Source organism: Pseudomonas sp. SORT22 (genome assembly GCF_018417635.1).
GTDB lineage: Bacteria > Pseudomonadota > Gammaproteobacteria > Pseudomonadales > Pseudomonadaceae > Aquipseudomonas.
This window is the reverse complement of sequence record NZ_CP071007.1, coordinates 2,305,138-2,362,076: the sequence shown is the minus strand read 5'-3', so window position 1 is coordinate 2,362,076 and position 56,939 is coordinate 2,305,138. Positions and strand designations below refer to the sequence as shown.

At 65.0% G+C, this 56,939-nt stretch carries 51 protein-coding genes (2 of these 51 only partly in view); 29 read left to right on the top strand and 22 right to left on the bottom strand.

All coding sequences use genetic code 11. The features are described 5' to 3' along the window. Together JYG36_RS10995 and JYG36_RS10990 are read left to right on the top strand one after the other, a co-directional pair. A protein-coding gene (locus tag JYG36_RS10995) for an acyl-CoA dehydrogenase family protein (RefSeq protein ID WP_045194272.1) crosses the window boundary here: on the top strand, positions 1-212 show its end. Its footprint begins 964 nt before the window's first position; only the last 212 of its 1,176 coding nucleotides appear in the window; the start codon falls outside the window, past its left edge; its stop codon occupies positions 210-212. 10 nt (positions 213-222) lie between these two features. Next, positions 223-1,323, top strand: coding sequence for a sigma-54 interaction domain-containing protein (locus JYG36_RS10990; RefSeq protein WP_093381322.1), 1,101 nt, complete (start codon positions 223-225; stop codon positions 1,321-1,323). 90 nt (positions 1,324-1,413) lie between these two features. Here the strand turns inward: JYG36_RS10990 and JYG36_RS10985 are convergent, their stop codons facing one another. From JYG36_RS10985 to JYG36_RS10940, 10 genes are all read right to left on the bottom strand, one after another. Then, a complete protein-coding gene (locus JYG36_RS10985; protein ID WP_249744439.1) occupies positions 1,414-2,766 on the bottom strand; it encodes an MFS transporter in 1,353 nt (450 codons plus the stop codon). Between the two features lie 61 nt (positions 2,767-2,827). Further along, a complete protein-coding gene (locus JYG36_RS10980) occupies positions 2,828-4,036 on the bottom strand; it encodes an acyl-CoA dehydrogenase family protein (RefSeq protein ID WP_213603932.1) in 1,209 nt (402 codons plus the stop codon). A gap of 26 nt (positions 4,037-4,062) precedes the next feature. Continuing rightward, positions 4,063-5,724, bottom strand: coding sequence for a dipeptide ABC transporter ATP-binding protein (locus JYG36_RS10975; protein WP_213603930.1), 1,662 nt, complete (start codon positions 5,722-5,724; stop codon positions 4,063-4,065). Continuing rightward, positions 5,721-6,611, bottom strand: a complete 891-nt coding sequence (locus JYG36_RS10970) for an ABC transporter permease (RefSeq protein ID WP_045194278.1) — start codon at positions 6,609-6,611, stop codon at positions 5,721-5,723. The genes JYG36_RS10975 and JYG36_RS10970 overlap by 4 nt, the downstream gene beginning before the upstream one ends. Positions 6,612-6,634: 23 nt before the next feature. Continuing rightward, positions 6,635-7,690: an NADP(H)-dependent aldo-keto reductase gene (locus JYG36_RS10965; protein WP_213603928.1), complete on the bottom strand. Its 1,056-nt coding sequence runs from the start codon at positions 7,688-7,690 to the stop codon at positions 6,635-6,637. A gap of 27 nt (positions 7,691-7,717) precedes the next feature. Further along, positions 7,718-9,061, bottom strand: coding sequence for an LLM class flavin-dependent oxidoreductase (locus tag JYG36_RS10960; protein ID WP_213603926.1), 1,344 nt, complete (start codon positions 9,059-9,061; stop codon positions 7,718-7,720). Positions 9,062-9,080: 19 nt separating this feature from the next. Further along, entirely contained in the window at positions 9,081-10,364 is a 1,284-nt protein-coding gene (locus JYG36_RS10955) for an acyl-CoA dehydrogenase family protein (RefSeq protein ID WP_249744421.1), read from the bottom strand. A 22-nt stretch (positions 10,365-10,386) separates the two neighbouring features. Beyond that, positions 10,387-11,319: an ABC transporter permease gene (locus JYG36_RS10950; RefSeq protein WP_093381307.1), complete on the bottom strand. Its 933-nt coding sequence runs from the start codon at positions 11,317-11,319 to the stop codon at positions 10,387-10,389. Beyond that, positions 11,316-13,031, bottom strand: coding sequence for an ABC transporter substrate-binding protein (locus tag JYG36_RS10945; protein ID WP_213603924.1), 1,716 nt, complete (start codon positions 13,029-13,031; stop codon positions 11,316-11,318). The genes JYG36_RS10950 and JYG36_RS10945 overlap by 4 nt, the downstream gene beginning before the upstream one ends. 44 nt (positions 13,032-13,075) lie before the next feature. Further along, the gene (locus JYG36_RS10940) at positions 13,076-15,163 is read right to left on the bottom strand and encodes a TonB-dependent receptor family protein (protein ID WP_213604394.1); all 2,088 of its coding nucleotides are present in this window, start codon (positions 15,161-15,163) and stop codon (positions 13,076-13,078) included. Positions 15,164-15,661: 498 nt separating this feature from the next. On the opposite strand from JYG36_RS10940, the gene fdnG reads away from it, so the two are divergent. From fdnG to JYG36_RS10895, 9 genes are all read left to right on the top strand, one after another. Continuing rightward, entirely contained in the window at positions 15,662-18,712 is a 3,051-nt protein-coding gene (gene fdnG, locus JYG36_RS10935) for a formate dehydrogenase-N subunit alpha (protein ID WP_213603922.1), read from the top strand. Between the two features lie 17 nt (positions 18,713-18,729). Continuing rightward, the gene (gene fdxH / locus JYG36_RS10930) at positions 18,730-19,620 is read left to right on the top strand and encodes a formate dehydrogenase subunit beta (protein WP_275559268.1); all 891 of its coding nucleotides are present in this window, start codon (positions 18,730-18,732) and stop codon (positions 19,618-19,620) included. Beyond that, complete coding sequence (locus tag JYG36_RS10925; RefSeq protein WP_213603920.1) at positions 19,617-20,264, top strand: formate dehydrogenase subunit gamma; 648 nt, start codon at positions 19,617-19,619, stop codon at positions 20,262-20,264. The genes fdxH and JYG36_RS10925 overlap by 4 nt, the downstream gene beginning before the upstream one ends. Beyond that, positions 20,261-21,172: a formate dehydrogenase accessory protein FdhE gene (gene fdhE / locus JYG36_RS10920; protein ID WP_213603918.1), complete on the top strand. Its 912-nt coding sequence runs from the start codon at positions 20,261-20,263 to the stop codon at positions 21,170-21,172. Before JYG36_RS10925 ends, fdhE begins: the two co-directional genes overlap by 4 nt. Before the next feature lie 60 nt (positions 21,173-21,232). Then, positions 21,233-21,460, top strand: coding sequence for a hypothetical protein (locus JYG36_RS10915; protein ID WP_045194298.1), 228 nt, complete (start codon positions 21,233-21,235; stop codon positions 21,458-21,460). 118 nt (positions 21,461-21,578) lie between these two features. Next, positions 21,579-22,193, top strand: coding sequence for a LysE family translocator (locus tag JYG36_RS10910; protein WP_123565625.1), 615 nt, complete (start codon positions 21,579-21,581; stop codon positions 22,191-22,193). Between the two features lie 12 nt (positions 22,194-22,205). Then, positions 22,206-23,729 (top strand): FAD-dependent oxidoreductase, encoded by a 1,524-nt coding sequence (locus JYG36_RS10905; RefSeq protein WP_213603916.1) that lies wholly within the window; start codon positions 22,206-22,208, stop codon positions 23,727-23,729. 76 nt (positions 23,730-23,805) lie between these two features. Next, positions 23,806-24,066 carry a YceK/YidQ family lipoprotein gene (locus JYG36_RS10900; RefSeq protein ID WP_306764570.1) on the top strand — a complete coding sequence of 87 codons (261 nt, stop codon included), beginning with the start codon at positions 23,806-23,808 and terminating at the stop codon, positions 24,064-24,066. Position 24,067: 1 nt separating this feature from the next. Then, positions 24,068-24,403 carry a hypothetical protein gene (locus JYG36_RS10895; protein WP_045194304.1) on the top strand — a complete coding sequence of 112 codons (336 nt, stop codon included), beginning with the start codon at positions 24,068-24,070 and terminating at the stop codon, positions 24,401-24,403. Between the two features lie 81 nt (positions 24,404-24,484). Here the strand turns inward: JYG36_RS10895 and JYG36_RS10890 are convergent, their stop codons facing one another. Next, entirely contained in the window at positions 24,485-25,657 is a 1,173-nt protein-coding gene (locus tag JYG36_RS10890; RefSeq protein WP_093381284.1) for a sugar transporter, read from the bottom strand. Positions 25,658-25,883: 226 nt separating this feature from the next. Between JYG36_RS10890 and ybiA the strand changes: the two genes are divergently transcribed. The 7 genes from ybiA (at position 25,884) to JYG36_RS10855 (ending at position 31,507) form a co-directional block, all read left to right on the top strand. Further along, a complete protein-coding gene (ybiA, locus tag JYG36_RS10885; RefSeq protein WP_249744420.1) occupies positions 25,884-26,459 on the top strand; it encodes a riboflavin biosynthesis intermediates N-glycosidase in 576 nt (191 codons plus the stop codon). A gap of 62 nt (positions 26,460-26,521) precedes the next feature. Further along, positions 26,522-26,746 (top strand): hypothetical protein, encoded by a 225-nt coding sequence (locus JYG36_RS10880; protein ID WP_010222367.1) that lies wholly within the window; start codon positions 26,522-26,524, stop codon positions 26,744-26,746. 133 nt (positions 26,747-26,879) lie between these two features. Further along, positions 26,880-28,379, top strand: coding sequence for a glycolate oxidase subunit GlcD (gene glcD, locus JYG36_RS10875; RefSeq protein ID WP_045195671.1), 1,500 nt, complete (start codon positions 26,880-26,882; stop codon positions 28,377-28,379). Next, the gene (glcE, locus tag JYG36_RS10870) at positions 28,379-29,434 is read left to right on the top strand and encodes a glycolate oxidase subunit GlcE (protein WP_213603914.1); all 1,056 of its coding nucleotides are present in this window, start codon (positions 28,379-28,381) and stop codon (positions 29,432-29,434) included. The genes glcD and glcE overlap by 1 nt, the downstream gene beginning before the upstream one ends. Before the next feature lie 3 nt (positions 29,435-29,437). Beyond that, on the top strand, positions 29,438-30,673 hold the full coding sequence (gene glcF / locus JYG36_RS10865; protein ID WP_213603912.1) for a glycolate oxidase subunit GlcF: 1,236 nt from the start codon (positions 29,438-29,440) through the stop codon (positions 30,671-30,673). 41 nt (positions 30,674-30,714) lie between these two features. Then, positions 30,715-30,978 carry a PepSY domain-containing protein gene (locus JYG36_RS10860; RefSeq protein ID WP_045194315.1) on the top strand — a complete coding sequence of 88 codons (264 nt, stop codon included), beginning with the start codon at positions 30,715-30,717 and terminating at the stop codon, positions 30,976-30,978. A gap of 1 nt (position 30,979) precedes the next feature. Beyond that, positions 30,980-31,507, top strand: coding sequence for a cytochrome b/b6 domain-containing protein (locus JYG36_RS10855; protein ID WP_213603911.1), 528 nt, complete (start codon positions 30,980-30,982; stop codon positions 31,505-31,507). 77 nt (positions 31,508-31,584) lie between these two features. On the opposite strand, the gene JYG36_RS10850 is transcribed toward JYG36_RS10855, so the two are convergent. Both JYG36_RS10850 and JYG36_RS10845 read right to left on the bottom strand, forming a co-directional pair. Continuing rightward, positions 31,585-32,067, bottom strand: a complete 483-nt coding sequence (locus JYG36_RS10850) for a copper chaperone PCu(A)C (protein ID WP_213603909.1) — start codon at positions 32,065-32,067, stop codon at positions 31,585-31,587. Further along, entirely contained in the window at positions 32,067-32,678 is a 612-nt protein-coding gene (locus JYG36_RS10845) for an SCO family protein (RefSeq protein ID WP_038995914.1), read from the bottom strand. Before JYG36_RS10845 ends, JYG36_RS10850 begins: the two co-directional genes overlap by 1 nt. A gap of 230 nt (positions 32,679-32,908) precedes the next feature. On the opposite strand from JYG36_RS10845, the gene JYG36_RS10840 reads away from it, so the two are divergent. The 7 genes from JYG36_RS10840 (at position 32,909) to JYG36_RS10810 (ending at position 41,462) form a co-directional block, all read left to right on the top strand. Further along, positions 32,909-33,328 carry a heme-binding protein gene (locus JYG36_RS10840; RefSeq protein WP_093381264.1) on the top strand — a complete coding sequence of 140 codons (420 nt, stop codon included), beginning with the start codon at positions 32,909-32,911 and terminating at the stop codon, positions 33,326-33,328. Between the two features lie 106 nt (positions 33,329-33,434). Beyond that, positions 33,435-34,118 (top strand): TetR/AcrR family transcriptional regulator, encoded by a 684-nt coding sequence (locus JYG36_RS10835; protein WP_093381261.1) that lies wholly within the window; start codon positions 33,435-33,437, stop codon positions 34,116-34,118. 108 nt (positions 34,119-34,226) lie between these two features. Then, positions 34,227-36,170 carry an autotransporter outer membrane beta-barrel domain-containing protein gene (locus JYG36_RS10830; protein ID WP_213603906.1) on the top strand — a complete coding sequence of 648 codons (1,944 nt, stop codon included), beginning with the start codon at positions 34,227-34,229 and terminating at the stop codon, positions 36,168-36,170. A 198-nt stretch (positions 36,171-36,368) separates the two neighbouring features. Then, complete coding sequence (locus tag JYG36_RS10825) at positions 36,369-37,349, top strand: aliphatic sulfonate ABC transporter substrate-binding protein (protein ID WP_045194328.1); 981 nt, start codon at positions 36,369-36,371, stop codon at positions 37,347-37,349. Between the two features lie 9 nt (positions 37,350-37,358). Continuing rightward, positions 37,359-38,720, top strand: coding sequence for an LLM class flavin-dependent oxidoreductase (locus tag JYG36_RS10820; protein WP_213603904.1), 1,362 nt, complete (start codon positions 37,359-37,361; stop codon positions 38,718-38,720). Between the two features lie 48 nt (positions 38,721-38,768). Then, a complete protein-coding gene (locus JYG36_RS10815) occupies positions 38,769-39,383 on the top strand; it encodes an START domain-containing protein (protein WP_045194331.1) in 615 nt (204 codons plus the stop codon). Between the two features lie 102 nt (positions 39,384-39,485). Beyond that, positions 39,486-41,462 carry an alkyl/aryl-sulfatase gene (locus tag JYG36_RS10810; protein WP_213603902.1) on the top strand — a complete coding sequence of 659 codons (1,977 nt, stop codon included), beginning with the start codon at positions 39,486-39,488 and terminating at the stop codon, positions 41,460-41,462. Positions 41,463-41,558: 96 nt separating this feature from the next. Here JYG36_RS10810 and JYG36_RS10805 read toward each other — a convergent pair whose 3' ends face one another. The 3 genes from JYG36_RS10805 to JYG36_RS10795 form a co-directional block, all read right to left on the bottom strand. After that, on the bottom strand, positions 41,559-42,896 hold the full coding sequence (locus tag JYG36_RS10805; RefSeq protein WP_213603900.1) for a DUF1329 domain-containing protein: 1,338 nt from the start codon (positions 42,894-42,896) through the stop codon (positions 41,559-41,561). Between the two features lie 14 nt (positions 42,897-42,910). Beyond that, entirely contained in the window at positions 42,911-44,692 is a 1,782-nt protein-coding gene (locus tag JYG36_RS10800) for a DUF1302 domain-containing protein (protein WP_213603898.1), read from the bottom strand. Between the two features lie 109 nt (positions 44,693-44,801). Further along, complete coding sequence (locus JYG36_RS10795; protein ID WP_213603896.1) at positions 44,802-45,638, bottom strand: AraC family transcriptional regulator; 837 nt, start codon at positions 45,636-45,638, stop codon at positions 44,802-44,804. A 97-nt stretch (positions 45,639-45,735) separates the two neighbouring features. On the opposite strand from JYG36_RS10795, the gene JYG36_RS10790 reads away from it, so the two are divergent. Both JYG36_RS10790 and JYG36_RS10785 read left to right on the top strand, forming a co-directional pair. Next, positions 45,736-46,656, top strand: coding sequence for a LysR family transcriptional regulator (locus JYG36_RS10790; protein ID WP_045195674.1), 921 nt, complete (start codon positions 45,736-45,738; stop codon positions 46,654-46,656). After that, entirely contained in the window at positions 46,653-47,663 is a 1,011-nt protein-coding gene (locus tag JYG36_RS10785; protein ID WP_213603894.1) for an AraC family transcriptional regulator, read from the top strand. The genes JYG36_RS10790 and JYG36_RS10785 overlap by 4 nt, the downstream gene beginning before the upstream one ends. 5 nt (positions 47,664-47,668) lie before the next feature. Here JYG36_RS10785 and JYG36_RS10780 read toward each other — a convergent pair whose 3' ends face one another. The 5 genes from JYG36_RS10780 to JYG36_RS10760 are packed head-to-tail and all read right to left on the bottom strand — an operon-like array spanning position 47,669 to position 53,498. Continuing rightward, positions 47,669-48,853, bottom strand: coding sequence for an acetyl-CoA C-acyltransferase (locus tag JYG36_RS10780; RefSeq protein WP_213603892.1), 1,185 nt, complete (start codon positions 48,851-48,853; stop codon positions 47,669-47,671). Between the two features lie 15 nt (positions 48,854-48,868). Next, the gene (locus tag JYG36_RS10775) at positions 48,869-49,297 is read right to left on the bottom strand and encodes an acyl-CoA thioesterase (protein ID WP_213603889.1); all 429 of its coding nucleotides are present in this window, start codon (positions 49,295-49,297) and stop codon (positions 48,869-48,871) included. Beyond that, entirely contained in the window at positions 49,297-50,460 is a 1,164-nt protein-coding gene (locus JYG36_RS10770; protein ID WP_213603888.1) for an iron-containing alcohol dehydrogenase, read from the bottom strand. Before JYG36_RS10770 ends, JYG36_RS10775 begins: the two co-directional genes overlap by 1 nt. 39 nt (positions 50,461-50,499) lie before the next feature. After that, positions 50,500-52,263 carry an acyl-CoA dehydrogenase C-terminal domain-containing protein gene (locus JYG36_RS10765; RefSeq protein WP_213603887.1) on the bottom strand — a complete coding sequence of 588 codons (1,764 nt, stop codon included), beginning with the start codon at positions 52,261-52,263 and terminating at the stop codon, positions 50,500-50,502. Then, positions 52,260-53,498, bottom strand: a complete 1,239-nt coding sequence (locus JYG36_RS10760; RefSeq protein WP_213603886.1) for a 3-hydroxyacyl-CoA dehydrogenase — start codon at positions 53,496-53,498, stop codon at positions 52,260-52,262. The genes JYG36_RS10765 and JYG36_RS10760 overlap by 4 nt, the downstream gene beginning before the upstream one ends. 96 nt (positions 53,499-53,594) lie before the next feature. Between JYG36_RS10760 and JYG36_RS10755 the strand changes: the two genes are divergently transcribed. After that, the gene (locus tag JYG36_RS10755) at positions 53,595-54,488 is read left to right on the top strand and encodes a LysR family transcriptional regulator (protein WP_371128644.1); all 894 of its coding nucleotides are present in this window, start codon (positions 53,595-53,597) and stop codon (positions 54,486-54,488) included. A gap of 19 nt (positions 54,489-54,507) precedes the next feature. Here the strand turns inward: JYG36_RS10755 and JYG36_RS10750 are convergent, their stop codons facing one another. Then, positions 54,508-55,926 (bottom strand): amino acid permease, encoded by a 1,419-nt coding sequence (locus JYG36_RS10750; protein ID WP_045194356.1) that lies wholly within the window; start codon positions 55,924-55,926, stop codon positions 54,508-54,510. A 445-nt stretch (positions 55,927-56,371) separates the two neighbouring features. On the opposite strand from JYG36_RS10750, the gene JYG36_RS10745 reads away from it, so the two are divergent. Further along, a protein-coding gene (locus tag JYG36_RS10745) for an aminotransferase-like domain-containing protein (protein ID WP_213603885.1) crosses the window boundary here: on the top strand, positions 56,372-56,939 show its 5' end (the start). The gene runs 854 nt beyond the window's last position; only the first 568 of its 1,422 coding nucleotides appear in the window; it begins with the start codon at positions 56,372-56,374; its stop codon lies beyond the right edge, outside the window.

Genomic DNA, 56,939 nt, shown 5'->3' with positions numbered 1-56,939 from the left:
CCAAGGTCGCCGCCAGCCGCGATGGCCTGGAGATTTGCAGCAAGGTGTTTGAAGTCACCGGCGCCCGCGCCACCCAGGCCTCGGTGGGCCTCGACCGGCACTGGCGCAACCTGCGCACCCAGAGCCTGCACGACCCGCTCGACTACAAGCTGCACGAACTCGGTGAATGGGCCCTGCGCGGGCAATTGCCGACTCCGACCTTCTACTCATAGTGTGACCGCCATGCAATTGTTGACCCTACCGCCCTCCCCGGCCCTGGCCACCTCGATCCGCGCCACCGCGCAGGTGTTCGAAGACCCCAAGTCACGGGCCTTGCTGGCGCACCTGCAGCGGGTCGCGCCGAGTGAAGCCAGCGTGCTGATCATCGGCGAGACCGGCACCGGCAAAGAGCTGGTCGCCCGGCACATCCACAACCTCAGCGGCCGGCGTGACAAGCCGTTCGTGGCAGTCAACTGCGGAGCGTTTTCCGAGTCGCTGGTCGAGGCCGAACTGTTCGGCCACGAAAAAGGCGCGTTCACCGGCGCCCTCAGTGCCAAGGCCGGCTGGTTCGAAGAAGCCAACGGCGGCACCTTGTTCCTCGACGAGATCGGCGACCTGCCGATGCCGATCCAGGTCAAGCTGTTGCGCGTGCTGCAGGAGCGCGAAGTGGTACGCCTGGGCTCGCGCAAGAGCATTGCCATCGATGTGCGGGTACTGGCCGCTACCAACGTGCAGCTGGAAAAAGCCATCAACGCCGGGCACTTTCGCGAAGACCTGTACTACCGCCTCGACGTCGTCAGCCTGGAACTTGTGCCACTGCGTGAACGCCCGGGCGACATCCTGCCGCTGACCCGCCACTTCATCCAGGCCTACAGCCAGCGCCTGGGCTATGGCCAGGTCAGCCTCAGCAGCGAGGCCGAAGCCAAGCTGCGCAGCTACGGCTGGCCGGGCAACATCCGCGAGCTGGAAAACGTCATCCATCACACCTTGCTGATCTGCCGTGACGGCGTGATCCGCCAGGAGGACCTGCGCCTGTCGAACATGCGCATCGAACGCGCCGACGACAGCCCCGGCAGCGATGATTCGGCGGAAGGCTTGCTGGCGCGGGCTTTCCAGAAACTCTTCGAACAACCTGGCGGCGCCTTGCACGAGAAGGTCGAGGACGCACTGTTGCGCGCGGCCTACCGCTTCAGTCATTACAACCAGGTGCACACCGCCAACTTGCTCGGCCTGAGCCGCAACGTCACCCGCACCCGGCTGATCAAGATGGGCGAACTGGCGGTGAATCGCCGGCAGCCCGGGGGCAGTACCCAGGGCGAGCGGGTGCTGAATTTGTCGATCTAATGGCCTTATCGCAGGCCCTGTACCCATCCTGTGGGAGCGGGCTCGACCCGCGATCGAGCGTGCAGCGGTCGCAGTCCAGTCGAGAAAAGCTCAGCAGTAGATCTCACTCCCCGCATCCGCCGCCAGCGTGCGAAACACCAGCGCCGAAGCCATGCACAGCAGCGCCCCGACGCCAATCACCAGGGCGATATCCGCCACCGCCACTTGCTGCTCACCTTTCACGCTCATCAACACACTGAGCAGTGAAGCAGCCACCCCCACCGACAAGCTCATGGTCAACTGCACCGTCGCCGCCGACAGGCTGCTGGCGCGGCTGTGCAGTTCGGCGGGCACGTCGGCATAGGTCAGGCCACCCATGGCGCTGAACTGCAAGGAGCGGATCAGGCCGCTGGCGAACAGGATCAACACCACCAGCCAGTACGGCGTGTCGAGGTTGAAACTGGCGCAGGCGCCCAGGCTCAAACCGGTGAACAATGCATTGATACTCAAGGTGCGGCGAAAGCCAAAGCGGCGCACGATACGCACCGCCAGCAGCTTGACCACAAAGGCGCCGACACCCCCGGTGAAGGTCAGCAAACCGGCATGCAAAGGGCTTAAACCAAAGCACAGCTGGAACAACAACACCATCAAGAACGGCTGCGCCGCCGTGCCCAGGCGAAACAGGTTGCCACCCCAGAAACTCACGGCAAAACTGCCTACGCGCAAAGGCGAAAAGTCCAGCAGCGGCTGGGCGCAACGCCGGGCATGGCGCACATAGAGCAGCGCTGTTATTAGCCCGATCAGCAGCAACAGCAGCACCCAGCGCCGCGCCAGCAAACCATGGCCGAGCGCCTCGAAGCCGAACACCAGTGACGCCAGGGTCACACTGGCCAGCAGCAAGCCGTGCAGGTCCAGGCGTTGCTGGCTGTCGCCGGGGTAATCGGGAATATGCCGCAGCACCAGGTACACCCCGAGCACGCCGATGGGCAGGTTGACCAGAAAAATCCATTGCCACGACAGCAGCGTCACCAGCAGACCGCCCAGCGGCGGCCCGAGCATCGGCCCCACCAGTGGCGGGATGGTCAGGTAGGACATGTTGCGCAGCAGTTGCTCGCGCGGCGACCAGCGCAGCAGGATCATCAAGCCCACCGGCACCATCATCGCCCCCGCCGCGCCCTGGCACAGGCGCGCCAGGCACAGTTGCAGCAACGACCCGGCCAGGGCGCAAGCCAGCGACGACAGGGTGAACAACACTATCGCCAGCACGAACACCCGCCGCGGCCCGTAGCGGTCCGCCGCCCAGCCGCTGACCGGCACTGCCAGGGCCGCGGCGAGCATGTACAGCGACACCACCAGGTTCATGCGCACACTCGGCGCGCCGAACTCGCTGGCCATCTGTGGCAATGCGGTCATGACCACGGTGGAGTCGATCAGCTCCATCAGCAACGCACAGCCGATGATCATCGGTACCCGCCGTGATTGCCCGGTGCTGTGGGTCAACAGCGGCGCCTGCAAACTGCCCACCTCAGAACAAGCCCGACGTCGGCGGCGGCGTGCCGGTCAGTTGCCAGGCACCCACCGCTGCGGCCTTCCAGTGCCGCGGGTTGTGGTTGGCGACCGTGCGCGCGTTGCGCCAGTGGCGGTCGAGATTGTGGCTGCGGCCGGTGGTCGAGGCGCCGCCGACGTCGAACAGCAACTCGGCAGCCTTGAGCGCGGACTCGGCGGCAATGTACTGGGCCTGGGCGACGTCGATGGCGGCCTGGTCGACCTGTTGCGGGTCAAGCCCGCTGGCCCAGGCGCGGTCGATCGACGCCGCCGCGCGCAACACCACGGCTTCGGCGCTAAAGGCACGGGCGGCGATCTCGCCGACGCTGAGCTGCACGTAAGGGTCATCCACCGAACGCGCGGCGCTGCTGTGCTTGATCGGCCGCGCGTGCTCGCGGGCAAAGCGGCTGGCGTCGTCCAGCGCATTGCGGGCGATGCCGGCCTGCACCGTGGCCAGAAACAACTGCAGGAACGGCGTGACGATGGTGCGCTTGCCCTCCTCCACGGTCCGCGTGCGGATCTCGTCGGCGTACACCACGACATCATTCAGGCGCGTGGTGCCGCTGGCAGTCAGGCGCTGGCCCATGGCGTCGAAATCGTCGAGCAACTCCAGGCCCTGGCGCTCGCGCGGCAGCACGAACGACACCGGCTGATCGTTTTCATCCAGAGCCACGGCGCTGACCCAGTCGGCGTACAGGGAGCCGGTGCTGTAGTACTTGCTGCCGCTGGCGCGGTAATGCTCGCCGTCACGCACGATGCGCGCACTGATCGCGCCATTGGCGCCGCCCACTTCCCAACCGGCATTGCCCAGCACCGCGCCTTGCAGGTAACGGGCGAACCAGCGCTGGCGCTCGGCCTCGGCGCCGTCGGCGGTTGACGACAACAAGCCTTCGATAAAACCAAAGCCCGGGCGCAGCGCCTGGGCGACGTTGGAGTCCACCGAGGCGATGCGCAGCAGCAGGCCGATCACATCGCTGACACTGCCACCCGGGCCGCCATACTGCTCGGGGATGCGACAGGTGTAGAGCCCGGCCTGGGCAATCTGGCGCACCGCTTCATAGGGCAGCTGGCGTTCGCGCTCACGTTGCGCGGCGCCGGCGGCAATCAGCGCCAGCAGGTTTTCGGTATTGCCTTTGAGATCGTCGAGGTTGCGACGCTCAATCGGGGGGACTGCGGATAAACCAGGCATGGACTTTCCTTGTGCAAATCAGGCGATCAGATCGCCAGGCGGAGAAATTCGAAACTGACCTTGCGACCGCTTTCCAGGTGTGGAATGGCGTCAAGCAAGGCACGGGTATAGGGGTGTTGCGGACGGTCGAAAACATCGCGCACGGCGCCGCTTTCCACCGCCACGCCGTCTTTCATCACCAGCACCTGGTCGCTGACGTGGTTGATCACCCCCAGGTCGTGGGAGATGAACAGGCAGGCCAGGCCCAGGCGCTGTTTTAGGTCGTCGAGCAGTTCGAGGATCTGCGCCTGCACCGACACATCCAGCGCCGACACCGGCTCGTCGCACACCAGGATCTGCGGCTGCGCGGCCAGGGCGCGGGCAATGGCGATGCGTTGCCGCTGGCCGCCCGACAGCTCGATCGGGCGCCGCTCCAGCAGGCTTTCGTCAAGGCGCACCAGGGTGAGCAACTCGACGGCCTGCGGGCGCCACTGCGCGCGCAGGTGCCCGGCTACTTGCAGCGCCTCGTACAACACCCGCTGCACGGTGTAGCGCGGGTCGAAGGAGCTCAGCGGGTCCTGGAACACCACCTGGATGCTGCGGCGAAGCGCGCGTTTCTCCTGGTCATCGAGTTGCAGCCAGGGCCGGCCCTTGATCTGGATCGCGCCGCTGTCGGGGGTTTCCAGGCCGAGGATCATCCGGGTCAGGGTGGTCTTGCCCGAGCCCGACTCGCCGACAATGCCTAAGGTGCGGCCCTTGTGCAGCTGCAGCGAAACCTTGTCGACCACGGTGCGCAAGGCGCCGTCCGGGCCCTTGAAGGCCTTGCTCAGTTGCTGCACCTGCAACAGCGGCGCGCTGGTTTCCACCACCGGCGGCGCCACGGCCGCAAGTTTTGCTGCCTGCGGCCGGCGAAAATGCACGGCGGCACCGGCCTTGAGCAGGTACTGGGTGTAGGGGTGCTGCGGGTCTTGCAGCACCGCCTCGACACTACCCTGCTCGACGATCACGCCGTTGTGCATCACTGCCACGCGGTTGGCCAGGCGCGAGACCACCGCCAGGTCGTGGCTGACAATCAGCATCGCCGTGCTGTCGCCGCGCAGGGATTCGAGCAGGCTCAAGACCTGGGCCTGCACCGTGGCATCCAGCGCCGTGGTCGGCTCGTCGGCAATCAGCAGGCGCGGGTTGCAGGCAATCGCCGAGGCGATCAGCGCCCGTTGGCGCAAGCCGCCGGAGAGCTGCCAGGGGTACTGGCGGGCGCGCAGCTCAGGTTCCGGCACGCCGACCGCGCGCAGCAGTTCCAGCACCCGCGCCTGACGCTGCTCGCGGTTCAGCGCGCTGTGCAGTTGCAGCGGCTCGGCAATCTCCTTGCCGACCGGGCGCAGGGGGTCGAGCGAGCCCAGGGCGTCTTGCATGACAAAGCCGATTTGCGCACCGCGCACCCGGCGCCAGGCGCGCTCGTCGAACTGGCGCAGGTCCTGCCCGGCAAAGGCCAGGCGGCTGGCCTGCAACTGCGCATGGGCTCCGGTGAGCCCGGCCAGGGTGCGCGAAGTGACGCTCTTGCCCGAGCCCGACTCGCCCACCAGCGCCAGGCATTCGCCCTGCTGCACGGTGAAGCTGATGCCCTTGAGCACCGGCACGCCCTGGCCGAAGCGCACCTGCAAGTCGCTGACCTCGACCAGCGGCGCGGGGTGTTGAAGAACAGCGTTCATAGGCGTTTACCTTCGTTGCGGCGCAGCAGTTCGCGGCCGATGGCGGTGATCGAAACCACGGTGAGGGTGATGGCCAGGGCCGGCCAGGCCACCAGCCACCAGGCGTTGGCCAGGTAGTTGCGGCCGATGGCGAGCATGCCGCCCCATTCCGGCTGCGGCGGTGGCGCGCCAAAGCCAAGAAAGCTCAGGGCGGCGCCGGCAACGATGGTGCTGCCGATGCCGATGGTGGCGAGAATCAAAATCGGTTTGATCGCATTGGGCAGCACGTGCCGCCAGATCACCTGCCGTCGTGGCAGGCCCAGGGTCGTGGCCGCCTCGACGTAGCCGGCATTGCGCACCACCAGGGTTTGCGCCCGCACCAGGCGCGCATAGCGCGGCACGCTGGCGATGCCCACGGCGATGATGGTGTTGAGCGCGCCCTGGCCAAAAAAGGTGATGATCACCAGCGCCAGCAACAGGTCGGGAAAGGCCAGCAGCACATCGACCAGGCGCATCACCGCGCCGTCGACCAGCCGTGGGCCGAGGCCGGCCAGCAGCCCCAGCACGGTGCCCAGCAGCAATCCCAGCGCCGTGGCACTCAGGCCCAGTACCAGCGACGGGCGCACCGCGTAGACCAGCCGCGCGAGGATGTCGCGGCCGTTCTCGTCAGTGCCCAGCCAGTGCAGGCTAGCCGGTGGCTGGAACGCCTGGCGGGCGTTGGCATCAAGCGGGTCGGCGGCCACCAGCCAGCCTGGCTGCAGCGCTGCCAGCAGCAAAAAGACGACGAACAGCGCCGCCAGCACCAGACCCGGGCGTACCGCCAGTGGCCGGCGCCTGGCAAAACGCGCCGGGGCCGGGATCAGGCCGCTGACCGGCAGCACCGCTGCCGTTGAATTGATCGGCGCCATCGGGCACCTCCATGAACTGAACGTTAGGGAGCCGGGTTAGGGATCTGCCGGTGGATCTGCTCGATGCGCGCCAAGGCTTCGCTACCCAGCTTCACCTGCAATGCGCCGAGGTTGTCGGCCAGTTGCGCCAGGCTGGTCTGCCCGGTCAGTGCGCTGCTGACAAACGGCTTGTTGAGCACATAGGCCAGGGCCAGTTGCGCCGGGCTGATCGAAAGCTCCTGCGCCAGCGCCACATAGGCAGCGATGGCCTGATGAGCGCCGGGGCTGTCGTAGCGGTTGAAGGTGCGGTACACCGACGACAGCCGCGAGCCCTGCGGCAAGGCGCCGTTGAGGTACTTTCCGGTCAGGGCGCCGAAGGCCAGCGGCGAATAGGCCAGCAAGCCGATGTTGTCGCGCTGGCTGAACTCCGACAGGCCGCCCTCGTACAGGCGGTTGAGCAGGCTATAGGGGTTCTGGATGCTGACGATGCGCGGCAGGTTCTGCTCACGCGCCTGGCGCAAAAACTCGGCCACGCCCCACGGGGTTTCGTTGGACACGCCGATATGGCGGATCTTGCCGGCGGCGACCTGATCGGCCAGCACCTGCAAGGTCTCGGCGATGCTCACGGTTTCGCGGTCATCCTCGACATAGGGGTATTCGCGCTGGCCAAAAATATTGGTGGTGCGGTCTGGCCAGTGCAGTTGGTAGAGGTCCAGGTAATCGGTTTGCAGGCGCTTGAGGCTGCCGTCCAGGGCGGCGACGATATTGGCCCGGTCGTGGCGTGTAAGCCCCTCACGGATATGCGCGCCGGCCCCCGGCTGGCGTGCCGGGCCGATGATCTTGCTGGCCAGCACCACCTCGGAACGCCGCCCGCTGTTCGCCAGCCAGCTGCCGATGAAGCGCTCGGTGCTGCCCCAGGTTTCGCCATGGGTCGGCGTTGGGTACATCTCGGCGGTATCGATCAGGTTGATACCAGCGGCCAGCGCCGCGTCGAGCTGGCGGTGGGCATCGCTTTCGCTGTTCTGGTGGCCCCAGGTCATGCTGCCCAGCCCCAGCACGCTGACCTGAATGTCGCTGTGGCCCAATCTACGTTTGATCATGCTCGCTCCGTATCGAAAGTAAAAAGCTCAAACCGCTTCGGCGGCGCGCTGGTACTGGCTGGCCGGGTACGGCAGGCCCAGGTGCTCGCGCAAGGTGCTGCCCTGGTACTCATGGCGGAACACCCCGCGTTTTTGCAGCAGCGGCACCACCTGGTCGACGAACACCTCGACGCCGGAGGGGAACATGTCCGGCATGATGTTGAAGCCATCGGCAGCGCCGGCACGGAACCAGTGCTCGAGGCTGTCGGCGACCTGTTCCGGGGTGCCGACGATCAGCCGGTGGCCGACCAGGATGCGCCGCGACAGTTCGCGGATGGTCAGGTTCTCGCGCCGCGCCAGGTTCAACTGAGCTTCGAGAAAACCGTGGGAGCCGCGCTCGAAATCCGCCACCGGGCCAATCCGCTCCCAGGGCAACGGCGCATCCAGCTGCAGCTCGCTGACCGCCAGGCCCACCCGCGCCGCCACCTGGTTGATCAGCCCTTCTTCGCCGTACCAGGCGTTGAGCTCGTCGAAACGCGCCTGGGCCTCGGCCTCGCTGCTGCCGATTACCGTCGACAGCCCCGGCATGATTTTCAGGTGCTCGGGGTTGCGCCCCCACTGGCGGGCGCGCTGTTTCATTTCCTGATAGAACGCCTGGCCGTCGACCAGGGTGGTCTGGGTGGTGAAGATCGCATCGGCATAGCGCGAGCCGAGGGCCTTGCCGCCTTCGGAAGACCCGGCCTGCACCAGCACCGGCCGACCCTGGGGCGAGCGCGGCAGGTTGAGCGGGCCCTTGACCGAGAAGTGCTCGCCGACAAAGTCGATGGCATGCACCTTGGCCGGGTCGGCAAAACGCCCACGGCGGGCATCGCCGATCACCGCGTCATCTTCCCAGCTGTCCCACAATTTGAGGGTGACATCGATGAACTCATCGGCCCGGGCATAACGGTCGACGTGCCGCGGCGCACCGGCCAGGCCGAAGTTTTGCGCGGCGGCATCACCGGCATTGGTGACCACGTTCCAGGCCGCGCGGCCGCCGCTGATATGGTCCAGCGAACTGAAGCGCCGGGCCAGGTTATACGGGTCGTTATAGCTGCTCGAAGCGGTGGCGATCACGCCGATATGGCGGGTGGCCAGGGCCACGGCGGTGAGCAGCACGGTAGGTTCCAGGCGCCCGGCCGGATGCTGGCCAACATCGCCGATCAGCGCCGGGCCGTCGGCGAGGAAGATCGCATCGAGCTTGCCGCGTTCGGCGATGCGCGCGATGTTGCTGTAGTACTGGTGATCGAGATAGGCATTGGCCGGCACCTCGGCCTGGCGCCAGGCACCGGAGTGGGCGCCGAAACCGAGGATGTTCATGCCGATGCTCATGTGTTTTGCAGGCTGGCTCATGGCAACTCCTTGAGTGGGGTCAGACCGCGCTGGCTTCATCGCGGGCGGCGTTGTCCTGGGCGTGCAACTGGCGCCAGGCGGCACCAGGGCTGATGCCGTTGAGGTAGTAATTGCCCAGCGCCCGCTCGCGGTAGATCGCCGGGTTGTGCGAGGCCAGGGTGCGGGCATTGCGCCAATGCCGGTCGAGGCGCCGGGCCTGGCTGGTGGCCGAGGCGCCGCCGACTTCAAACAGCAAGGTGGTGGCTTCGAGCACCTGCTCGAGAACGATCTGCTGGGCCTGGTAGGTGCGAATGTCGGCCTCGACGTAGTGCTCCTCGCCAATCGAACCGTCGAGCTCGGCTTCATGCACGGTCTGCAGCACCTGGGCGACATCCAGCACCAGGGCCTGGGCGGCATAGGCCAGGCTCGACAGACGACCGATCACCCGCTGCACCAGCGGGTCGTCCTTGGGGCTGGACTGGCCCGGCACGCCAAAGGCGCGGGTGCGGCCCTGGACGAAGGCCACGGCATCGCGCTGCGCGGCGCGGGCGATACCGGCCAGGGTCGCCAGGTGGTACAGCTGGTAGAAGGCCGACAGGTAGGATTCGGCGCGCAGCTCGCCGGGCTTGAAGCGCCGCAGCACCTGCTGCGGCGGCACCGCGACATTGGCAAAACGGGTAGTGCCGCTGCCGCTCAGGCGCTGGCCGAAACCGTCCCAGTCATCTTCCAGGCTGACCCCTGGCGCCGTGGTCGGCACCACCACGCTGACAAAATCCTCGTCGAGCATGGCCACCGCCGCCACCCAGTCGGCATAGATGGCGCCAGTGCAGTAGTACTTCTCACCGTGCAGCAGCCAGCCGGCCTCGGGCGCCTGCGGGTCGGCAGCGCGCAGGCGCACCGAATTGCCGGTGGTGTCGGTGCGTTCGGCCATGGCCGCGCCCCACAACTGCCCCGCCGCCACCTTGGCCAGCCAGTGCTGTTGCGAAGCGGCATCGCCACTGGACAGCCGGCCTTCGACAAAACCGAAGTGGGCGCGAAAGATTTGCGGCAGGTTGGAGTCGGCTTCGGCCAGGTCGATCAGCAGGCGAAACAGCACCGGCAGGCTGGCCTGGGCGCCGTTCAATGCCTGGGGCACGCGCAGGGCGCCAAAGCCGGCTTCGCGTAGCCAGGCCACCGGCTCATGGGCCAGGGTGCGCTGCTGCTCGCGCTCGACCGCACCTTCGGCAATGCGGGCAAACACCGGGGCAAAACGCGCCTGCAGGTTAACGTAGTCCTGGCCTGCGTAGTTCGCAGCCAGGGCTGTTGGCAGTTCATGGGCACTCATGGCTGGTCCTTGAAATTCGGGTTCATAGGCTTTTGCTGCGCGGGTCGACCCAGTGGTTGATCAGGTCGACGAGAAAGTTGACGAGCACATAAATCGCCGCCGCCAGCAGGGTGATGCCCAGCAGCAAGGGCATGTCCTTGGTGACTGCGGCGTCGAGCATCAAGCGGCCGATGCCCTGGCGGGCGAAGAGCATTTCGATGATCACCGCACCGCCCAGCAAGCTGGCGAAAACAAAGCCCGACAACGTCACCAGCGGCACCAGGGCATGGCGCAAGGCATGCTTGAGGCGCACGCCGGTCTCGGACATGCCGCGGGCGCGGGCCATGGCGATAAACGGCTGTTCGAGGATGTCTTCCAGCTCCTGGCGCAGAACCTGGGTCAGCACCGCGGCAATCGGCAGGGCCAGGGCCAGGCTCGGCAGAATCAGCGCCTGCCAGCTGTTGGAACCGGATGGCGGCAGCAGGTGCCAGCCGAACGAAAACACCAGCAACAGCACGATGCCGATCACGAACGACGGCGCCGACGACAGCACCAGTTCAGTGCCGGACACCAGCGAGCGCACCCAGCGCGGCCGGTTGGCGGTGAGCACCGCGCAGCTCACCGCCAGCACAATCGACAGCAAGGCGGCGGCCAGCGACAGCTGCACGGTGGCGCCCAGCTGGCTGCCGATCACCTGCAGCACCGGGATGCGCAAACGGTACGACTCGCCCAGATCGCCCTGGGCCAGGCGCGCCAGGTACTGCCCGTACTGCACCCACAACGGCTGGTCGAGGCCGTATTCGGCGCGCACCTGGGCAATCAGCTCGGCGCTGGGCATGGCGTCGGGGCCGCCGAGAATCGCCAGGGCCGGGTCGCCGGCGCTGAGGTTGATGGCCAGGAAAGTCAGGGTCGCCGCGCCCCAAAGCACGCCGATGCCGGCCAGCAGGCGCCAGGCCAATCGTTGCAAGCTAGTCATTTGCCCTCCGGGTCGAGCCAGACACTGGTGAAAAACGGGGTGTTGTGCGAAGTGTCGAAAATCAGCCCCTTGACCTGCTTGCGGTAGGCCAGCAGCACATGGCTCTCGAACACCGGCACCGCCGGGATGGTCTGCGCCAGGCGCTGCTGGGCAATGCGGTAGAGGTCGTTCAGCGCCACCGGGTCGGTAGTCTGCCGCGCTGCGCTGAGCACCCGGTCGAGCTCGGCATCGCGAAAGCGCCCGGCGTTTTGGCCGATCAGCTTGGCGGTGCTGATTGCCTGGCTGTGATAGAGGATGTACAGGCCATCGGGGGTGTTGGTGTGCCAGTAACCGCCGCCGATCAGCTGGAAATCACTGGCGTAACGGCGCTGGGTGACCTGGGCCAGGGGCAGCAGGTCGATGTCGATCTTGAGGCCGATCTTCTTCAGGTCGGCCTGGATGGCCACGGCGATGCTGCTCGGGTAGGCCGCGGTTTCGTAGGTCAGCAGGTGCGCGGCCAGGCGCTGGCCGTTCTTGACCCGGTAACCCTCGGCGTCGCGCTCACTCCAGCCGGCCTGGTCGAGAATGCGGTTGGCCTCGGCGACGTCATAGGCCAGTACATCCTTGAATGCCGGGTCGTAGTAGCGGGTGTTGGCGGCAAGAAAATCACCCTTGGCCAGGTACTCGCCAAAACCGGTGATCCAGGCCAGGCCGTCGCGGTCGATGGCCTTGGCCACGGCGCGGCGCACCTGCACGTCGTCGAAGGGAAAGCGCTCGACGTTGAAGGTCAGGCTGCGAAACGGGTTGGCCTTGCGAATGCGGCTGCGCATCTGCAAGTCCGGGTTGTCACGGATAGCCCGGGCGTTCTGGGTCGGGGCGTCGACGGTGAAGTCCGACTGGCCGGCTTCCAGGGTACTGAAGCGGATCATCGGCTCGGGGACGATGCTCAGCTCCAGGCGATCGAGGTAGGCCTCGCCCTGGTGGCGGGTGACTGCGGGCGCCCAGTTGTAGCCCTTGCGCTTGACGAAGTTGGCGCCCTGGTCGCGGGTGTAGCTTTCCAGCACGAAGGGCCCGGAGCCAATCGGGTGCTCGGCGATGGTCTTCGGCGCTTCGAGGATCTGCCGGGGCGAGATCATGCTCAGCCACGACTGCGCCAGCACATCGAGGAACGGCGAATACGGCTCGCGCAAGTGCGCTTCGAAGGTGTACTCATCGACGATGCGCCCGTCGACATATGGGGCGATGTAGGCAGCGGCCAGCGGCGACTTGGTCGCCGGGTCGCGCATGTGTTCAAGGTTGACCTGCACGGCACGGGCGTTGAATTTCTCGCCATCGCTGAAGGTCACGTCGTCGCGCAGGTGAAAGGTGTAGGTCTTGCCGTCGTCGGAGATCTCCCAGGACTTGGCCAGCCACGGCGAGATATTGCCCTGCTCGTCCTGGTACAGCAGGCAGTCGAACAGAATGCGCCCCAGCCACTGCACATTGCCGTGGGAAATCGAATGCACGTCCAGCGTCGTGGTGTCGGAGGCCGTCGACACCCGCAGGGTGCCACCGGGCTTGCCCGGGGCGGCCTCGTAATAGTCCTGCGCGCCATAGCTGAGGGTGCCGTTGTGCAGCGTGCCGTCGATGCCACTGCTGCCCTGCCCCGGCGATTGCTCCACCGGCTTGCAGGCGCCCAGGGCCAGCAGCGCGCCAAGCACGGCGGGCGCGCCCAGCCTTGCGATTACTCTCATGCGGTTCTCCTGCAGGTGCCGCGCGAACGGCACCCGCCCCTGGCTCAAAAGTTGTAGGCAATCCCGGTGTAGGCGCCGAAGCCGTCACCCGGGTACAGCGAGGCGGTGTCCTGGCCCTTGGCGTCGTAGCTGGGCACCAGGGCGGTGACGTAGTCCTTGTCGGTGAGGTTCTTCAGGTCCAGGTACACCTGCCAGGTCTTGTTCGGCGCGTCATAGCCCAAGCGTGCGCCCCACAGGGTGTAAGACGGCGCGTAGAAGCTGTTGGCGTAGTCCACCGCCGTGCTCGATGCCGAGCGCACGTTGATCCCGGCGTAAAAGCCGTTGGCGTACTGGTAGAACAGCTCGCCCTGGTAGATGTGCTTGGGCAGGCCCGGCAGCTCGTTCTTGCTGAACAGCGGGTCGTTGCGGTAGTGAAAGTCGTTGAGGGTGTAGGCCTGGCGCCAGCTCAGCACATCGCCGTTATCGCGTTGCCAGAGCTTGGTGGTCAGCCCCGCCTCGATGCCCTGGTGGATGGTCGGGCTGGCGTTGGAGGTCGAGACCACGGCAGCCGAAGTGTTGGTGGCCGGGAGGATTTCGACGTTGAGCAGCTCGTCCTTGATCCACGATTTGTACAGGGTCAGGCTGCCGTCGAAAATCTCCGAACGCCCGCGAATCCCCAGTTCAACCGTGTTGGCGCTTTGTGGCACCAGGGTCTTGGCGAAGTTGGTGGTCACCCCCGAGCCGGAACTGGACCAGGAGCTGGGCGGGTCGATCGAGCGGCTGACGTTGCCGAACACCTGCACGTCCGGGGTCAGGTAGTAACGCAGGCCGAGCCGTGGCGCCAGTTTCCATTGCTGATAGCGATAGTGGCTGGGGATGCCGCTGGTGTTGGGCCGGTCGCTGAAATTGACATCGACATTGCGCTTGACCTCAATGGCCGAGAGGCCCGTGGACAGGTACAGGTTGTCGGTCAGGCCGAGGTCGTTGCCCAGCGAGAACACATGGTCGAACGAGCCGTCGTACTCGACCTGCTTCTGCAACCGGCCCAGGTCCTTGTCGCCGCTGTAGGTGCGCACCCCGGAGCGGATGTGCTGGGTGCTGCTCCAGCCGACCGTGGTGGTGCTCGGCAGGCCAAACAGCTGGTCGCTGCGGGTGTACTTGAGCGAGTAGTTGATGTCGCGCCAGTCCCAGTAGTTGGGGTTGACCGTGCTCTTCTTGCTGAGGATCTGCGGGTAGTTGTGATAGACCAGCCCGGCCACCAGGGTCGAATCGTCATCGAAGGTGTAGGTGGTCTTGCTGCCGACCCAGGTCGAGCCTTCCTTGGTCGAGTCGCCGCGGGTGGCGCGGGTGCTGGGGTTGGTTTGCGAGGAGTTCTTCTTCAGTTGCGCCAGGGTCAGGGCCCCGGAGTTTTCGTGGTATTCCTCGCGGTAGCGGATGTACAGGCGGGTTTCCAGCTTGGGGTTGAAGCGGTAGCCGAAGTTGCTCACCACGCCCTTGGCCTTGGTGAAGGTGAAGTCCTGGTAACCGTCGCGCTTGGAGTTGTCGACACTGATGAAGTAGTCGGCATTGCCAGCCACGCCACCGGTGCTGAGGGTCTGCTTCTGCCAGCCGAAACTGCCGCCTTCGACCTTGATGCGGTTGCCCGGCGCAGTGAGGCCGGAGTTGGTAACGAAGTTGATCGCCCCGCCCAGCGACAAGGCGCCGTATTCGAAGGCGTTGGCACCGCGCAGTACCTCGGTGTAGCTCAGGCCCTGGGTGTCGAGCAGCTCGTAGGGCGTGCCACCGGCGCCAGTCAGGGCCAGGCCGTCGAAGAGAAACTTGGTGCCTTCGCGAAAGTAGCCAGGCGATGTGTTGGCGCCCGAGCCGCGAATGGAAATCTTGATCGCATCGTTGCCGCCGGCCGCCTGCGCATACACCCCCGGCTGATAGGCCAGGGTGTCTTCGAGGGTGGCTGAGCGGCCCTTCTCCACCTCGGCCTGCTGGACCAGCCCGGTACCGCCGGGGATCTCGTCCAGTTGCGCCTGCGCCGCTTCTACCGGGGTGGCTTTGGCGGCCTGGACGGTAACCGTCTCCAGGCGTTTTTCAGTCTGTGTGGCGTCTTCGGCCTGGGCCAGCGGCGCCAGGCTCAACAGGGCGGCGCCGACGCTGGCCAGCTTCCAGTCCTTGCCTACTACTTTGGTCGAAGATTTGGATAAAACGGATGTTGCCCGAGGCACGAAATTCAAGGTCTTGCTCCCCACCTGATTAAAAAATAGGCGAGTTTCTATTGGTATAGTCAATCTCGAAGGGAGCTGTTGCAGCGTCCGTGCCAACCACAAAATCCCTTGAAATCCTTGGGTTTGAGCGGTTTCAACGGTTTAAACAATTGTTCGAATTGCGGGTATCTGTCCAACTGCTGTTGCCTGGCGAACAGTTGATCATGGCCCAGGCCTTGATAGATCCTGTCGATAGACCTATCAACAAGGTCGATTAGTCCCACATTCCGTACGGGAATACACTAGCGCGCATACGTCCGCTTAAAACCCTGCGCCAGACAGGGACCTGCGACACACCGTGCTTCGACACCCCAGCCAACTGCGCTTGCGACGCCTTGTTGCCGGGCATGCCTATGCCCGCAGCTTTGTGCAGCCGATAAGAATGAGGAGATACCCATGGGACTTGGCAGACGACAGTTTTTCAAGCTGTGTACCGCCGGCGTCGCCACCGCCACCTGTGCAAGCCTGGGCTTTGCCCCGGGCGTGGCCCAGGCGACCCAGTCGCGCCAGTACAAGCTGCTGCGCGCCAAGGAAACCCGTAACAACTGCACCTATTGCTCGGTCGGTTGCGGGATTCTCATGTACAGCCTCGGCGACGGCGCCAAGAACGCCAAGGCGCGGATCTTCCATATCGAAGGCGACCCTGATCATCCGGTCAGCCGTGGCTCGCTGTGCCCTAAAGGCGCCGGCCTGGTCGACTATGTGCACAGCGAACAGCGCCTGCTCTACCCCGAATACCGCGCACCGGGCTCGGACAAATGGCAACGCATCAGCTGGGACCACGCTATCGAGCGCATCGCCCGGCTGCTGAAGGACGACCGCGACGCCAACTTCATCGAGAAGAACGCCAAGGGCACCACGGTCAACCGCTGGCTCAGCACCGGCATGCTCTGCTCGTCGGCGGCCAGCAGCGAAACCGGCTCGCTCGACCAGCGCTTCACCCGTGCCCTGGGCATTCTCGGCACCGACAGCCAGGCGCGGGTCTGCCACGCGCCGACGGTTTCGGCCCTGGCGCCGACCTTTGGCCGTGGCGCCATGACCAACAACTGGGTCGACATCAAGAACGCCAACGTTGTGCTGATCATGGGCGGCAACCCCGCCGAGGCGCACCCGGTGGGCTTCAAGTGGGTGATCGAGGCGAAGATCCGCAACGGCGCCAAGGTCATCGTCGTCGACCCGCGCTTCAACCGCAGCGCCGCGGTGGCCGACATCTACTCGCCGATCCGCGCAGGCTCCGACGTGACCTTCCTGATGGGCGTGGTCAACTACCTGATCAGCCACGACAAGATCCAGCACGAATACGTACGCCACTACACCAACGCCAGCCTGATCGTGCGCGAGGACTACCATTTCGACGACGGCCTGTTCAGCGGCTACGACGCCAACAAGCGCAGCTACGACCGCAGCTCCTGGACCTACGAGCTCGACAGCAAGGGCTACGCCAAGCGCGACCTGACCCTGCAGCACCCGCGCTGCGTGTGGAACCTGCTCAAGGCCCACGTCAGCCGCTACACCCCGCAGATGGTCACCAACGTCTGCGGCACGCCCAAGGACGACTTCCTGAAGATCTGCGCGATCCTTGGCGAAACCAGCGCCCCGGACAAGACCGCGACCTTCCTCTACGCCCTGGGCTGGACCCACCACACCAACGGCGCGCAGATGATCCGCGGCTCGGGCATGATCCAGCTGCTTTTGGGCAACATCGGCATGGCCGGTGGTGGCGTCAACGCCCTGCGCGGCCACTCCAACATCCAGGGCTACACCGACCTGGGCCTGCTGTCGCTGCGCCTGCCTGGCTACATGAACCTGCCGTCCGACGAGCAGACCGACATGGCCACCTACCTCAAGCAGGTGACGCCGGTGGCGCTGCTGGAGGATCAGGTCAACTACTACAAACACACGCCGAAATTCTTCGTCAGCCTGATGAAAAGCCTTTGGGGCGACAAGGCCACCAAAGACAACGACTGGGGCTTCGATTGGCTGCCCAAGTGGGACGACAGCTACGACGTGCTCAATTTCAGCAACCGCATGTACGAAGGCAAGGTCAACGGCTACATCGCCCAGGGCTTCAACCCGGTGGCGGCCTTCCCCGACAAGAACAAGGCCCAGGCAGCGCTGGCCAAGCTCAAGTTCCTGGTGATCATCGACCCGCTGGCCACCGAGACCTCGAGCTTCTGGCAGAACCACGGCGAGCAGCATGACGTCGACACCGCGGCGATCCAGACCGAAGTGTTCCGCCTGCCCTCCTCGTGCTTTGCCGAGGAAGACGGCTCGATCGTCAACTCCGGGCGCTGGCTGCAGTGGCACTGGGCCGGCGCGGCGCCTCCGGGCGAGGCCTGGCACGATGGCAAGATCCTCGGCCACCTGTTCCTGAAGATCCGCGAGCTGTACGAAAAGGAAGGCGGCGCCAACCCGGCACCGATCCTCAACATGGCCTGGGACTACGCCGACCCGCTGGACCCCAAGCCCGAGGAAGTGGCCAAGGAGTCCAACGGCCGCGCCCTGGCCGACCTGCACGACGAGCAAGGCAAGCTGATTTTGCGCAAGGGCCAGTTGCTCAGCGACTTTTCGCAGTTGCGTGACGACGGCACGACCCAGTGCTTCAACTGGATCTTCGCCGGCTCCTGGACCGAACAGGGCAACCAGATGGCCCGCCGCGACAACGCCGACAGCGGCCTGGGTTGCACCCCGGGCTGGGCCTGGGCCTGGCCGCAGAACCGGCGCATCCTCTACAACCGCGCCTCGGCCGACCCGCAGGGCAAGCCGTGGGATCCGAAACGCAAGCTGATCGGCTGGGACGGTGTGCGCTGGAGCGGCGTCGACGTGCCCGACTTCGCCGTCAGCGCCGCCCCCGGTGGCAAGGTCAACCCGTTCATCATGCTGCCCGAAGGCCTGGGCCGGCTGTTCTCGGTCGGCGCCATGAACGACGGGCCGTTCCCCGAGCACTACGAGCCGACCGAAAGCCCGCTGGCGAGCAACCCGCTGCACCCGAACGTGACCTACAGCCCGACCGCGCGACTGTACGAAAGCGACCGCCAGCGCATGGGCAAGCGCGAAGAGTTCCCCTACGTGGCGACCACCTACTCGATCACCGAGCTGTTCCGCCACTGGACCAAGCACGCGCGGTTGAACGCCATCGTCCAGCCCGAGCAGTTCATCGAGATCGGCGAGAAGCTCGCCGCCGACAAGGGCATCGTTCAGGGCGACCTGGTCAAGGTTAGCACCAAGCGTGGCTACATCAAGGCCAAGGCCGTGGTGACCAAGCGCATCCGCCGCCTGGCCGTCGATGGCCAGGATGTCGACACCATCGGCATTCCTTGCCACTGGGGTTACGAAGGCAGCACGCGCAAGGGCTTCCTGGCCAACACCCTGACCCCGGGCATCGGCGAGTCGAACACCCACACGCCGGAGTACAAGGCGTTTCTCGTGAACATTGAAAAGGTCTGAGGGCGAATACCATGTCCATGCAATCCCAAGACATCGTCCGCCGCTCAGCCACCAACGTGCTGACCCCGGCGCCGCACACCCGCGATCACCAGGCCGAAGTGGCCAAGCTGATCGACGTGAGCATCTGCATCGGCTGCAAAGCCTGCCAGGTGGCCTGCAACGAGTGGAACGACCTGCGTGACGAGGTCGGCCACAACGTTGGCGTGTACGACAACCCGGCCGACCTGTCGGCCGAAACCTGGACGCTGATGCGTTTCGATGAAGTCGAAGATGAAAGCGGCAAGCTCGAGTGGCTGATCCGCAAGGACGGCTGCATGCACTGCGCCGACCCCGGCTGCCTGAAAGCCTGCCCGCAACCGGGAGCGATCATCCAGTACGCCAACGGCATCGTCGACTTCCAGTCCGAGCACTGCATCGGTTGCGGCTACTGCATCGCCGGCTGCCCGTTCGATGTGCCGCGCATCAGCAAGAAGGACAACAAGGCCTACAAGTGCACGCTGTGCGTCGACCGCGTGTCGGTCGGCCAGGAGCCGGCCTGCGTCAAGACCTGCCCCACCGGGGCAATCAACTTCGGCAGCAAGCAAGACATGCTGCACCAAGCCAGCGAACGGGTCACCGAGCTGCAGGGCCGCGGCTTTGCCGGGGCCGGCATCTACGACCCGCAAGGCGTTGGCGGCACCCACGTGGTCTACGTGCTGCAGCATGCCGACAAGCCGCAGCTGTACCACAAGCTGCCCACCGACCCGCGCATCAGCAACGCCATCCAGGGCTGGAAAGGCTGGATGAAACCGGTGGCCGCGGCGGCGTTCTTCGCCACCCTGGCCGGCACCCTGTTCCATTACATCGGCGTCGGCCCCAACGAGGTCGATGAACAGGACCAGAAGATCGAAGAGGATACCCACGCATGAACAAGGACAAACTGATCCTGCGAACGCGCTTCATCGAGCGCGCCAGCCACTGGTTCATGGTGATCTGCTTCTTCGCCGTGGCGCTGTCGGGGCTGTCGTGGTTCTTCCCCTCGCTCAACGGCCTCAACGCGGTGTTCGGCACCCCGCAGCTGGCGCGCATCCTCCACCCGTTTTTCGGCGTGGTGGTGTTTTTGCTGCTGATGTTTCTGTTCGTGCGCTTCGTGCGCTACAACCTGCCGGAACGCGAAGACCTGCAGTGGTTCAAGAACGTCAAGCAAGTGCTGGCCGGCAAGCATGAGCCGGCGCTGAACATCGGCAAATACAACGCCGGGCAGAAGATTCTGTTCTGGGGCATCATGGCCCTGATCAGCCTGTTGCTGCTCAGTGGCGTGGTGATCTGGCGGCCGTACTTCGCGCCGCTGTTCAGTATCCCGACCATCCGCATCGGCTTGCTGGTACATGCACTGGCCGGCATCAGCCTGATTCTGCTGATCATCGGCCATGCCTACCTGGCATTCTGGGTCAAGGGTTCGATCCGCGGCATGCTCACCGGCTACGTCAGCCGCAGCTGGGCCAAGACCCACCACGACCGCTGGTACCGCCAGCTGAACAGCAAGCAAGGCAAAGCCGGGAGCGACAAATGAGCAGCATCCAGATGACCCCGGTGCAGACGCCCAGCGGTGGCGTCAACGAGATCGTCGCGGTACTGCTGCCGTCGCTCAAGGACCGTTACTCAAAACGCGCGGCGCGCCTGCGCCAGCTGGCCGACGGCCACGCCATGGGCGATTACCTGGGGTTTTGTGCCGGTATCGCCGAGGCTCAGCAGCAACTGCTTGCCACCCTGGCGCTGCCTGAAGCGCTGGCGGCCGGGTTGGCGGCGCGCCTGGACGCTGGCCGGGCGCCGCTGGCAAGCGCAGAGTACCCGCGCGACGCTTACTGGCAGCAACTGCTCGGCGCCTTGATCGAGGCACTGTACGGCGACGCCACGCCAGCGGTGCGCAGCACCCTCGATGCCTTGCGCGGCTACTCGCCGGTGCAACTGGAAGAGCGCGCCAGCGCCCTGCTGGCCGGTAGCTACGAGCAGGTCGACAGCGGCCAGGCGCTGTTTCTCTGGAGCGCGCTGTCGCTGTACTTCACCCAGCTGGCCCATGCCCTGCCGGCTTCGGCCAGGGCCTCGCTGGGCGAACAGCGCCAGCACTGCCCGGTGTGCGCCAGCGCGCCGGTGGCCAGCGTGATCATGAACGGCGCCCAGGCCGGCCTGCGTTACCTGCATTGCAGTTTGTGCGAGAGCCGCTGGCACATGGTTCGGGTAAAATGCAGCAACTGCGAAGCCACCGGCGCCCTCGACTACTGGTCGCTGGAGCGTCAGGATGCGGCGATCAAGGCCGAGAGCTGCAACGACTGCCACAGCTACCTGAAAGTGCTGTACCCGGAAAAGGACCGCGACCAGGAAGTGCTGGCCGATGACCTCGCTTCCCTGGCGCTGGACGCCGAAGTGGAGCGCGAGGGTTATGGGCGCAGTGGTGTCAGCCCGTTTCTGTTTCCCGGCTGATAAAGCTATCGCGGGGCAAGCCCCGCGATGCCCCCTTTTCACCCCACACCCGGAACCCCCATGGGCATCAAGAAATCTTCCGCCGAACTCAAGCGCGACCTCAAGGCCGTCGCCGGCAACCTGGAACGCACCGCCGGTGAAATCAGCAAGCTGGCCGAGCGCATCGACGGCGTCGACGTGGTTGCCGTGCTGCACCTGATGAATCGCCTGTACAAAGACTCCGACAAGCTCAAGGCCTACGCCGACGAAATCAAGGTCGGGCGCATCGTGCGTGGCAAGGCCGAGTAGCCAGGCCATGCGCCGACGACTGACTAGCAAAAGCTGCCAGGGCTCTTACACTTGATCTGAACGGTTGACGTCTGTAGACATGCTTGCAGCCAACCTAGACGAGATGGAGCCTGTCGCGATGCCGAGCCTGGATTTTCTCATTACCTCATTGATCGTCGTGCTGATTCCCGGCAGCGGCGTGATCCTGACCATCTCCACCGCCCTGGTGGCCGGCAAGCGCGCCAGCCTCTACACCGCGCTGGGCTGTACGGCGGGGATCGTCCCGCACCTGCTGGCCTCGATCCTCGGCCTGTCGGCGATCCTGCACACCAGTGCCCTGGCCTTCCAGGGCCTGAAGTTCGCCGGCGTCGCCTACCTGCTGTACCTGGCCTACGCCACCTGGCGCGACCGCTCGGCCTTCGCCGTCGACAGCAACAGCGCGGTGGGTAGCGCTGGCAGCCTGATCCTGCGGGCCTGCCTGCTGAACATCCTCAACCCGAAACTGACGATTTTCTTCCTGGCGTTCCTGCCGCAGTTCATCAGCGCCGAGGCGGGCTCGGTGAGCGGGCAGATGCTCAGCCTGAGCGCAGTGTTCATGCTCATGACCTTCGTGGTATTTGTGCTGTATGGCCTGCTGGCCAACCTGTTCCGTCGCGCGGTGATTGAATCGCCGCGGGTTCAGAACTGGCTGCGCCGCAGTTTTGCTGCCTCTTTTGCCGGCCTGGGCCTGAACCTGGCGTTCGCCCAGCGCTGAGGAGCGCCTGCGATGAACCGCTGTGACGTACTGATTATCGGCGCCGGCCCCACCGGGCTCGTGCTGGCGCTGTGGCTGAGCAAGCTGGGCATCAAGGTGCGGATCATCGACAGGACCAGCGGCCCCGGCACCACCTCCCGGGCCCTGGCGGTGCAGGCGCGGACCCTGGAGCTGTACCGCCAGCTGGACCTGACCGAGGCAGTCCTCGCCCAGGGCCACCAGGTGCCGGCGGCCAACCTGTGGGTCAAGGGCGAAACCGCCGCGCGGCTGCCGTTCAACAGCATTGGCGCCGAACTTACGCCCTACCCGTTCCTGCATATCTACCCGCAGGACCAGCACGAGCAACTGCTGATCGAGCGCCTGCAGCGCTTTGCGGTGGCCGTCGAACGGCAAACCGAGCTGCTCGGCTTCAGCCAGGACGCCGAAGGTGTCACCGCCCGCCTGCGCCATGCCGACGGCGTCGAGGAAGTCTGCCAAGCCGATTACATCGCCGGTTGCGACGGCGCCCGCTCGACGGTGCGCAAGGTCCTGGGCATCGGCTTTCCCGGCGGCACTTACGAGCAGGTGTTTTATGTCGCCGATGTCGATGGCGCGGGGCCGGCGTTCAATGGCGAGCTGCACGTCGACCTCGACGAGGCCGACTTTCTCGCCGTATTCCCACTGGCCGGCAGCGGCCGCGCGCGGTTGATCGGCACGGTGCGCGACGCGCGTGCCGAACACCCCCGCGACCTGCGTTTCGAGGATGTCAGCCAGCGCGCCATGGAGCACCTGAAGGTCGAGATCCATCAGGTCAACTGGTTCTCTACCTACCGCGTGCACCACCGGGTGGCCGAGCAGTTTGGCCACCAGCGCGCCTTCCTGCTTGGCGACGCCGCCCACGTACACAGCCCGGCCGGTGGCCAGGGCATGAACACTGGCATCGGCGATGCCATCAACCTGGCGTGGAAACTGGCGGCGGTGTTGCAAGGCAGCGCCACCGAGGCCCTGCTCGAAACCTACGAAATCGAGCGCAGTGCTTTTGCCCAGCGGCTGGTGGCGACCACCGACCAGGTGTTCAACTTCATCACCGCCGACGGCCGCCTGGCCGCCCTGCTGCGCACCCGCCTGGCCCCCGTGCTGCTGCCGCGGGTGGCGGCGCTCAAAGCTGCGCGGACGTTTTTGTTCCGCACCGCTTCGCAAATCACCCTGAACTACCGCGACATGCCCCTGAGCGTCGGCAGCGCCGGCCAGGTACATGGTGGCGAGCGCCTGCCGTGGGTCAGCGACGGCGCCCACGACAACTTTGCCGGGCTGGCGCGGATGCGCTGGCAGGTTCAGGTGTATGGTGCGGCCAGCGGCAGCCTGGTGGCCTGGTGCAGCGACCGCGGCATGCCGCTGGAAGTGTTCGAATGGTGCGATGCCCACGAGGCGGCCGGCTTGCAGCGGGACGGCGTGTACCTGCTGCGCCCGGACAGCTACGTCGCGCTGGCCCAGGTCGGCGCCGGGCCAGAGGTGCTCGAAGAGTACTTCAGTGCACGCGGGATGCGCGGATACTAGCGCTGTTGTGCGAGAATGCGCGCAGGTTTCGCCTCTCTATCTGCTAAGGAATGGCATCATCAGAATCCTCACCTCTTTGCTCCTGGCCTCGACCCTGTTCCTGGCCAGTTGCGGCACTTTTCTTGCGCGCGGCTCCAACAGCTACGGCAGCGGCGACTACTACAAAGGCACCCAGGCCAACGTCCAGTTACTGACCACGATCGGCGCCAGCGGCTACGAAGGTTATTCAACGATCTTCTGCTGGGTGACCATCGTCTGCCCGGTGGCTGCCATTGTCACCCTGCCGGCGGACATGGTGGTCGACACCGCCCTGCTGCCCTATGACTCGATGAACTGAAATGCCCCAGCTCGACTACCGCCGCGTGGCGTTTCTGAATATCTACATCAATGACTTCATCATCTATATCGGCGCGCCGCTGATGGTGCTGACCCTGTTCGACTGGATGCCGAAAAGCCTGGGCACCACCATTATCCTGGTGGTTCTGGGCCTTGGCTGCCTGACCTTTCCATTGTCGATGCTGGTGCGCTGCCCACTGTGCAACGCAGCGATGATGCACTTGTACAAGGATGAGGTTGGCACCGCGCTGTCACGCCGGGTCGGCTTCAGCGAAGTGCGCAAGCTGAAAAAGGTGCGTTGCCTGGGCTGCGATGGGCTGCTGAAGATTCGCGATTGATCGCGGGGCAAGCCCGCTCCCACAGGTTTTGCGCAGTCCGTGTGGGAGCTGGCTTGCCGGCGATGGGCTGCAAAGCAGCCCCTAGGCGCGAGCAAACCTGTAGGTCGTCACCCCGCACAACAGCAACCCCGCCAGGGCCAGCGATCCGCCGACATAGCCGATGTTACCCAGGCCCATGTGCACGCTGACCAGGCTGCCGATCAGCGCCCCGGCACCAATGCCGATGTTGTAGATGCCAGAGAACATGGCCATGGCCACGTCGGTGGCGTCCGAGGCGAGGATCAGCACCTTGGACTGCAACGCCAGGCTGAAGCACATGATCGACACACCCCAGAACACGCTCAAGGTACCCAGCAGGCTGAAGTCGCCGGCCAACGGCAGCAACAGCAGCAGACAGGTCGCCAGCATGGCGATCGCGCCGATCAGAAAGCCCTGCGGGAATCGCTCGCTGTAGCGGCTGAACAGCACCGAACCGAACACCCCGGCGCCGCCAAACAGCAACAGCAGCACGGTGGTCAGTTCGCCGCCGATCTGCGCGACGTTCAGGGCAAACGGCTCGATGTAACTGTAGGCAGTGAACTGCGCGGCAATCACCAGCGCCACCAGCACATACACGGTGACCAGCGCCGGGCGCTTGAACAGCACCGGTACGCTGCGCAACGAGCCGGAGTTCTGGCTCGGCAGCAGCGGCAGCGATTTGACCAGGCACAACAAGGTTGCCAAGGCCACCCCGGCAATCGCCAGGAAGGTGGTGCGCCAACCCAGGGCCTCGCCCACCACCCGCCCCAGCGGAATGCCCATGACCATCGCCAGGGTGGTACCGGTTGCCAGCAGCCCCAGGGCCTTGGCCTGTTGCCCCGGCGGCGCTACGCGCACTGCCAGCGAGGCAGTAATGGCCCAGAACACCGCATGGGCCAGGGCGATGCCGATACGGCTGACCAGCAGCATGCCAAAGCTCTGCGCCACCCCCGAAAGCAAATGGCTGAGGATGAACAAGGCAAAGACGATGATCAGCAACTTGCGCCGCTCGATATTGCGGGTCAGCAGCATCATCGGCAGCGAGGCCAGGGCCACCACCCAGGCATAGATGGTCAGCATCAGGCCGACCTGGGCGGTGGACATGTCGAAGCTGCGGCCGATGTCGCTGAGCAGCGCCACCGGGACGAATTCAGTGGTGTTGAAAATGAAGGCCGCCAGGGCCAGGGCGATGACACTCAGCCAACTGCCGGTTCGCGCATCCACGGATGTATTCATGAGTAAAGCCTTGCTCCGAGTCGTTTGCGATTGCCGGGAACGAAAACGCGCCCAGCGCCAGACACTCATGCCGGTCGGGCCTGAGTGAAGCGTGTGCGCTGAGGAAAGATTTATAAGTATGCGGGGTATCGCTTGCTGGCAAGGATAGTACGTCAGCACCGAAGCTGTCACAACCGCGCAGGCGTGGAGTACCATGGCCCGATTCGTTCATGGAAGACTCCCCGCTATGTCGCAACCCTCCCAGGCTTTGGCCAACATCCTCGACAATGACAGCCTGATCGCCGCTATCGACCAGGGCCTGGCGCCGCAGTACCTGTACTTCTGGGGCCACCGGCAAAAGGTCGAGGGCAAGCCGGACAAAAGCTGCTTCAGCCAGTGGTTCGAGGCCGGCTTCAAAGAGCAAGGCCTCCACTACCCCAGCGCCGAGCACTACATGATGGCCGGCAAGGCGCGGCTGTTCGACGACCAGGCAACGTTGGCGAAAATTCTCGCCGCGCGCACGCCGGCCGAGGCCAAGAAGCTGGGCCGCGAAGTCGCCGGCTACGATGACGCCGCCTGGGTGGCCGAGCGCTCGGCGATCGTCGAGCAGGCCAACCTGCTCAAGTTCGAACAGAACCCGGGGCTGCGCACATTTCTACTCTCTACCGCCGGCCAGGTGCTGGTCGAGGCCAGCCCGCTGGACAGCATCTGGGGCATCGGCCTGGACGCCAAGGCCGCGCAAGCAGCCGATCCACGCCAGTGGCAAGGGCTGAACCTGCTCGGTTATGCGCTGATGCGCGTGCGCGAGCGCCTGGCTGGCTGAGGGCCCAGCGCAGGATTTTTCTGCGCTGCTACACTTTATTCGCGCAGATGGAGGATTCCCTCATGTCCGATAAAGAGATCACCACAGCCCTTAACCTGATCAACCAGCGCCAGGCCCGGCTCGCTTCGGCGTGCAAGGAGATTGCCGACTGGATCGACCGCCAGGGCGATGTGCCGGTGGCCGGCAAGATCCGCGACACCCTCAAGGCCGTCGAAGCCGATGATCAGCTGGTCAGAAAAACCCTCACCTCGCTGAGCGTCGAACGCCCGCTGCCGCGTTTCCGCTAGCCCGCAAAGGCGGGTGGCGGGTGCGCGACACGCGTGAGGTCAATCGCCCAAGAGCCTGGGTCGCCAGTGCCAGGTGCTGTTTATCGTCTACGATTTCCAGCAACTTCTGGCACATTCCGGTGACTGGCTGTCAATGAATATCCTTTACGACGAAAACGTCGATGGTGCCCTGCCCGCCGTCGACAAACAGGCGCTGCTGCAGGCCTTGCAGGCACAACTGCCCGATCTCGATATCCTCCACGCCGAGGAAGACCTCAAGCCTTACGAATGCGATGGCCTCTCGGCCTACCGCACACTGCCGCTGCTGGTGTTGCTGCCGCATACCCTCGAGCAGGTGCAAGGCATCCTCAGGCTGTGTTTTGCCCGCAAGGTGCCGGTGGTCGCCCGTGGCGCCGGCACTGGCCTGTCGGGCGGCGCCCTGCCCCTGGAAAAAGGCGTGCTGCTGGTGATGGCGCGCTTCAACAAGATCCTCGCCATTGACCCCGCCGCGCGCACCGCGCGGGTGCAGCCGGGGGTGCGCAACCTGGCGATCTCCCAGGCCGCCGCGCCTTATGAGCTGTACTACGCACCTGACCCGTCGTCGCAGATCGCCTGCTCGATCGGTGGCAACGTCGCCGAAAATGCCGGCGGCGTGCACTGCCTGAAATATGGCCTGACCGTGCACAACCTGCTCAAGGTCGAGATCCTTACCGTTGAAGGCGAATGCCTGACCCTCGGCGCCGACAGCCTCGATGCCCCGGGCTTTGACCTGCTGGCGCTGTTCACCGGTTCCGAAGGCATGCTCGGGATCATCACCGAAGTAACGGTCAAGCTGCTGCCCAGGCCGCAGGTGGCCAAGGTGCTGCTGGCGGCTTTCGACTCGGTGGAAAAAGCCGGGCGCGCGGTTGGCGACATCATCGCTGCCGGGATCATTCCCGGTGGCCTGGAGATGATGGACAACCTGGCGATCCGCGCCGCTGAAGACTTCATTCATGCCGGCTACCCGGTCGACGCCGAGGCGATTCTGCTGTGCGAGCTGGATGGCGTCGAAGCCGATGTGCACGACGATTGCGAGCGGGTACGTACCCTGTTCGAACAGGCCGGTGCCAGCGAAGTACGCCAGGCCCGTGACGAGGTGGAGCGGGTGAAGTTCTGGGCCGGGCGCAAGAACGCCTTTCCGGCGGTCGGGCGAATTTCAGCCGATTATTACTGCATGGACGGCACCATCCCACGCCGCGAGTTGCCCCATGTGCTGCAACGCATCGCCGTGCTATCGCATAAATACGATCTGCGGGTGGCCAACGTCTTTCATGCCGGCGACGGCAACATGCACCCGCTGATCCTCTTCGACGCCAACCAGCCCGGCGAGCTGGAGCGCGCCGAAGCCTTTGGCGGCGAGATTCTCGAACTGTGCGTGAGTGTCGGCGGCAGCATCACCGGCGAGCATGGCGTCGGCCGCGAGAAGATCAACCAGATGTGCGCGCAGTTCAGCAGCGACGAGCTGACCCTGTTCCACGCAGTCAAGGCCGCCTTCGACCCCCATCGCTTGCTCAACCCCGGCAAGAACATCCCGACCCTGCAGCGCTGCGCCGAGTTTGGCGCCATGCATGTACACGCCGGGCAACTGCCCTTCCCCGAGCTGGAGCGTTTCTGATGCTGGCGCACAACAACGATGCCAGTCAGGCGCTGCTCGAACAGGTCAACCAGGCCCGCGCCGAGGGCACGCCCTTGCGCATTCGAGGCGGCGCCAGCAAGGCTTATCTCGGCCGCCCGGTAGCCGGGATCGAGCTCGATACCCGCGAGCACCGCGGCATCGTCAACTACGACCCGACGGAGCTGGTGATCACCGCCCGCGCCGGCACGCCGCTGAGCGAGTTGGCAGCGACGCTTGAGGCCGCCGGGCAGATGCTGCCCTGCGAGCCGCCGCACAGTGACGACGGCGCCACCCTCGGCGGCATGCTCGCTGCCGGGCTGTCGGGGCCGCGCCGGCCCTGGGCCGGCTCGGTTCGCGACTACGTGCTCGGCATCCGGGTGATCAGCGGCCTGGGCCTGCACCTGCGTTTTGGCGGCGAGGTGATGAAGAACGTCGCCGGCTACGACCTGTCGCGGCTGATGGCCGGCAGCTTCGGCTGCCTGGGGCTGATCAGCGAGGTGTCGCTCAAAGTACTGCCCAAGCCGCGCTGCGACGCGCACATCGCCCTGCAGCTCGACCCGCAGCAAGCCCTGCTGAAACTGGCGCAATGGGGCCAGCAACCGCTGCCGATCAGCGCCGCCTGCCATGACGGCACGGTGTTGCGCCTGCGCCTTGAAGGCGGTGAAGGTTCGGTCAAGGCCGCCCGCGACCGGCTCGGCGGCGAGCGCTTCAAGGCTTGCTGGTGGCAAGACCTGAACCACCAGCGTCTGGGGTTTTTCGCCGACCCGCGCCCGCTGTGGCGCATATCCTTGCCCAACCACAGCCCGCTGCTGGAGCTGCCCGGCGAGCAACTGCTGGACTGGGCCGGTGCCCAGCGCTGGCTCAAGTCCGAGGCCCCGGCCGAGGCCATTCGCGCGGCTGCAAGCCGACTGGGCGGCCATGCCACCTGCTACAGCGCCAGCGACAGCCCGTTCCAGCCGCTACCCGCGGCCTTGCTGCGCTATCACCAACAACTCAAGCAGCGCCTCGACCCGCAAGGGATCTTCAACCCCGGGCGGATGTACGCGGAGATCTGAGCCATGCAAACCACCCTGAGCGATGCCGCCAAACGTCTGGCCCGCGCCGAAGAGGCCGAGCGCATCCTGCGCAGTTGCGTGCACTGCGGCTTTTGCAACGCCACCTGCCCGACCTATCAATTGCTCGGCGACGAACTGGACGGCCCGCGCGGGCGCATCTACCTGATCAAGCAGGTGCTCGAAGGCCAGCCGGCCAGCGCCAAGACCCAACTGCACCTGGACCGCTGCCTGTCGTGCCGCAACTGCGAAACCACCTGCCCGTCCGGGGTCGATTACCACAACCTGCTGGACATCGGCCGCGCCGTGGTCGACCAGGCGGTGGCCCGCCCGCCGCTGCAGCGGGCCTTGCGCAGCGGCCTGCGTAACCTGGCCAGCCACCCGACAGCGTTCAAGCGCCTGGTGCAACTGGGGCGCAGCGTCGACAGCCTGCTGCCGGCAGCGCTCAAGGGCAAGCTGCCGCGCTCGCCAGCCACGGCCCAGGCGCGCCCGCAAGCGCACCATGAGCGGCGGGTGCTGCTGCTTGAAGGCTGCGTGCAACCGGGCCTGTCGCCCAACACCAACGCCGCCACGGCGCGGGTGCTCGATCGCCTGGGTATCAGCGTTACCGCCACGCCCCAAGCCGGCTGCTGTGGCGCCGTCGACTATCACCTCGATGCCCAAGCCCGTGGCCTTGAACGCGCCCGGCACAACATCGACGCGTGGTGGCCGGCCATCGAGGCCGGCGCCGAAGCCATCGTGCAAACCGCCAGCGGTTGCGGCGCCTTCGTCAAGGACTACGCCAAGCTGCTGCACGGCGATGCGCAGTACGCAAGCAAAGCCCGGCGGGTCAGCGAACTGGCCAGGGACCTGGTCGAGGTCGTCGCGGCCGAGCCCCTGGATAAACTGACCTGCCACAGCGGCCAGCTGCTGGCAGTGCATTGCCCGTGCAGCCTGCAGCATGCGCAGAAGCTTGGCGGCAGCGTCGAGGCCCTGCTCAAGCGCCTGGGTTTCAACCTCAGCAATGTGCCCGACGGCCACCTGTGCTGCGGCTCGGCGGGCACCTATTCGCTGACCCAGCCGCAACTGGCCAGGCAACTGCGCGACAACAAGCTCGATGCCCTGGAAAGCGGCCGGCCGGATGTCATCGTCAGCGCCAATATCGGCTGCCAGACCCACCTCGATGGCGCCGGGCGCACCCCGGTGCGGCACTGGATCGAGCTGGTGGACGAGGCGCTAGCGAAGTCGCCAAGCCTGGCATAAGCTCAAACGGGCACCCCTGTTCGACAACCCGAGGACTCGTCATGCGTCATCTTCTGCTTGTCTCACTGCTGGTCATCAGCCCCGCCGTCCTGGCCAAGACCGAATGCAGCACTGCTGAAAAGAACCAATGGCAGGACCAGAACAACTTTCAGGAAGAACTGAAAAAGCAGGGCTACGAGATCAAGGAGTTCAAGGTCACCAAGGGCAATTGCTACGAGATCTACGGCAAGAACAAAGACGGTAAAAAAGTCGAGATCTACTTCGACCCGGTCACCGGCAAGAAGGTCAAGGAAGAGATCGACTGAGGTGAGCGACGATAGCCTGCGCCTCTGGGACCCACTGGTGCGCGTGTGCCACTGGTCGCTGGTGGTGGTGTTTGTCGGCGGCTATTTTCTCACCGAAGAAGGCGATGGCTGGCACCGCTGGCTGGGCTATTACGGCCTGACGATCGTACTGCTGCGCAGTGTCTGGGGCTTTGTCGGCAGCCCGGCGGCGCGCTGGGCGCACTTCTGGCCAACGCCCACGCGCTTGAAGTGGCACTTGCAGGCCCTGTTCAGCGGCCAAGACTACCACCGCCTCGGCCATTCGCCGTTGGGCGCGCTGGTGATGGTGCTGATGTTGCTGCTGATGGCCGGCCTTGGCGTCAGCGGCTTCATGATGGAAGAGATCTACTACTTCTGGGGCGACGACGGCCTGCGCGATATTCACGAGTTGATGGCCGATGCCCTGTTGGCGCTGGTGTGCCTGCACATTGCGGCGGCGCTGTTCGAGAGCTGGCGGCTGAGGGAGAACCTGCCGCTGTCGATGGTCACCGGCAGGCGCCGGCGGCGCTGAAACGATCGCGGGTCAAGCCAGCATCCACCGAACTGTGGAACTGGCTTGCCAGCGATGGGCTGCGCAGCAGCCCTCTATCAGTGCTGCATAGGCTGGTGATCATGCCCATGCATGACTTGCGCATTCAACGCCCGCACCGGCGCTTTCACTTCGATGGTCTGCTTGACGCCCTTGGCATCCTCGACCACCAGGGTCAGCGGCACGTGCTCGCCTTCCTTGAGTTGCTGGTTGAGGTCCATGAGCATCACGTGATAACCGTTGGGGTCAAGGCTCACCGCCTTGCCGGCCGGCAGCGCCAGGCTGTCGACCTCGCCCATTTTCATCACGTCGTTTTCCATGGTCATCTGGTGCACCTGCACGGTCCTGGCCACCGGCGAAGCGACGCTGAGCAGCTTGCTGTCGGTGCTGGCGGTGAGGGTCATGAAAGCACCGCTGGACTTCTGGTTGGGCACGGTAGCACGCGCCCAGGCGTCGCTGACAGTGGTTTCGGCCATGGCCGGCAGGGCCAGGCCGATCAGGGCCAGCGCGGCCAGGGTACGTTTGACAGGGTTGCGAAGCATTAACACACCTCCATGACAGTGAGCAGGTCTTCTGCGCACTCTTTTGCATTGAGCGAATGGGACAGGCCCAGGCGCAGTTGGCCGCGGGAATCGAAGACGTAGCTGGTCGAGGTGTGCGAGATGGTATAGGTATCGCCTGCTGGCACCTTCTCGTAGAACACACCGAACTCGCGGGCGGCTGCCGCGGTTTCTTCGAGGGTGCCGGACAACGCCACGAACGAGGGGTCGAAGGCCTTGACGTAGGCGTCGAGCACCTCGGGGGTATCGCGCTCGGGGTCGAGGCTGATGAACACCACCTGCAAAAAGCCTGCATCGCGGCCCATCAGCTTCTTGATCTGCACCGCGCGCGCCAGGGTGGTCGGGCACACCGCCGGGCACTGGGTGAAACCGAAGAACACCATCGGCATCGAACCCCAGAAACTCGAGAGGGTACGGACGTTGCCTTGGGTATCCTTGAGCTTGAACGAACGGCCGAGGATCTTGTTGCTCATGTCCTTGCCGTACTTGAAGTCCAGCGCGCCACCGGAACGGGGGTCGCAACCTGCAAGGGCGCCGAGGCCCAGCAGGCTGATCCCGGCAACAACCTGGCGCCGGGTCAGTAAATCAGTCATGTAACCATCCTTTCGGGAAGGTGCCAGCCCCTGGATAGAGGGCATGTCGAGAAACCTTCGCATTTTGTCATGGTGGCGGACGCAGGTTCCAGCGCGCAGCGCCCCGTACGTCTGTATCCCAGTAATTACGGGGTGCGGCCTGTTGTCGCAGGCAGTGACAAGAAACATCCGGCAACGTCTACGGTAATAATGACGCATCCTGCTCGCCTCTCACTCGTGGAGCCCTCCCCATGCTCAGCAAGGCCGTACTGACCCAACACGAAGTCGCGCAACTGCTTGCCGCCGCCCGCGTCGAAGCCCAGGCCAACCAGTGGCCGGTGAGCATCGCCGTGGTCGATGACGGCGGCCACCCGCTGGCCCTCGAACGCCTGGACGGCTGCCCGCCGATCAGCGCCTACATCGCCCAGGAAAAAGCCCGCACCGCGGCTCTGGGGCGCAAGGACAGCAAGGTCTATGAAGACATCATCAACGGCGGGCGCACGGCCTTTCTCTCGGTGCCGGTGCTCAACGCCACCCTCGAAGGCGGCGTGCCGCTGCGGGTGGACGGTCAGGTGATCGGCGCGGTGGGTGTTTCCGGGGTCAGGTCGGAGCAGGATGCGCAGGTGGCCAAGGTGGCGATCGCCGCGTTGCTGGCGACCCTGGGCAGCTAAAACCCCCTCGTTTTTTTTCGCCACGGTCGCCTGACTGGGAAAGCCTGCGCCTATCGCTATATAATTTTGTATATTACGAAAATTGTACGCGATCAGCAGGCCGCAGATGGACCAGTCAAGTTACCCGGGCGCCCCTGACCCTTCGCACCTCGAGGTCTACGAGCCGGCCAGCCCGGCACCGATCAAGCCCAACAGTACCGGGCGGCGCAACCGTGCGCGGATCCTGCGCGAGGCGGCCAGAAGCTTTGCCTGCAAGGGCTTCGCCGCCACCACCATTGGCGATGTGGCGCGCTCGAGCGGGCTGCCCAAGGCCAATATCAACTACTACTTCAGCTCCAAGCAGAACCTCTACCAGCAGGTGCTGGAGATGGTCGCCGTGCCCTACCTGCAGGCTTTCGCCCTGCTGCAGCCCGACAGCGAACCCGGCCCCGCCCTGGGCGGCATGATCCGCGCCAACCTGCGGCTGATCCGCAAGCAGCCCTGGGCGGCGAAAGTGCTGGCGGCTGAATTGCTGCACGGCGCGCGGCAGTTGCCTGGCAGCCATATCGAACATCTGCAGGGTGAGGTCGAGCGCAGCCTCGATTGCCTGCGCCAGTGGATTGCCCGTGGCCAGTTGGCGGCGCTCGACCCGCAGCACCTGCTGATCAGCCTGTGGGCAACCACCCTGGCCTACGCTAATTTCGGCTCGCAACTGATGGCCGGCGGTGTCGGCAAGATCAACGAGAGCGAGCTGGAAGCGGGCGCGCAGACCCTCACGCAACTGTTGCTGCGTGGAGTGATAAACGCCTAAAACCGGATAAATTTCCTACATCAGTCACAAAACGGTACACATCCTGCTTACTGCGAGGCGACGCATCCTATGATGCGCCTTTCGTAACGACACATAAGGAAAAGTGCCGTGTTCAAACCGTTAGCAGTCGCTGTAAGCCTGGGTTGTGCAATGTTGTCCTCCGGCGCCAGCGCCTATGAATATGGGCAATATGCCGGGCAGACCCTGGACCGTCTGATCAACGACTACCCCGGACGTTACCGCGGTACCGCCAGTTTCGAAGGTGCTACCGCCCTGATGCAAACGCAACTGGGCTTCGGCTACCAGACCCGCCGCCAGGACTTCACCTGGGCCGGCAACCGCAGTTCGCAGAACGTCATCGCCTCCGCCGCGGGCCAGAACAGCACCTACGTGGTGCTCGGCGCCCACTACGACACCTACTTCGGCCGCCCAACCCTGCAAGGCCTGGACGACAACGCCTCGGGCGCCGCCGTGCTCACCGAGATCGCCCGCAACCTGGGCGGCGTGGCCCTGGAGAACGGCCTGGAAGTGGTCGGTTTTGGTGCCGAAGAAGAAGGCCTGCGCGGTTCGCGCGCCTATGTCGCATCATTGAGCGACAGCCAGCGCGCCAACCTGTTGGGCATGATCAACCTCGACAGCCTGATCACCGGCGACAAGATGTACGCCCACGCCGCCAGCAACAGCATCGCCAACCCGGCCCTGGGCGCCTACCGCGACCAGTTGCTGCGCATCGCCCAGGAGATGAACATCGCGCTGTTCACCAACCCCGGCCTGAACCCCGAATACCCGGCCGGCACCGGCTGCTGCAGCGACGGCGAAAGCTTCAACAGCCTCAACGTGCCGGTGCTGTTCATCGAGGCCACCAATTGGGAGCTGGGTGAACTGGACGGCTACGAGCAGACCGACAACCCGGCGATCCCCGGCGGCTCGACCTGGCACGACCCGGCTGAAGACAACCAGCAAGTGCTGACCAACGCCTTCGGCCAGCAGCGCATCGACCAGCGCCTGAGCGACTTCTCGCGGTTGCTGACACGCCTGGTGCTGGAACTGACCAACGCCGACCTGCTCGCCTCTACCGCCTCCGGCGGCGCTATGGCGCGGCAGATGGAAGACCAGTTGCAACGCCAGCACCAGGCCCTGACCCGCCTGCATGACCGCCGCTGGCTGAGCCTGCTGGACGCCACACGGGCGGTCGGCAGCTTTGATGGTGAAGTGGGTGTCGAAGGCGAAGTTTCGCCAGACAGCGGTTTCGATGCGCCGGGCAACCCCGAGTCGAAACGCGTGGGCGTTTATGGCGTTGGCGATTACCGTCTCAATGACGCCCTGACTGTCGGTGCCAGCCTGAGCTTCCAGCGCAGCCGCGACGCCCTCGACCACGGCGGGCGCATCGAAGGCGACGCCTGGCAGGCCGGGCTGTTTGCCCTGCTCAACGACGGCGGCCCGCAATGGCTGGCCGGCGAGCTGAGCGCCGGGCATACAAGCTTTGATACCAAGCGCTCGGTGTACATCCAGGCCAGCAACGGCCCGGTGCTGCTCGACCAGCGCCTGTCCGGCGACACCTCGGCGTGGTTCTGGGGCGCGCGGCTCGACGGCGGCTACGACTTCAGCTTCGGCGCCTTGAAGACCGGCCCGGTGGCGGGCCTGGACTACATGCACTACCGCATCGATGACTTCCACGAAGACCAGGCCCTGCGCACTGCCCTGGGCTACGAAAAGCAGAACTACGACGCCCTCGAAGCCAGCCTCGGCTGGCGCCTGCATGGCAGCGTCGGCCTGGGGGCGAACATGGCCCTGCAACCCTACGCCAGCGTGCGCTGGGTACGCGAACTGGCCGATGGCCGCCTGGACCAGATCGACCTCACCAGCAATGCCGACGGCCGTGTGCGGGTAGCGGACATGGGCAGCGTCGACAAGAACTTTGGTCGCGCGCAAGTGGGCGCACAGTTGATGTTCACCGAGCAGTTGGGGGTGTTTGCCGAGGTCAACAGCCGCTTTGCCCATAGCGAAGGTAATCAGGCTGGCTATTCCCTGGGCGTGCAATGGCAATTTTAACCCTGTAGGAGCGGGCTTGCCCCGCGATAGCGGTCTGTCAGTCATATCGCAATCGCGGGGCAAGCCCGCTCCCACAGGAATAAAAGGATATAAAAATAACAAAACAATCTAACAATTTGGAATAAACAAATTGAAGGGCCTGCGCGGGCTCCTTATATTTTCGGGCATGCCTTGCCCTTGAATCCCAGGAGTCCGCCCATGTCGCACACGCCCCATTCCCCTCTGCGTCGCCTGCTCACCGGCGGCCTGTTTGCCGCCCTGGCGGCGCTGATCCTGCCCGCCCCGCTGGCCCATGCCGAAGCGAGCAAGACCTTGCGCATCGGCTACCAGAAGTTCAACAGCATCAACATCCTCAAAGGCAGCGGCGCCCTGGAAAAAGCCCTGGAGCCACAAGGGGTGAAAGTCAGCTGGTACGAATTCGCCGCCGGCCCGCAGTTGCTTGAAGCGCTGAGCACCGGCGCCATCGACCTTGGCCATGCCGCCGATGCACCCTCGGTATTTGCCCAGGCTGCCGGCAAGCCGGTGGTGTACCTGGCCGCCGAGCAGCCCTACCCCAAGGGCATCGGCCTGGTGGTGCGCGACCAGGACCACATCGCCAACGTCGCCGCCCTCAAGGGCCAGCGCGTGGCCACCGGTCGCGGCTGGAACGCCCAGTACCTGCTGGCCGTGGCCCTGCAGGATGCCGGCCTGAGCTACAAGGACATCACCCCGGCCTACGTCAACAATGCCGCCGACGCCGTGGCCGCACTGCAGTCCGGCAGCGTCCAGGCCGTGACCCTGTGGGACCCGTTCCTCGCCGCCGCCGAACAACAACCGGGCCTGAAGAACCTGCGCGACGGCAGCGGGCTGTCCAACAACCGCACCTTCTACCTGTCCTCGGCGGCCTTTGCCGACGACAACCGCGCGCTGCTGAAGACCTTCTTCAGCGAACTGGCCAAGGTCAGCAACTGGGCCAACCAGAAGCCCGACGAAGTCGCTGCCCTGCTGGCACCGCAACTGGGTATCGGCGCCGATGTGCTGCAGGTGGCCAGCGAGCGGCGCAACTACAACGCCGTGGCCATTGACGCAAAAATCACCGCCGAGCAGCAGAAGCTTGCCGACACCTTCCAGGGCCTGGGCCTGATCCCCAAAGCGCTGAAGGTGGCCGATGCGGTCTACCCGGTGTCGGTCCTGCCCTGAGTACAGACCATGTCCAAGACCATCCGCTTCAACGCTTTCAGCATGAACGCCGCCACCCACCAGTCCCCCGGGCTGTGGCGCCATCCGCGCAACACCAGCGTCGATTTCAATCGCCTGGGTTACTGGACCGACCTCGCCCGCCTGCTCGAACGCGGGCTGTTCGATGCGCTGTTCATTGCCGATGTGCTGGGTATCTATGACGTCTACCAGGGCAGCGCCGACGGCGCCCTGCGCGGCGGCGTGCAGGTACCGGTCAACGACCCGCTGCTGATCGTCCCGGCCATGGCCGGGGTCACCGAACACCTGGGCTTTGGCATCACCTTTTCGCTGACCTACGAGCACCCGTACCCCTTCGCCCGGCGCATGTCCACGCTCGATCACCTGAGCGCCGGGCGGGTGGGCTGGAACATCGTCACCGGTTACCTCGACAGCGCCGCACGCAACCTCGGCCTGGCGCGGCAACTGGGCCACGACGAGCGCTACGAGCTGGCCGAGGAATACCTGCAGGTGCTGTACAAGCTCTGGGAAAAAAGCTGGGACGACGATGCCGTGTTGCAGGACCGCGCCAGCGGCCAGTTCCTCGACCCGGCCCGGGTGCACCCGATCAACCACCAGGGCGCGCACTTCCAGGTGCCCGGCATTCACCTGAGCCAGCCTTCGCCGCAGCGCACGCCGGTGCTGTTCCAGGCCGGCGCCTCGCCGCGCGGCCTGCGCTTTGCCGCCGACCATGCCGAATGCGTGTTTATCAGTGCGCCGACCCAGGCGGCGCTGAGCGGCTATGTAGAAGGCATCCGCAAGGCCACCCGCGACGCCGGCCGGCCTGAACAGGACGTGCTGATCTACGCCCAGGCGCTGCTGATCGTCGCCGACAGTCGCCAGGCGGCCGAGGCCAGGCTGCAGGAGTACCGCCAGTACGTGGACGTCGAGGCGGCGCTGACCCTGCTGTCGGGCTGGACCGGCATCGACTTCGCAGGGGTCGACCCCGACGCGTTGATCGAGTACATCGACAACGACGCCGGCCGCACTGCCCTGGCGGTGTTCACCAAGGCCGACCCGAACCGGCGCTGGACCGTGCGCGAAGCGGCCGAGTTCGTCAGCCTCGGCGGCCGCGGCCCGGTGTTGCTCGGTTCAGCGTCAGAGATTGCCGATCAACTGGAAGACTGGCTCGACCACACCGGTATCGACGGTTTCAACCTCACCTATGCGGTAATGCCCGACGACCTGCACGCGGTGGTCGAGCAGGTGGTGCCCGAGCTGCAACGCCGCGGCCGTTATCGCACGGCATATGAAGACGGAACCTTGCGCCACAAGCTGTTCGGCCGCGGTGACCGTTTGCAGGCCGAACACAAGGGCCGGCTCGTCCAGATCTGATCCCAGGCACTATGCTCTGAACAGTCGCCCAACCGCTGGAGCCTGTTCATGCGCCTTCGCCTTGTCTTGTGCCTGTTGCTGGCCCTCAGCAGCGGCGCCAGCGCCACTGAACAGTGGCACCTGGCGCAGGATGAAGACGGCATCCAGGTGTACCTCAGCGAGGTGCCGGGTTCGCCCTACCAGCAGTTTCGCGGCGTGGCGTTGATCAAGGCCAGCGTGTCGACCTTGAGCGAGCTGCAGGAAAACCTGCGGGTTGCCTGCAAATGGCTGTACGGCTGCGCCGACATGCGCCTGCTCAAGGTCGAGGGCGACAGCACCTGGGTCTACCTGACCACCGCCCTGCCCTGGCCGGCCAGCACCCGCGACATGGTCATCCAGGTGCAGAGCGAGCGCCGCGACGACGGCAGCCTGGTACGGCGCATCAAGGCCGTGCCGGGCATGGTCAAGCATGTGCCGGGGCAGATCCGCGTGCGCCAGCTCCAGGGCCTGTGGACCTTCGTGCCCAAGGGCGAGCAACTCACCGAAGTGACCTACCAACTGCAGGCCGATCCGGCCGGCGACATTCCCTCGTGGCTGGCCAACCAGTTCGTCCTCGATGCCCCCAGCGTGTCCTTGCGCACCTTGCGCGCGGTGGCCGAGCGCCAGGGTGGCTCAGCGCCCTGAACAGCGCCCTGCATGGTTTTTGTCGTCCGCGGCTTGTTGGCGGCCCGCACCCGAGCCTTAGGCTCGAAAGGGTGTGCCATAACGACAAAAAATGGAGTTGCCATGCCCTTCCCAACCCTGCACCCACGTACCCGCCTGGCCTGCCTGATCACAGCGTGGTGCCTGAGCCAGCCCCTGCACGCCGCCCAGGCCCCGGCCAGCGCCAGCGAACCGACGCGCAGCAGCAATGCCGCAGTGCTGAGCCAACTGCCGTTTGCCGACCGCGCCGACTACCAGGCCGCTACCCGTGGCCTGGTTGCGCCGTTCACCGGCAAGATCAGCGATGCCGCCGGCAAGCCGGTATGGAGCCTTGAGGACTACAAATTTCTCGCCGCCCAAGACAGCCCCGACAGCGTCAACCCCAGCCTCTGGCGCCTGGCACAGCTCAACGCCCATGCCGGCTTGTTCGAGGTCGCGCCACGTTTGTACCAGGTGCGCGGCCTGGACCTGGCCAACATGACGATCATCGAAGGCGACGACGGGCTGATCATCATCGACCCGCTGACCACCGCCGAAACCGCCCGCGCCGCGCTGCAGCTGTACTACCAGAACCGCCCGCAAAAACCGGTGGTGGCGGTGATCTACAGCCACAGCCACACCGACCATTTTGGCGGCGTGCGCGGGGTCATCGACGAGGCCGACGTCAAGGCCGGCAAGGTCAAGGTGTTCGCCCCCAGCGGCTTCATGGAACACGTGATGAGCGAGAACGTCTATGCCGGCAACGCCATGAGCCGGCGCGCCCAGTACCAGTTCGGCCTGTACCTGCCGCGCGGGCCCCAGGGCCAGGTCGACACCGGGATCGGCAAGGGCTTGACCACCGGTGGCACCATCACCCTGATCGAACCCACCGAGCTGATCAGCAAGCCCTACGAGACCCGCACCGTGGCCGGTATCGAACTGGAGTTCCAGCTGACCCCGGGCACCGAAGCGCCAGCGGAAATGAACCTGTACCTGCCGCAGTTCAAGGCCCTGGGCATTGCCGAAAACGCGGTGCAGACCCTGCACAACATTCTCACCCCGCGCGGCGCCCAGGTACGTGACGCCAAGGCCTGGTCGCAGTACCTGGACGCCAGCCTGAGCCGTTACGGCGACAAGACCGAGGTGCTGTTCGGCCAGCACAACTGGCCGACCTGGGGCGTAGAGCAAGTGCGTACGCTGATCGCCGACCAGCGCGACATGTATGCCTTCCTCAACGACCGCACCTTGCACTTGCTCAACCAGGGCCTGACGCCGATGGAAATCGCGCAGAACATGCAGACCCTGCCCGGGGAGCTGGCGAACAAGTGGTACGCCCGTGGCTACTACGGCTCGCTGAGCTTCAACGCGCGGGCGGTGTACCAGCGCTACATGGGTTTTTACGACGGCAACCCGGCCAACCTCAACCCGCTGCCGCCGGTCGAGAGCGCCCGGCACTATGTCCAGGCCATGGGCGGCGGCGAGGCGGTGCTGGCCAAGGTGCATGCGGCGATGGACAAGGGCGAGTATCGCTGGGCGGTGCAACTGGGCAACCAGCTGCTGTTTGCCGAGCCCGACAACGCCCAGGCGCGCAGCACTCAGGCGCAAGCGCTGGAACAGCTCGGTTACCAGAGCGAGAACGCCACCTGGCGCAACATGTACCTGACCGGTGCCATGGAACTGCGCGATGGCCCGCCGAGCCAGGCGGGCAGTTCGGTGTCGGTGGACATGGTGCGGGCGCTGACCGCGGACATGTTCTTCGACTACATGGCGGTGCGCGTCGATGTCGACAAGGCGGTGGGCCATGACCTGAACCTGAACTGGAGCTTTACCGACCCGGACCAGGCCTACAACCTGACCTTGCGCAATGGCGTGCTGACCCACCGCGCGGGCCTGAACCCCAAGGCCGATGCCAGCTTGAGCATGAACAAGGCGACCCTTGAACAGATCAGCCTCAAGCAACTGGACTTCCCGACGGCGATGCAAAAAGGCCTGATCAAGGTCGAAGGCAACGGCAAGAAAATCGCCGAACTGCTGGGCACCCTCGACAGCTTCAGCCCGCAGTTCAATATCGTTACGCCTTGAGGGCCCTCATCGCTGGCAAGCCAGCTACCACAGGTCTGAGTACACCGCACCTGTGGAAGCCGGCCTGCCGGCGATCGAGCCCGCAGGGCTCGTGTGCTACTTGGCCCAGCGACGCAATTGCGAAGGGGTGTAATCGTCAGTCCTGGCAGTAAACCCTACGCGCATCGGCGCCTTCTCTTCGTTGCTCAAGCCACCGGCGTAATAACGCCCGGAGATCAGGTCGTACGAAGTCTCCAGCACGTTGTAGGTAAAGTCGTGATCATAGTGCTGGATCGCATGCAGCTCCGAGCTGCGCCACAACTCGCCGCGGCTGTCGTACTGATCCACCTGGGCGATCTGCCAGCTGTCTTCGTCCAGATAAAACCTGCGCTTGCTGTAGATATGCCGGGCACCGGGCTTGAGCGTGGCTTCGACCACCCAGACCCGATGCTTTTCATAGCGGGTATAGGCCGGGTTGATGTGGTTGGGCTTGACCAGTTCATCAAGCCTCACGGCGCGGCTGCCCAGGCGATAGCTGTTGTAGGGAATGTACAACTCCTGCTTGCCGATCAGCTTCCAGTCAAAGCGGTCCGGCGCGCCATTGAAGCCATCGATATTGTCGGCGGTGATCAGGCCGTTGCTGTAGCGCGCGCTGTTGTCATAAGCCAGCATCGGCGCCCGTCGCACTCGCCGTTGCGCCGGCAGGTATTGCCAGGCCGCACGCGGCTCGACGACCTGGTCGAGCGGTTCGTGCACCAGCACGGTCTCGCCGGCCAGGCGCGCCGGCTCCAGCACCCGGCTCTTGAACATGAACAGCACATTGGCGTTGGGTTCAAGGCCGGTGACCGCTTGGGCAAAACTTACCAGCGACTGCGCGCGGATATAGCTGACCGCACCGTTCTCACGCACCAGGGCAATACTGCTGAAGCGCTCAAAGCTGCCACCACGCCAGCGGGTCATGTGGTTCCACATCACCTCCATGCCTTCGGTCGGCAGCAGGAATGGAATACCGCGTGTGTAGTCGTGCAGGCCGTTGCCGCCATCGGCGAGAGTGGTCTTGCTGGCGTTGCTGCGGCTGTCGGCAAGTATCGCAGCGGGCAAGCGCGCACTGCGATGGGTCGGGTACACCGGCATCTGGTAGCTGCCCGGGTAGCGCTTGAACATCGTTATCTGGCCGGGGCTGAGCGCACTCTGGTACTGCCCGAGGTTTTGCGCGGTGATGGTGAACAGCGGCTTTTCACTGGCGAACGGGTCACTGTAGCCGCCGTTGCCATCGAGGCTGCCGGCGGTTTTGTCGAGGCCGCCGGTCCAGGCCGGGATGCTGCCGTCGGCATTGCCGGCGCGCTCCGAGCCCATGGGTGTGAGGGTCTTGTCCAACGGGCCGAGGTCTGTGCTCTTGGCCTGGGCCAGGGCGCTGACGCAGGTCAGGGCCAACAACAGGGGATAGATACGCATTTTTATTGTTCTCCTTAGAAATCGACCTTGAAGCTGACCGAGGCAAAATCACGGTCATCAAGGGTGCTGTAGTGGTTGGAACCGAAGAAGCTGTTGTAAGCCAGCTCCACGCTGTAATCGTTGAGGTAGTTGGCGGTAAGACTCAGGCCCAGGGCCTGCTGGCCTTCCTGGAACGGCCCGAGCGGGTCGTAGGAATAGCCCTCGACGTCATGGCGCCAGTTGACCGCCGGAATCAGGTTCACGCCGGGCAACACATCGCTGTATTCAAGGCTGGCACGCAGGCGATAGCCCCAGGACCAGTCGGTGGCAAAGCCCTTGTCGGTGCAGTAGCGGTTGGTCACTCCAGAGGCGACGCTGTTGCAGGTGCTGCCGTTGCGCGGCGCGCTGCGGCCAAAGGCGGCATTGCGGCCCAGGCGCTCGTCACCGAGGCCGTCGATATGCACCACGCCGACTTCACCGAACAGGCTCAGGCGGGTGGCGCCGAGCACGTTGTCGATGGCCTGGGTCGCCGAGCTGGTCAGTTGCCACACGCCTTTGCGTTCCCAGCCATCCAGGCGATCGCCAGCGCGGATGTTGAAGCCCTCGGGCAACTGCACCCACGAGTTGCCGGCCGCTCCGGAGACCACCGCGGTGGTGACATCCGGGGCGTTGAAACTCAGCGGCATGTTCGGCCGATAACTGAGTTCGGCCGCCAGCGATATGCCGCTGTTGGGCTCGACGCCGTTGATGCTCAGCCCGTACAGGCGGATGTTCTCGGGGAAGGCCGCAGCGTACGAAGGCCCCTGCCCGCCCCCGGGAAAATTCCCTGGCAGCGCGGTGTTGCGCGCATCGAGGGTCAGGTACGGCAGGCGCGAGTGGTAGTTGATGAAGTACAGCGCCGCCTCGGCATCATTGAGCACCGGCAGCATCTGGCGCAGGGCAAAACCGAACTGGCCGTTGTCGGACGGCGACTCGTTGCCACGCGCACTGGCGTACAGGCCGCTGGCCTGCATCTGCTGGTCAGTGAGCACCTGGCCCAGGTACAGCGGCCCGCAGCCCGGCTGGATGACATCGCTGCCGGCAAAGAAGGTACCGCAGCCATCGAGCACGCTGGGGCGCCAGTTGTACTGGTAGAAACCTTCAAGGTTGAGAGTGTCAGATACGCCGAAGCTGAACGAGAGCATCTCCACCGGCAGCTGGCCTTCCTTGATCTCGACCCCGGGGCGGTTGAAGGCGGTGATGTCCAGCGGGTTGATGACGTTGATACCGTTCTGGATCAGCAGCGCCTCACCCCACGACAGCACCTGCTTGCCAAGCTTGAAACTCAGCGGATGACCGGCCAGCTCGAAGTCTTTCCACAGGTAGGCGTCGAGCACTTGCAGGCCCTGGAACCTGGCCAGGTCATCCCAGCCGCTGTCGTCGAAATCCTTGAAGCGGCCGTCGCCGGTTTCATAGGCATGGTCGTACCAGTACTTCAGGCGCACAAAGGCGCCCTGGCCCTGGCCGTCGAGGCTGAAATCGGTCAGGCCCTTGAAGGTTTGCGAGATCGGGTCGCCCTTCTTGAAGTTCAGGCGGTTGTCGTCGGCACTCACGCCCGTGCCATCGGCGTTCACGCCCTGGGCCTGCAGGGCATTGGCGCGGGTCATCAGGTGGCGGTCGGGGCTCTGGGTCGACCAGCTGCTGCCCAGGCTCAAGGTGCTGCGGGTGGTGAAACTCCAGTCTTCAATGATGTCGAAACTGGCGGCCTGTGCCGGTACTGCGCAGGCCGCCAACAAGGTCAGCAGCAAAGGTGATGGGGTTGAGCTTGTTGTTGTCATTATCGAGCTCCAATAGGGATCAAGCCCGATCAAGATGCCCAAGCGCCCGCCGCCACACGCAAGCGGCGCACGACAAAAAACGATCATCAAGGCGTTGCGAAAAATGCCCCTAGGCCGGTTGCAATCCGCTCAGGCGAAACTGCTTGGGCGTGACCCCGAACTGCTTGCGAAAGGCCCGGATGAAATTGCTCGGCTGGCGGTAGCCGAGGCGTTCGGCAATTCGCTCGATGGGCTGGTCGCCCGCCGCCAGCCAGTGGCGAGCCAGGTGCAGGCTGTCTTCGCGTACCTCGGCCAGGCCCGCGCCTTGCCACTGGCGCAGCATGCCCTGGTGCAGAAAAGCATTGGCACCGGGCAACGCCAGTTCGAGCGCGCCCGGCGCCAGTTGCAGGCTCAACCATGGGCCACTGACCACCGCCACGCCCCAGCCCTGCAACCAGCGTCCTGCCGCCTGCTGCGGTAGCACGCTGACCTGAGTGAACACCTGCGCCGGCATGCGCCCGGCGCGTCGGGCGATGTTGCGCACCAGGCTCAGTACCACGGCGTCGAGCATGTAGTGATGGGGTTGCTGCTGATAGCGGCGCAGGTGCAGGCTCGACGCCTCCAGGCTGACCAGCAGGCAGTTGGTCACCAGTGGCAGGTAGCGGATAAAACACTCAAGGCTGTCGCCGACGGTGGCGGCCGAGTCGAGCAGGATGTTCAACCCCTGCAGCGAATGGGTGGCCATGCCCGGGACCAGCTCGCAACCGAACTCATGACCGGCGCCAGCGGCCTCGCATTCGCGCAACAGCTGCTCGACCTGCGCCGCCCCTATCCGGCTTTGCCCGTGCAACTGCGCAGGCTCCATGCCGGCCCGTTGCAACAGCAGGTTCACAGGCAGCCCGCAGCCCTGGGCATGAGCGACCAGGGTGCGGGTCAAGGCGGCGCAGACATAGGGCGAAGCAAGCATGGCAGGTCACGCAAAATGATCAGGCCCTGAGTTATGCCAGCGGCTACACTATCGATCAAATGCATAAAAAGTATCCGTAGCATGCAAGGGGCGCATGATGGACCTTCGACAACTTCGCCACTTCGTGGCCCTGGCCGATTATCGCGGGTTCGTGCGCGCTGCCGATGCCGTCAACCTTAGCCAGCCGGCCTTCAGCCGCAGCATCCAGACCCTGGAACGCGATCTGGATTGCGCCCTGGTCGAGCGTGGCAGCCGTGAATTTCGCCTGACCGGCCAGGGCCAACTGGTGCTGCAACACGCCCGGCGCCTGCTGGCCAGCAGCCAGAGCCTGCACAACGAGCTGCTGCAATACAACGGCCTGGAAGGCGGCGAGCTGAGTTTCGGCAGCGGCCCCTACCCGGCCCAGTTGCTGGTGCCCGAGGCGCTGGCGCAGTTCATTCACGACCACCCGCTGGTGCGCGCGCGCTTTCACCAGGGCGACTGGGAGCAACTGGGCAGCTGGCTCAAGGAGCAGCAGATCGAGTTCCTGGTGGCCGACTCGCGCTACTTCAAGGACGACCCGCGCTACCAGGTGCAGGCGCTGCGGCCACGGCGCGGGCGGTTTTTCTGCCGGGCCGGGCACCCGCTGGCCGCGCGCGCCGGGCTCACCCTCAGGGCCCTGCTCGACTACCCGATCGCCGGCACGCGCATCCCGCCGATGATCCGCAAGATCCTCGCCCGCGCCCAGGGTACCCAAGACTTTGTCACCAGCGTCGAATGTGCGCAGTTCGATGCCATTCGCCGGGTGGTGATGCGCTCGGACGCCATTGGCCTGGCCACCGCCGAAGCCCTGCACGAACGGGTCGAGGCCGGTGAGATCCAGCTGCTGAGCTTCGTCGATGTGGATGCCAACGACCCTGACCTGCAGCTGCAGTACGGCATCGTCAGCCGCGCCGGCGACAGCCTGACGCCCGCGGCGCAGGCGATGATCGCGGCTATCCTCAGTGTCGATCAACAATTGCTGGTGAGCCGCTCATGAAGCCCGTGCCGCCCAATGCCTTCTACGCCCCGACCCTGCTGCCAGCCATCGAGGAACTGCAGCAACGCGGGGTGAGCCAAACGCTGATCGAGGCAGTGTTTCGCCGCAGCCTGTTCGAGTTGCGCACGCCGTTCCTGCGCGTGCCGTTGCTGCTGTCGCGGCGCTTCTGGACCCTGGCCCTGAGCGAAAGCCACGACCCCTTTATCGGCCTGGCCGCCGGCCGGCGTTTTGTTTCCACCGCCACCAACGGCCTGACCTACCTGTTCGATGTCGCCGCCTCGCTGGACAGCGCCTGCGCCTACTTTGTCGAGTACTTTCCGTTTTTCAACGGCCATTTCCGTGCCCGCATCGAGCGTAAAAATGGCCAGGTCAGCCTGCGCCTGCAGGACTGCGGCAGCCTCAAGGCCACAGCACCGATCACCGATTACATGCTCACCAGCCTGTGCAGCCTGCTGCGCCGCAAACTGCTGGCCAGCGGCCTGGAGCAGGACCCGATCATCGCCATCGAGCTGGCCCACCCGGCGCCGGCCGACACCCGCGTGCATCCGCACGCCTGGCGCACGGCGGTGAGCTGGGGCCACGCCGAACATAGCATCGGCCTTGACCCAGAGGTGTTCGAACAGGCGCTGACGCCGGGCAACCAGGCACTGGAACAGTTGCTGGTGGAGCTGCTGCAACAAACCCAGCGCAACAGCCAGCCGACCCTGCTGGAACTGGCCAGCGACCACCTGGCCGTGAGCCTTGCCGACAGCGAGCGCTGGGCGACATTCTGCAGCCACCAGCACCTGCTCGAACGCACCGCGGCCCGGCGCCTGAAAGCACTGGGCTGGAGTTATACCGAGCTACTGGACGAATACCGCCGCTACCGCGCCGAAGACCTGCTGCACGGCAGTGAGCTGGAGCTGGTGCAGATCGCCGACCAGCTCGGCTACAGCGACGTGCAGAGTTTTCACCGCGCCTGCCTGCGCTGGTTCGCCTGCGCGCCCGGGGCCTATCGCGGGCGCTGAGGGTTTCAGAGCACTTCGAACAAGCCGGCGGCGCCCATGCCGCCGCCCACGCACATGCTCACCACCACGTACTTGACGCCACGGCGCCGGCCTTCGAGCAAGGCATGGCCGACCATGCGTGCGCCACTCATGCCGTAGGGGTGGCCGATGGCGATGGCGCCACCATTGACGTTGAGCCGCGCCGGGTCGATGCCCAGGATTTGCGCGCAATACAGCACCTGGCAGGCGAAGGCTTCGTTGATTTCCCACAGGCCGATGTCATCGACGCGCAAACCGTGCTGACGCAGCAACTTGGGGATCGCCAGCACCGGGCCGATGCCCATCTCCTCGGGGGCCAGGCCGGCCACGGCGATGCCGCGATACAGGCCCAGTGGCCTGACCCCGCTACGCGCCGCCAGCGTCCCGCTCATCAGCACACTGGCACTGGCACCGTCAGACAACTGGCTGGCGTTGCCGGCGGTGATGCAGCCGCCTTCGCGCACCGGCGTCAGGTTTTGCAGGCCCGCCAAGGTGGTTTGCGGGCGGTTGCCTTCATCCTGGGTCAGCTGCACGTCCTGGTAGCTGATCGCCCCGCTGAGCTTGTCGACGACTTTCTTGCGCACGCTGACCGGCACGACCTCATCGGCAAACAGCCCCGCTGCCTGGGCTGCTGCCGTGCGCTGCTGGGATTGCAGGCTATAGGCATCCTGGGCTTCACGGCTGATGCCGTAGCGCTTGGCGACGAGCTCGGCAGTGAGCAGCATGGGCATGTAGGCATGCTCGGCCATGCGCACTACGCTTGCGTCCTGCTCGGCTGCTGCGGCCTGCATATGGGCGTTCTGCACCAGGCTGATCTGCTCCTGGCCGGCGCCGATCGCCACCTGCATGCCGTCGACCATGATCTGTTTGGCGGCAATCGAAATCGCCATCAGCCCCGAGGCGCACTGGCGGTCGATGGTCTGGCCGCTGACCGACAGCGGCAAGCCCGCCGCCAGCACCGACAGGCGCGCCAGGTTGGTCGCAGCGGTGCCGCTTTGCATGGCGGTGCCCAGCACCAGGTCGTCGATCTCGCCGGGCTCGATGGCGGCGCGTTCGACCGCCGCGCGAATGGCCACGGCGCTCATCGACGGAGCCTTGAAGTCATTGAAGGCGCCGCGAAAAGCCTTGGCAATCGGCGTGCGCGCGGTTGAGACAATTACGGCGTCTTGCATGGCGATGTACTCCAGTCAGTCACAACGCAAACGGCCCAATGCCGCCCGCAGGGGTTCAGGGATGGTTAGCGGGCGGTTGCTGGCGCGCTCGACAAATACGTGAACAAAGCGCCCCACTGCGCAGGCCTGCGGCTTCCCGGCCTTGAAAATGCCCAGGCGGTAGTGCACCGAGCTGTTGCCCAGCTTGCTCACCGCCAGGCCGACCTCGATGCGCTCGGGAAAGGCAACTGAGGCGAAATAATCGCAGCTGGAATTGACCACCAAGGCGATCACTTCACCCTGGTGAATATCCAACCCGCCGTGCTCGATCAGGTAGCTGTTCACCGCGCTGTCGAAAAAGCTGTAGTAAACGACGTTGTTGACGTGGCCATAGACGTCGTTGTCGTGCCAGCGCGTGGTGATCGGCTGGAAGTGGCTAAAGGCCTCGCGCCCGGGCTGCTCCATCAGAACGCCTCCCGATAAATTGCCAGGGCATCGGCTTCACTGAGCTCGCGCGGGTTGTTGACCAGCAGGCGTTGCTGTTGCATGGCATCGCGGGCCAGCTGTTCGAGGCTGCCCTCAGGCACACCGGCATCGCGCAAACGGCTCGGCAGGCCGCAACGCGGGCTCAGTTCCGCCAGCTCATCGATCAACTGCGCGGTGAGGCTGTGCACATCGCCGGCGCGCAGGCGCTCACCCAGCAGCAGCGGCGCCAGCTCGGCATACAGGGGCGCCGCCGCTTCAGCGTTGAAGCGCAGCACATGGGGCAGCACCAGGGCGTTGGACAGCCCGTGGGGGATATGAAAATGCCCGCCCAGCGGATAGGCCAGCGCATGCACCGCCGCCACCGGCGCGTTGGCAAACGCCTGACCGGCCAGGCACGCGCCCAGCAACATGGCCTGGCGCGCCTCGCGGTTGCTGCCCTTGTGCACCGCCTGGTCAAGATTGCCCGCCAGCAACTTCAACGCCTCGCGGGCCAGCAGGTTGGACAACGGGTTGCGCTTGAGCTTGCTGGTGTAGGCTTCGATGGCATGAACCATGGCGTCGATGCCGGTCGCAGCGGTAACGGCTGGCGGCAGGCCGAGGGTCAGGTCGGCGTCGAGCAGCGCAAGATCGGGCAGCAACAGGTTGGAGACCACGCCCATCTTGCTGTGCTCGCCAGTGGTGACGATGGCAATCGGGGTGACTTCCGAACCGGTGCCGGCGGTGGTCGGTACCTGGATCAACGGCAAGCGCCGGCCACGGGCCTGGTCGACGCCATAGATATCGCTGAGCAGTTGCTGGCATTGCGGGTGCGCCAGCAGCGCCACCAGCTTGGCGACGTCCATGGAGCTGCCGCCGCCAAAGCCGACGATCAGGTCGGCGTGCATCGCCCGCGCCTGCAACACCACCTCCAGCACACAGGCTTGCGGCGGGTCGGCCTGCACCTGGTCGAACACCTCTACGGCCAGGCCGTGCTGGGCAAAAGCGGGCAGCAGCGGCTCGAGCAAACCCAGGCGGGCAATGCCCGGGTCGGTGACGATCAACACCGCCCGCGCCCCCCGCTCGCGGCACAGGCTGGCCAGGCGCAAGGCGGCGCCGGCTTCGCAGAGGATCTGCGCGGTGGTAGCAAAACTGAATGAGTGCATGCGGCGTCCCTCGTTGTTGTTGTGATGCCCGCAGGTAAATCAGAAAGCGAAATCGGACTCCGGCAGGCTCATCAGGCAACCAGCACCGGCCAGCAAGGCTTCACGGTGGGCGCCAGCACGGGGCAAGACTCTGCGCAGGTAAAAGTCCGCCGCCTGCAGCTTGGCCTGGTAGAACGCCGCCTCGCTGCTACCGGCCGCCAGGGCCGCGCTGGCGCGCTCTGCCGCTTGCAGCCACAAGGCCGCCAACAACACATAGGCCGAGTAGGCGAGAAAATCCACCGACACCGCGCCGATCTCTTCCGGGTCGTGGCGGCAGGCCTGCAACACCGACTCGCCCAGCGCCCGCCACTGCTGCAGGCACTGCCCTACCCGCTCGGCCATCTGCGCCTGACGGGTAGCCTGGTTTACCTGCGTTGCCAGCTCATCGATCAGCGCATTGAGCTCACTGCCGCCATCGCCGAGCAGCTTGCGGCGAACCAGGTCCAGGGCCTGGATGCCGTTGGTGCCCTCGTACAGCTGGGTGATGCGGCTGTCGCGCATCAACTGCTCCATGCCCCACTCGCGGATAAAGCCATGCCCGCCGTAGAGCTGCACGCCGAGGCTGGCGACTTCCTGGCCGCAGTCGGTGAAGAAGGCTTTGACGATCGGGATCAGCAAGGCGGCGCGACGTTTTGCAGCACTGCAATGGTGTTCAAGATCGAGCTGGCGCGCGGTGTAGGCGGCGAGCATGCGGCAGCCTTCGCTGAGGGTTTTCTGGGTCAGCAGCATGCGCCGAACATCGGGGTGGACGATGATCGGGTCGGCGGCTTTGTTCGGCGCCTTGGCGCCGCCGATGGCCCGCGACTGCAAGCGCTCGCGGGCATATACCAGGCCGCCCTGGAACGCCGCCTCGGCAATGCCCAGGCCCTGCAGGCCGACCTGAAAGCGTGCGTCGTTCATCATGGTGAACATGCAGGCCAGGCCCTGGTTGGCCTCGCCCACCAGCCAGCCGCTGGCGCCGTCGAAGTTCATCACACAGGTGGAGGCGCCCTTGATGCCCATCTTGTGTTCCAGCGCGCCGCAACTCAAAGCGTTGCGCGCGCCGAGGGTGCCGTCGGCGTTGACCAGCCGCTTGGGCACCAGGAACAGGCTGATGCCCTTGACCCCGGGCGGTGCGTCGGGCAAACGCGCCAGCACCAGGTGGATGATGTTGGCGCTCAGGTCCTGCTCGCCGCCGCTGATGAAAATCTTGCTGCCACTGAGCTGGTAGCTGCCGTCGGCCTGGGGCATGGCGCGGGTACGCAACAGGGCCAGGTCGGTGCCGGCCTGGGGCTCGGTAAGGCACATAGTGCCGGTCCATTCACCGCTGACCAGTTGCGCCAGGTAGCGTTGCTTGAGCGCGGCGCTGCCATGGCGATCCAGCGCCAGCACCGTGCCTTCGGTGAGCCCGGAGTAGATGCGAAAAGACAGCGACGCGGCCATCAGCATCTCGTGAAAACTGGCCGAAACCATTTGTGGAAAACCCTGGCCGCCGAAATCCAGCGGCCCGGTCATGCTCGCCCAGCCCTGCTCGACGTAGCGTTTGTAGGCCTGGCGAAAGCCATCGGGCGTGGTCACCTGACCGTCCTGTAAGCGGCAGCCCTGCTCGTCACTGTTGCGGTTCAGCGGTGCGACCACTTCGGCGGCAAAACGGGCGCCCTCCTCGAGTACACCATCGATGGTTTCGCGGTCCAGGCCGTTGCCCAGTTGCTGGCAATGGCCACTGACATCGAACAGCTCGTGCAGCACGAACCGCATATCGCGCAGCGGTGCCTGATAGCTCATGCCCGGCCCTCCTGGACAACGGCAAAGTCTTTGCCGGCGGCGACCAAGCGGGCAATCAGCGGCGCTGGCCGCCAATGTTCACCCAGCATGCGCTGCAGGCGCTCCAGACGTTCCTGGATCGAGGCCAGGCCCTGGCTGTCAGCCCAGCGCATCGGCCCGCCAACCGCGGCCGGGAAGCCGTAGCCATTGAGGTAGACCCGATCGATGTCGTGGCTGTTGGCGGCAATGTTCTCTTCGAGGATCTTCGCCCCTTCGTTGACCAGCGCCAGCAGGCTGCGCTCGACGATTTCCGGGGCGCTGATCAGCCGGCGGCGATAGCCCAGGCCGGCAGAAACACGCTCGATCAGGGCATCGACCTCTGGGTCGTGCTCGGCCTCGCGGCTGCCCTCGGCGTACTGGTAGTAACCACGGCCGGCCTTCTGACCGAAGCGGCCGAGCTCGCACAGGGCGTTGTCGACCTGCACCAGCGGGCTGTCCATGCCCTGCCCGGCCAATTGGCGCGCGCGCCATTCAAGGTCGACACCGACCACGTCGTACATGCGAAACGGGCCCATGGCAAAACCGAACGCCTGCAAGGCGCCATCGACCTGGTGGGGCAGCGCGCCTTCGAGGAGCATCTTGCGCGCCTCGTCGGCATAGGTTTTAAGCATGCGGTTGCCGATAAAGCCGCGGCAGTTGCCAGCCACCACGGCGATCTTGCCCAGGCGCTGGCCCAAGATTTTGGCCTGCTCGAGCACGGCCGCCGAGGTGTGCTGGCCGCGAACGATTTCCAGCAGTTTCATGATGTGCGCAGGGCTGAAAAAGTGCAGGCCCAGTACCTGCTGCGGGCGCTGGGTGACGGCGACAATGGCGTCGATATCCAGCGCCGAGGTGTTGCTGGCGAGGATCGCGCCGGGCTTGAGGGTGCGGTCCAGGGTGCGGAAGATTTCCTGCTTGAGCTCGAGGTTCTCGTACACCGCCTCGATCACCAGGTCGACATCGGCCAGCGCTGCGTAGTCGTCCACCGGCCGAATGCGCGCCAGGTTCTGTTCGGCCTGCGCCTGGCTGATACGGCCCTTGACCACCTGATGGGCCCAGGTGTCGGCAGCCATCTTCAGGCCGGCGCTGACCATCTGTGCGCTGGCATCGAGCCACAACACCGGAATGCCGGCACTGGCCAGGCTGATGACAATCCCCCGGCCCATGGTCCCCGCCCCTATCACTGCGGCCTGCTGCACATCGAAGTCGTTGCTCACACCGGCACCCCTAAGTCGAAAAGAAGGATTGCCGACACCCTAAGCAGCTGCCTACTATTTGAGAAATTTCATTTTCATATGTGTGATATTTGCAATATGAATATATCCACCTTCGACCTCAACCTGCTGCGCATCCTCGACGTGCTGCTGCGCGAGCAGAATGTCTCGCGCGCCGCCGAGCGCCTGGCCCTCAGCCAGCCGACGGTGAGCAACGCCCTGGCGCGCCTGCGCGAACTGCTCGACGACCCGCTGCTGGTGCGCATCGGCCGGCGCATGCAACCGACGCCCAAGGCCCTGGCCCTGGAAGGCCCGATCCGCTCGGCGCTGCAGCAGATCGAGCAAACGCTGAATGTCGGTGAAAGCTTCGACCCGCACCTGAGCCGGCAGACCTTTCGCATTGCCATGACCGACTTCGTCGAACAGCTGTGCATGCCCGGCCTGCTGCGCCGCCTGCAGGAGCGCGCGCCGAACCTGCGCCTGGACATCGCCCCGCTGGCGCCAAGCCTGCCGGTGGATGCCCTCGACCGTGGCCAGCTGGACCTGGTGCTGGGACGCTTCGATGAAATTCCGGCGCGCTTTGCCCGTCATCACTGGCGCAACGAGACCTTGCAGATTGCCCTGCGCCAGGATCATCCGCTGGTGAACGGCGCACTGGATCTGGACACCTTCCTGCGTCTGCGCCACCTCTGGGTGCATGGCGGGCAGACCCGCGGCATGGTCGATCAATGGCTGGGGGAACAAGGCCTGGCGCGGCAGATCGTCTACACCACGCCCAACTACCTGCAGGCGGCGCACCTGGTGGCGGCGTCGGACTTGTGCGTGGTGCTGCCGACGCAACTGGCACGTCACTTCGCCACGCTGCTGCCGTTGCAGCTGCATGACTTGCCGTTTGCGCTGGAGGCGTTCGAGCTTGAGCTGGTGCACCTGGCCCAGCGCGGGCAGGACCGCGCGCTGGGCTGGTTGGTGGGGGAGATTTTGCGGGTAACTTGAGGGCCAAATCGCGGGTGCTTCAGGACAGCGCTTTTTTCGCCGCCCGCACGTGCAACACCGCGCCCATCAGGGCCACGACAATCGCCGCCGCACCGGTGGAGAACACCAGCACCTGGTAGTCCGGGACAAAGGCCATGGTTACCAGGCAGCCGATGATGAACACGATCACCAGGTAGGTCAGCCACGGGAACAGCCACATTTTCAGGCGGATCGGCTTGCCCTCGGCTTCGAGCTTGCGGCGCATCTTCAGTTGCGAGAAGGCGATCACCAGGTACACCAGCAAGGCGATCATGCCGGTGGTGTTCATCAGCACGTCGAGCACGTCTTTCGGGCGCAGGGTTTCGCTGAAGTTGATCAGGGCCACGAACACCGCCACCGAGCACGAACCGATGATCGAGAACACCGGCACGCCGGTACCGGCACGGGTGATCTTGAAGAACGACGGCGCATCACCACGGGTCGACAGCGAGAACAGCATGCGCGAGGCGGTGTAGTGCGCCGAGATCAGGCAGCTGCTTACCGAAGTCAGCACCACGAAGTTCATCACAAATTCCGCACCCGGAATACCCAGCAGCTCCAGGGTACGACGGTACGAGCCGTAACCCGAGGTGCCCATCAGCGGGTCGTTCCACGGCACCAGGGCGACGATCAGGAAGATCGAGCCGACGTAGAACAGGCACACCCGCCAGACCACCGAGTTGGTCGCCTTGACGATCTGCTCGGACGGGTTCTTCGACTCGGCGGCAGCGATGGTGACGATTTCGGCGCCGAGGAAGGCGAACATCACCCCGAGCATGGCCACCACCACCGCCTCCATGCCGTTGGGCATGAAGCCTTGGGCGGTGAGGTTGCTCAGGCCGTGGACTTCACCGGTGGGCCACAGGTTGACTACCGCCAACCCGCAGACCACCAGGAAACAGATGATCGCCACCACCTTTATCAAGGCGAACCAGAACTCGAACTCGCCGTAGTGCTTGACGTTGAAGAAGTTGACGCTGATCAGCACCAGGGTGGTGGCCAGGACGAACACGTTGACGCTGATCGACGGGAACCAGCCGTGCAGAATCTTGCCGGCGACGTAGGCTTCCCAGGCCATCAAAATCACCCAGAACCACCAGTACAACCAGCCGATGGTAAAGCCCGCCCAGCGGCCGATGGCGCGCTCGGCGTAGGTGGAGAACGAGCCGGTGTCGGGCGATGAAGTCGCCATTTCACCGAGCATGCGCATGATCAGCACCACCAGGATGCCGCCGGCCAGGTAGGCCAGGATGGCCGCAGGGCCAGCGCTGTGTATCACACTGCCGGAGCCGACGAACAATGCCCCGCCGATAACCCCGGCGATCGACATCATGGTCAGGTGGCGAGACTTGAGCGAAGCGCTGAGCTTGCTCTCGTGCTCCACCTTCGCTGTGGAAGTGGATGTGGATGTTGCGTCCATCAGTAGCTACCTCGTGTTCTTTTTATGCAAGGAAACTCGTGACACCGCCTGCTACAGCGGTCTCACCCATTCGAATCGGTAAAGGTGCGGGCAGCCGCAATCGCCCGGCCCAAGTCATGGGTCGGCGACGCTGCTCACAGGGCCAGCGGATTACCTCTGGTCGGATTGAACGGTGCAATGGCGCGATGGCGGGTCAGTGCCACCTGTGCGCAAGGAGCGGTTGGGCGGTGCCCAAGGGTGAAAGCATGTGTGTCATTGTGATTATTCATACTGCTTCAACGTGCTTTAGCTAGCGATAACAGACCCCTAATGTAAAAATGTCCGACACATAGAGCCATGCACAGCGCGATGAAAAATCCACTGCACTGTACAGGCCGCCGATGCAGTACACCGCGTTTTCCTGCAGGCGCCCGGCGTTACGCACACCTGAAGGCACAGCTTCCCCATGCTTGAATTACGACCCGACGCATCGCCCCCGCTGGTCAACCAGATCATCAACGGGCTGCGGGAGTTGATCGAGAACCAGACCCTCAAACCCGGTGCCAAGGTGCCCTCGATCCGGGCCTTCGCCGCCACCTATTCGGTCAGTACATTCACCGTGGTCGAAGCCTACGACCGCCTGGTCGCCCAAGGTTTGCTGGTCAGCCGCGGCAATGCCGGGTTCTTCGTCAACCGCTCGGCCGTCGAGCTGATCGAAAGCCAGGCCAGTGAGCCGGCGCCGGGCAAGCCGGAATTCAACTCCGAGTGGTACCTGCAGCAAATCTTCGAAAGCCGCCAGCTTGCGTTCAAGCCCGGCTGCGGCTGGCTGCCCAACGACTGGATGTTCGAAGACGGCCTGCGCCGGGGCATGCGCCAGGTCGCCAGCAGCGTGCTGGAACTGAGCGGCTACGGCGACCCCATGGGCCTGCTGGAACTGCGTACCCTCACCGCGCAGAACCTGCAACAGGACCTGCGCATCGTCGCCAACCCCAACCAGCTGATGCTCACCCACGGCGCCAGCCAGGCCCTGGACC

Excerpts from the sequence above, each read along its gene's own strand:
- JYG36_RS10800 (WP_213603898.1), bottom strand. The coding sequence starts at position 44,692 with ATGACAACAACAAGCTCAACCCCATCACCTTTGCTGCTGACCTTGTTG.
- JYG36_RS10775 (WP_213603889.1), bottom strand. The coding sequence starts at position 49,297 with ATGGAGCAGCCCGGGCGCGAGGCCTTTAGCCACTTCCAGCCGATCACC.
- fdnG (WP_213603922.1), top strand. The coding sequence starts at position 15,662 with ATGGGACTTGGCAGACGACAGTTTTTCAAGCTGTGTACCGCCGGCGTC.
- JYG36_RS10970 (WP_045194278.1), bottom strand. The coding sequence starts at position 6,611 with ATGGCGCCGATCAATTCAACGGCAGCGGTGCTGCCGGTCAGCGGCCTG.
- JYG36_RS10845 (WP_038995914.1), bottom strand. The coding sequence starts at position 32,678 with ATGACTGATTTACTGACCCGGCGCCAGGTTGTTGCCGGGATCAGCCTG.
- JYG36_RS10955 (WP_249744421.1), bottom strand. The coding sequence starts at position 10,364 with ATGAGTGCCCATGAACTGCCAACAGCCCTGGCTGCGAACTACGCAGGC.
- glcE (WP_213603914.1), top strand. The coding sequence starts at position 28,379 with ATGCTGGCGCACAACAACGATGCCAGTCAGGCGCTGCTCGAACAGGTC.
- JYG36_RS10770 (WP_213603888.1), bottom strand. The coding sequence starts at position 50,460 with ATGCACTCATTCAGTTTTGCTACCACCGCGCAGATCCTCTGCGAAGCC.
- JYG36_RS10990 (WP_093381322.1), top strand. The coding sequence starts at position 223 with ATGCAATTGTTGACCCTACCGCCCTCCCCGGCCCTGGCCACCTCGATC.
- JYG36_RS10860 (WP_045194315.1), top strand. The coding sequence starts at position 30,715 with ATGCGTCATCTTCTGCTTGTCTCACTGCTGGTCATCAGCCCCGCCGTC.
- JYG36_RS10765 (WP_213603887.1), bottom strand. The coding sequence starts at position 52,263 with ATGAGCTATCAGGCACCGCTGCGCGATATGCGGTTCGTGCTGCACGAG.
- JYG36_RS10785 (WP_213603894.1), top strand. The coding sequence starts at position 46,653 with ATGAAGCCCGTGCCGCCCAATGCCTTCTACGCCCCGACCCTGCTGCCA.
- JYG36_RS10910 (WP_123565625.1), top strand. The coding sequence starts at position 21,579 with ATGCCGAGCCTGGATTTTCTCATTACCTCATTGATCGTCGTGCTGATT.
- JYG36_RS10750 (WP_045194356.1), bottom strand. The coding sequence starts at position 55,926 with ATGGACGCAACATCCACATCCACTTCCACAGCGAAGGTGGAGCACGAG.
- JYG36_RS10960 (WP_213603926.1), bottom strand. The coding sequence starts at position 9,061 with ATGAGCCAGCCTGCAAAACACATGAGCATCGGCATGAACATCCTCGGT.
- JYG36_RS10795 (WP_213603896.1), bottom strand. The coding sequence starts at position 45,638 with ATGCTTGCTTCGCCCTATGTCTGCGCCGCCTTGACCCGCACCCTGGTC.
- JYG36_RS10815 (WP_045194331.1), top strand. The coding sequence starts at position 38,769 with ATGCGCCTTCGCCTTGTCTTGTGCCTGTTGCTGGCCCTCAGCAGCGGC.
- JYG36_RS10980 (WP_213603932.1), bottom strand. The coding sequence starts at position 4,036 with ATGCCTGGTTTATCCGCAGTCCCCCCGATTGAGCGTCGCAACCTCGAC.
- JYG36_RS10835 (WP_093381261.1), top strand. The coding sequence starts at position 33,435 with ATGGACCAGTCAAGTTACCCGGGCGCCCCTGACCCTTCGCACCTCGAG.
- JYG36_RS10945 (WP_213603924.1), bottom strand. The coding sequence starts at position 13,031 with ATGAGAGTAATCGCAAGGCTGGGCGCGCCCGCCGTGCTTGGCGCGCTG.
- fdxH (WP_275559268.1), top strand. The coding sequence starts at position 18,730 with ATGCAATCCCAAGACATCGTCCGCCGCTCAGCCACCAACGTGCTGACC.
- glcD (WP_045195671.1), top strand. The coding sequence starts at position 26,880 with ATGAATATCCTTTACGACGAAAACGTCGATGGTGCCCTGCCCGCCGTC.
- JYG36_RS10975 (WP_213603930.1), bottom strand. The coding sequence starts at position 5,724 with ATGAACGCTGTTCTTCAACACCCCGCGCCGCTGGTCGAGGTCAGCGAC.
- JYG36_RS10755 (WP_371128644.1), top strand. The coding sequence starts at position 53,595 with ATGAATATATCCACCTTCGACCTCAACCTGCTGCGCATCCTCGACGTG.
- JYG36_RS10780 (WP_213603892.1), bottom strand. The coding sequence starts at position 48,853 with ATGCAAGACGCCGTAATTGTCTCAACCGCGCGCACGCCGATTGCCAAG.
- ybiA (WP_249744420.1), top strand. The coding sequence starts at position 25,884 with ATGTCGCAACCCTCCCAGGCTTTGGCCAACATCCTCGACAATGACAGC.
- JYG36_RS10915 (WP_045194298.1), top strand. The coding sequence starts at position 21,233 with ATGGGCATCAAGAAATCTTCCGCCGAACTCAAGCGCGACCTCAAGGCC.
- JYG36_RS10880 (WP_010222367.1), top strand. The coding sequence starts at position 26,522 with ATGTCCGATAAAGAGATCACCACAGCCCTTAACCTGATCAACCAGCGC.
- JYG36_RS10850 (WP_213603909.1), bottom strand. The coding sequence starts at position 32,067 with ATGCTTCGCAACCCTGTCAAACGTACCCTGGCCGCGCTGGCCCTGATC.
- JYG36_RS10950 (WP_093381307.1), bottom strand. The coding sequence starts at position 11,319 with ATGACTAGCTTGCAACGATTGGCCTGGCGCCTGCTGGCCGGCATCGGC.
- JYG36_RS10790 (WP_045195674.1), top strand. The coding sequence starts at position 45,736 with ATGGACCTTCGACAACTTCGCCACTTCGTGGCCCTGGCCGATTATCGC.
- JYG36_RS10840 (WP_093381264.1), top strand. The coding sequence starts at position 32,909 with ATGCTCAGCAAGGCCGTACTGACCCAACACGAAGTCGCGCAACTGCTT.
- glcF (WP_213603912.1), top strand. The coding sequence starts at position 29,438 with ATGCAAACCACCCTGAGCGATGCCGCCAAACGTCTGGCCCGCGCCGAA.
- JYG36_RS10820 (WP_213603904.1), top strand. The coding sequence starts at position 37,359 with ATGTCCAAGACCATCCGCTTCAACGCTTTCAGCATGAACGCCGCCACC.
- JYG36_RS10985 (WP_249744439.1), bottom strand. The coding sequence starts at position 2,766 with ATGATCATCGGCTGTGCGTTGCTGATGGAGCTGATCGACTCCACCGTG.
- JYG36_RS10810 (WP_213603902.1), top strand. The coding sequence starts at position 39,486 with ATGCCCTTCCCAACCCTGCACCCACGTACCCGCCTGGCCTGCCTGATC.
- JYG36_RS10925 (WP_213603920.1), top strand. The coding sequence starts at position 19,617 with ATGAACAAGGACAAACTGATCCTGCGAACGCGCTTCATCGAGCGCGCC.
- JYG36_RS10965 (WP_213603928.1), bottom strand. The coding sequence starts at position 7,690 with ATGATCAAACGTAGATTGGGCCACAGCGACATTCAGGTCAGCGTGCTG.
- JYG36_RS10825 (WP_045194328.1), top strand. The coding sequence starts at position 36,369 with ATGTCGCACACGCCCCATTCCCCTCTGCGTCGCCTGCTCACCGGCGGC.
- JYG36_RS10895 (WP_045194304.1), top strand. The coding sequence starts at position 24,068 with ATGCCCCAGCTCGACTACCGCCGCGTGGCGTTTCTGAATATCTACATC.
- fdhE (WP_213603918.1), top strand. The coding sequence starts at position 20,261 with ATGAGCAGCATCCAGATGACCCCGGTGCAGACGCCCAGCGGTGGCGTC.
- JYG36_RS10890 (WP_093381284.1), bottom strand. The coding sequence starts at position 25,657 with ATGAATACATCCGTGGATGCGCGAACCGGCAGTTGGCTGAGTGTCATC.
- JYG36_RS10905 (WP_213603916.1), top strand. The coding sequence starts at position 22,206 with ATGAACCGCTGTGACGTACTGATTATCGGCGCCGGCCCCACCGGGCTC.
- JYG36_RS10805 (WP_213603900.1), bottom strand. The coding sequence starts at position 42,896 with ATGCGTATCTATCCCCTGTTGTTGGCCCTGACCTGCGTCAGCGCCCTG.